Origin of the sequence: Mucilaginibacter sp., assembly GCF_041660805.1 — a bacterium.
Classification (GTDB): domain Bacteria; phylum Bacteroidota; class Bacteroidia; order Sphingobacteriales; family Sphingobacteriaceae; genus Mucilaginibacter.
Genome location: NZ_JBAZVP010000026.1, coordinates 1 through 57,671 on the forward strand (window position 1 = coordinate 1; position 57,671 = coordinate 57,671).

Annotated in this window: 56 protein-coding genes (1 of these 56 running past the window's edge); 33 read left to right on the forward strand and 23 right to left on the reverse strand. The window is 41.4% G+C overall.

Annotated features, from left to right (window positions below; genetic code table 11):
- Positions 1 to 1,265, forward strand: a 1,265-nt coding sequence (locus WC743_RS22100) for a DUF885 domain-containing protein (protein ID WP_373015669.1), incomplete at its 5' end; no start/stop codon positions are given.
- Positions 1,266 to 1,299: 34 nt separating this feature from the next.
- Positions 1,300 to 1,494, forward strand: coding sequence for a DUF5808 domain-containing protein (locus WC743_RS22105; RefSeq protein ID WP_373015671.1), 195 nt, complete (start codon positions 1,300 to 1,302; stop codon positions 1,492 to 1,494).
- On the opposite strand, the gene WC743_RS22110 is transcribed toward WC743_RS22105, so the two are convergent.
- The 6 genes from WC743_RS22110 to WC743_RS22135 form a co-directional block, all read right to left on the reverse strand.
- Positions 1,422 to 1,670, reverse strand: a complete 249-nt coding sequence (locus tag WC743_RS22110; protein WP_373015797.1) for a hypothetical protein — start codon at positions 1,668 to 1,670, stop codon at positions 1,422 to 1,424. The genes WC743_RS22105 and WC743_RS22110 overlap by 73 nt on opposite strands.
- Before the next feature lie 41 nt (positions 1,671 to 1,711).
- Positions 1,712 to 2,026 (reverse strand): septum formation initiator family protein, encoded by a 315-nt coding sequence (locus WC743_RS22115; RefSeq protein WP_373015673.1) that lies wholly within the window; start codon positions 2,024 to 2,026, stop codon positions 1,712 to 1,714.
- A 148-nt stretch (positions 2,027 to 2,174) separates the two neighbouring features.
- On the reverse strand, positions 2,175 to 3,506 hold the full coding sequence (locus WC743_RS22120; RefSeq protein WP_373015675.1) for a DEAD/DEAH box helicase: 1,332 nt from the start codon (positions 3,504 to 3,506) through the stop codon (positions 2,175 to 2,177).
- A gap of 712 nt (positions 3,507 to 4,218) precedes the next feature.
- Positions 4,219 to 4,737 (reverse strand): signal peptidase II, encoded by a 519-nt coding sequence (lspA, locus tag WC743_RS22125; protein WP_373015677.1) that lies wholly within the window; start codon positions 4,735 to 4,737, stop codon positions 4,219 to 4,221.
- A gap of 227 nt (positions 4,738 to 4,964) precedes the next feature.
- Positions 4,965 to 6,263, reverse strand: a complete 1,299-nt coding sequence (gene eno, locus WC743_RS22130; RefSeq protein ID WP_373015678.1) for a phosphopyruvate hydratase — start codon at positions 6,261 to 6,263, stop codon at positions 4,965 to 4,967.
- A gap of 187 nt (positions 6,264 to 6,450) precedes the next feature.
- Complete coding sequence (locus WC743_RS22135) at positions 6,451 to 7,185, reverse strand: DUF2490 domain-containing protein (RefSeq protein ID WP_373015679.1); 735 nt, start codon at positions 7,183 to 7,185, stop codon at positions 6,451 to 6,453.
- 248 nt (positions 7,186 to 7,433) lie between these two features.
- Here WC743_RS22135 and WC743_RS22140 point away from each other — a divergent pair, with 248 nt between their 5' ends.
- Positions 7,434 to 8,939, forward strand: coding sequence for a serine hydrolase (locus WC743_RS22140; protein ID WP_373015681.1), 1,506 nt, complete (start codon positions 7,434 to 7,436; stop codon positions 8,937 to 8,939).
- 50 nt (positions 8,940 to 8,989) lie between these two features.
- On the opposite strand, the gene WC743_RS22145 is transcribed toward WC743_RS22140, so the two are convergent.
- The 6 genes from WC743_RS22145 to carA all read right to left on the reverse strand — a co-directional run bounded on the left by WC743_RS22145 (position 8,990) and on the right by carA (position 13,888).
- The gene (locus WC743_RS22145; RefSeq protein ID WP_373015683.1) at positions 8,990 to 10,102 is read right to left on the reverse strand and encodes an ABC transporter permease; all 1,113 of its coding nucleotides are present in this window, start codon (positions 10,100 to 10,102) and stop codon (positions 8,990 to 8,992) included.
- Between the two features lie 103 nt (positions 10,103 to 10,205).
- The gene (locus WC743_RS22150; RefSeq protein ID WP_373015685.1) at positions 10,206 to 10,970 is read right to left on the reverse strand and encodes an ABC transporter ATP-binding protein; all 765 of its coding nucleotides are present in this window, start codon (positions 10,968 to 10,970) and stop codon (positions 10,206 to 10,208) included.
- 82 nt (positions 10,971 to 11,052) lie between these two features.
- Positions 11,053 to 11,265, reverse strand: a complete 213-nt coding sequence (locus WC743_RS22155) for a DUF2945 domain-containing protein (RefSeq protein WP_373015687.1) — start codon at positions 11,263 to 11,265, stop codon at positions 11,053 to 11,055.
- 287 nt (positions 11,266 to 11,552) lie between these two features.
- Positions 11,553 to 11,942, reverse strand: a complete 390-nt coding sequence (locus WC743_RS22160) for a VOC family protein (RefSeq protein ID WP_373015689.1) — start codon at positions 11,940 to 11,942, stop codon at positions 11,553 to 11,555.
- Positions 11,943 to 11,991: 49 nt separating this feature from the next.
- Positions 11,992 to 12,666: a tetratricopeptide repeat protein gene (locus tag WC743_RS22165; protein WP_373015691.1), complete on the reverse strand. Its 675-nt coding sequence runs from the start codon at positions 12,664 to 12,666 to the stop codon at positions 11,992 to 11,994.
- Between the two features lie 118 nt (positions 12,667 to 12,784).
- Complete coding sequence (gene carA / locus WC743_RS22170) at positions 12,785 to 13,888, reverse strand: glutamine-hydrolyzing carbamoyl-phosphate synthase small subunit (protein ID WP_373015692.1); 1,104 nt, start codon at positions 13,886 to 13,888, stop codon at positions 12,785 to 12,787.
- Between the two features lie 601 nt (positions 13,889 to 14,489).
- Between carA and panB the strand changes: the two genes are divergently transcribed.
- Positions 14,490 to 15,305 carry a 3-methyl-2-oxobutanoate hydroxymethyltransferase gene (gene panB, locus WC743_RS22175; protein WP_373015694.1) on the forward strand — a complete coding sequence of 272 codons (816 nt, stop codon included), beginning with the start codon at positions 14,490 to 14,492 and terminating at the stop codon, positions 15,303 to 15,305.
- Positions 15,306 to 15,395: 90 nt separating this feature from the next.
- Positions 15,396 to 16,118, forward strand: coding sequence for an RluA family pseudouridine synthase (locus WC743_RS22180; RefSeq protein WP_373015695.1), 723 nt, complete (start codon positions 15,396 to 15,398; stop codon positions 16,116 to 16,118).
- Between the two features lie 137 nt (positions 16,119 to 16,255).
- On the opposite strand, the gene yiaK is transcribed toward WC743_RS22180, so the two are convergent.
- On the reverse strand, positions 16,256 to 17,242 hold the full coding sequence (gene yiaK / locus WC743_RS22185; RefSeq protein WP_373015697.1) for a 3-dehydro-L-gulonate 2-dehydrogenase: 987 nt from the start codon (positions 17,240 to 17,242) through the stop codon (positions 16,256 to 16,258).
- 97 nt (positions 17,243 to 17,339) lie between these two features.
- Here yiaK and WC743_RS22190 point away from each other — a divergent pair, with 97 nt between their 5' ends.
- The 9 genes from WC743_RS22190 to rodA all read left to right on the forward strand — a co-directional run bounded on the left by WC743_RS22190 (position 17,340) and on the right by rodA (position 26,518).
- On the forward strand, positions 17,340 to 17,846 hold the full coding sequence (locus WC743_RS22190; protein WP_373015699.1) for a lipocalin family protein: 507 nt from the start codon (positions 17,340 to 17,342) through the stop codon (positions 17,844 to 17,846).
- Positions 17,847 to 17,896: 50 nt separating this feature from the next.
- On the forward strand, positions 17,897 to 18,475 hold the full coding sequence (gene purN, locus WC743_RS22195; protein ID WP_373015701.1) for a phosphoribosylglycinamide formyltransferase: 579 nt from the start codon (positions 17,897 to 17,899) through the stop codon (positions 18,473 to 18,475).
- A 63-nt stretch (positions 18,476 to 18,538) separates the two neighbouring features.
- The gene (locus WC743_RS22200; RefSeq protein WP_373015703.1) at positions 18,539 to 18,907 is read left to right on the forward strand and encodes a four helix bundle protein; all 369 of its coding nucleotides are present in this window, start codon (positions 18,539 to 18,541) and stop codon (positions 18,905 to 18,907) included.
- 118 nt (positions 18,908 to 19,025) lie between these two features.
- Complete coding sequence (gene purH, locus WC743_RS22205) at positions 19,026 to 20,552, forward strand: bifunctional phosphoribosylaminoimidazolecarboxamide formyltransferase/IMP cyclohydrolase (RefSeq protein ID WP_373015705.1); 1,527 nt, start codon at positions 19,026 to 19,028, stop codon at positions 20,550 to 20,552.
- 238 nt (positions 20,553 to 20,790) lie between these two features.
- Positions 20,791 to 21,813 (forward strand): rod shape-determining protein, encoded by a 1,023-nt coding sequence (locus WC743_RS22210; protein ID WP_067054626.1) that lies wholly within the window; start codon positions 20,791 to 20,793, stop codon positions 21,811 to 21,813.
- Positions 21,814 to 21,906: 93 nt separating this feature from the next.
- Entirely contained in the window at positions 21,907 to 22,740 is an 834-nt protein-coding gene (gene mreC, locus WC743_RS22215) for a rod shape-determining protein MreC (RefSeq protein WP_373015707.1), read from the forward strand.
- A complete protein-coding gene (gene mreD, locus WC743_RS22220) occupies positions 22,733 to 23,251 on the forward strand; it encodes a rod shape-determining protein MreD (RefSeq protein WP_373015708.1) in 519 nt (172 codons plus the stop codon). The genes mreC and mreD overlap by 8 nt, the downstream gene beginning before the upstream one ends.
- The gene (gene mrdA, locus WC743_RS22225; RefSeq protein WP_373015710.1) at positions 23,248 to 25,257 is read left to right on the forward strand and encodes a penicillin-binding protein 2; all 2,010 of its coding nucleotides are present in this window, start codon (positions 23,248 to 23,250) and stop codon (positions 25,255 to 25,257) included. The genes mreD and mrdA overlap by 4 nt, the downstream gene beginning before the upstream one ends.
- On the forward strand, positions 25,250 to 26,518 hold the full coding sequence (rodA, locus tag WC743_RS22230) for a rod shape-determining protein RodA (protein ID WP_373015712.1): 1,269 nt from the start codon (positions 25,250 to 25,252) through the stop codon (positions 26,516 to 26,518). The genes mrdA and rodA overlap by 8 nt, the downstream gene beginning before the upstream one ends.
- On the opposite strand, the gene WC743_RS22235 is transcribed toward rodA, so the two are convergent.
- Entirely contained in the window at positions 26,509 to 27,585 is a 1,077-nt protein-coding gene (locus WC743_RS22235) for a hypothetical protein (protein ID WP_373015714.1), read from the reverse strand. The two genes, rodA and WC743_RS22235, sit on opposite strands and share 10 nt — an antisense overlap.
- Before the next feature lie 75 nt (positions 27,586 to 27,660).
- On the opposite strand from WC743_RS22235, the gene WC743_RS22240 reads away from it, so the two are divergent.
- Positions 27,661 to 28,245, forward strand: a complete 585-nt coding sequence (locus WC743_RS22240) for a thymidine kinase (protein WP_373015795.1) — start codon at positions 27,661 to 27,663, stop codon at positions 28,243 to 28,245.
- Here WC743_RS22240 and WC743_RS22245 read toward each other — a convergent pair.
- Complete coding sequence (locus WC743_RS22245; RefSeq protein ID WP_373015716.1) at positions 28,242 to 29,201, reverse strand: hypothetical protein; 960 nt, start codon at positions 29,199 to 29,201, stop codon at positions 28,242 to 28,244. The two genes, WC743_RS22240 and WC743_RS22245, sit on opposite strands and share 4 nt — an antisense overlap.
- Before the next feature lie 15 nt (positions 29,202 to 29,216).
- Positions 29,217 to 30,179, reverse strand: coding sequence for a hypothetical protein (locus WC743_RS22250; protein ID WP_373015718.1), 963 nt, complete (start codon positions 30,177 to 30,179; stop codon positions 29,217 to 29,219).
- Positions 30,180 to 30,488: 309 nt separating this feature from the next.
- Between WC743_RS22250 and WC743_RS22255 the strand changes: the two genes are divergently transcribed.
- From WC743_RS22255 to WC743_RS22265, 3 genes are all read left to right on the forward strand, one after another.
- On the forward strand, positions 30,489 to 30,779 hold the full coding sequence (locus tag WC743_RS22255; protein ID WP_373015719.1) for a putative quinol monooxygenase: 291 nt from the start codon (positions 30,489 to 30,491) through the stop codon (positions 30,777 to 30,779).
- Between the two features lie 140 nt (positions 30,780 to 30,919).
- The gene (locus WC743_RS22260; RefSeq protein ID WP_373015721.1) at positions 30,920 to 31,291 is read left to right on the forward strand and encodes a PleD family two-component system response regulator; all 372 of its coding nucleotides are present in this window, start codon (positions 30,920 to 30,922) and stop codon (positions 31,289 to 31,291) included.
- Positions 31,292 to 31,450: 159 nt separating this feature from the next.
- Complete coding sequence (locus tag WC743_RS22265; RefSeq protein WP_373015723.1) at positions 31,451 to 32,194, forward strand: SDR family oxidoreductase; 744 nt, start codon at positions 31,451 to 31,453, stop codon at positions 32,192 to 32,194.
- Between the two features lie 90 nt (positions 32,195 to 32,284).
- Here the strand turns inward: WC743_RS22265 and WC743_RS22270 are convergent, their stop codons facing one another.
- Entirely contained in the window at positions 32,285 to 34,465 is a 2,181-nt protein-coding gene (locus WC743_RS22270) for a TonB-dependent receptor family protein (RefSeq protein WP_373015724.1), read from the reverse strand.
- A 95-nt stretch (positions 34,466 to 34,560) separates the two neighbouring features.
- The gene (locus WC743_RS22275; protein WP_373015726.1) at positions 34,561 to 35,088 is read right to left on the reverse strand and encodes a hypothetical protein; all 528 of its coding nucleotides are present in this window, start codon (positions 35,086 to 35,088) and stop codon (positions 34,561 to 34,563) included.
- A gap of 250 nt (positions 35,089 to 35,338) precedes the next feature.
- Between WC743_RS22275 and WC743_RS22280 the strand changes: the two genes are divergently transcribed.
- The 9 genes from WC743_RS22280 (at position 35,339) to WC743_RS22320 (ending at position 45,075) form a co-directional block, all read left to right on the forward strand.
- Positions 35,339 to 36,757, forward strand: coding sequence for an alkaline phosphatase family protein (locus WC743_RS22280; RefSeq protein ID WP_373015727.1), 1,419 nt, complete (start codon positions 35,339 to 35,341; stop codon positions 36,755 to 36,757).
- A gap of 141 nt (positions 36,758 to 36,898) precedes the next feature.
- Complete coding sequence (locus WC743_RS22285; protein WP_373015729.1) at positions 36,899 to 37,726, forward strand: phosphatidylinositol-specific phospholipase C/glycerophosphodiester phosphodiesterase family protein; 828 nt, start codon at positions 36,899 to 36,901, stop codon at positions 37,724 to 37,726.
- Positions 37,727 to 37,754: 28 nt separating this feature from the next.
- Complete coding sequence (locus tag WC743_RS22290; protein ID WP_373015731.1) at positions 37,755 to 38,879, forward strand: YbhN family protein; 1,125 nt, start codon at positions 37,755 to 37,757, stop codon at positions 38,877 to 38,879.
- A gap of 191 nt (positions 38,880 to 39,070) precedes the next feature.
- Positions 39,071 to 39,736, forward strand: a complete 666-nt coding sequence (locus WC743_RS22295) for an NAD-dependent epimerase/dehydratase family protein (RefSeq protein WP_373015733.1) — start codon at positions 39,071 to 39,073, stop codon at positions 39,734 to 39,736.
- Positions 39,737 to 39,792: 56 nt separating this feature from the next.
- On the forward strand, positions 39,793 to 40,491 hold the full coding sequence (locus WC743_RS22300; RefSeq protein WP_373015735.1) for a response regulator transcription factor: 699 nt from the start codon (positions 39,793 to 39,795) through the stop codon (positions 40,489 to 40,491).
- Complete coding sequence (locus tag WC743_RS22305) at positions 40,475 to 41,836, forward strand: ATP-binding protein (RefSeq protein WP_373015737.1); 1,362 nt, start codon at positions 40,475 to 40,477, stop codon at positions 41,834 to 41,836. The genes WC743_RS22300 and WC743_RS22305 overlap by 17 nt, the downstream gene beginning before the upstream one ends.
- Before the next feature lie 235 nt (positions 41,837 to 42,071).
- Positions 42,072 to 42,563, forward strand: a complete 492-nt coding sequence (locus WC743_RS22310; RefSeq protein WP_373015739.1) for a hypothetical protein — start codon at positions 42,072 to 42,074, stop codon at positions 42,561 to 42,563.
- Between the two features lie 20 nt (positions 42,564 to 42,583).
- Positions 42,584 to 43,513: a bestrophin family protein gene (locus WC743_RS22315; protein ID WP_373015741.1), complete on the forward strand. Its 930-nt coding sequence runs from the start codon at positions 42,584 to 42,586 to the stop codon at positions 43,511 to 43,513.
- A gap of 254 nt (positions 43,514 to 43,767) precedes the next feature.
- Positions 43,768 to 45,075: an MFS transporter gene (locus WC743_RS22320; RefSeq protein ID WP_373015743.1), complete on the forward strand. Its 1,308-nt coding sequence runs from the start codon at positions 43,768 to 43,770 to the stop codon at positions 45,073 to 45,075.
- A gap of 164 nt (positions 45,076 to 45,239) precedes the next feature.
- Here WC743_RS22320 and WC743_RS22325 read toward each other — a convergent pair whose 3' ends face one another.
- Genes WC743_RS22325 through WC743_RS22335 form a run of 3 tightly spaced genes read right to left on the reverse strand, consistent with a single transcriptional unit; the run spans position 45,240 to position 49,015 of the window.
- The gene (locus WC743_RS22325) at positions 45,240 to 47,150 is read right to left on the reverse strand and encodes a hypothetical protein (RefSeq protein WP_373015745.1); all 1,911 of its coding nucleotides are present in this window, start codon (positions 47,148 to 47,150) and stop codon (positions 45,240 to 45,242) included.
- A gap of 4 nt (positions 47,151 to 47,154) precedes the next feature.
- Positions 47,155 to 48,366, reverse strand: coding sequence for a glycoside hydrolase family 88 protein (locus tag WC743_RS22330; RefSeq protein ID WP_373015747.1), 1,212 nt, complete (start codon positions 48,364 to 48,366; stop codon positions 47,155 to 47,157).
- A gap of 43 nt (positions 48,367 to 48,409) precedes the next feature.
- On the reverse strand, positions 48,410 to 49,015 hold the full coding sequence (locus WC743_RS22335) for a YhcH/YjgK/YiaL family protein (RefSeq protein WP_373015749.1): 606 nt from the start codon (positions 49,013 to 49,015) through the stop codon (positions 48,410 to 48,412).
- A 287-nt stretch (positions 49,016 to 49,302) separates the two neighbouring features.
- On the opposite strand from WC743_RS22335, the gene kduI reads away from it, so the two are divergent.
- The 6 genes from kduI to uxuA all read left to right on the forward strand — a co-directional run bounded on the left by kduI (position 49,303) and on the right by uxuA (position 55,658).
- Complete coding sequence (gene kduI / locus WC743_RS22340) at positions 49,303 to 50,133, forward strand: 5-dehydro-4-deoxy-D-glucuronate isomerase (protein ID WP_373015751.1); 831 nt, start codon at positions 49,303 to 49,305, stop codon at positions 50,131 to 50,133.
- Positions 50,134 to 50,151: 18 nt separating this feature from the next.
- Positions 50,152 to 50,967, forward strand: coding sequence for an SDR family oxidoreductase (locus tag WC743_RS22345; RefSeq protein WP_373015753.1), 816 nt, complete (start codon positions 50,152 to 50,154; stop codon positions 50,965 to 50,967).
- A 237-nt stretch (positions 50,968 to 51,204) separates the two neighbouring features.
- A complete protein-coding gene (locus WC743_RS22350; protein WP_373015755.1) occupies positions 51,205 to 52,236 on the forward strand; it encodes a LacI family DNA-binding transcriptional regulator in 1,032 nt (343 codons plus the stop codon).
- A 215-nt stretch (positions 52,237 to 52,451) separates the two neighbouring features.
- On the forward strand, positions 52,452 to 53,252 hold the full coding sequence (locus WC743_RS22355; RefSeq protein WP_373015757.1) for a hypothetical protein: 801 nt from the start codon (positions 52,452 to 52,454) through the stop codon (positions 53,250 to 53,252).
- Entirely contained in the window at positions 53,253 to 54,428 is a 1,176-nt protein-coding gene (locus WC743_RS22360) for an alginate lyase family protein (protein ID WP_373015758.1), read from the forward strand.
- A gap of 42 nt (positions 54,429 to 54,470) precedes the next feature.
- On the forward strand, positions 54,471 to 55,658 hold the full coding sequence (gene uxuA / locus WC743_RS22365; protein ID WP_373015760.1) for a mannonate dehydratase: 1,188 nt from the start codon (positions 54,471 to 54,473) through the stop codon (positions 55,656 to 55,658).
- A 316-nt stretch (positions 55,659 to 55,974) separates the two neighbouring features.
- Here the strand turns inward: uxuA and WC743_RS22370 are convergent, their stop codons facing one another.
- Together WC743_RS22370 and WC743_RS22375 are read right to left on the reverse strand one after the other, a co-directional pair.
- Positions 55,975 to 57,321 (reverse strand): alginate lyase family protein, encoded by a 1,347-nt coding sequence (locus WC743_RS22370; protein WP_373015762.1) that lies wholly within the window; start codon positions 57,319 to 57,321, stop codon positions 55,975 to 55,977.
- A gap of 4 nt (positions 57,322 to 57,325) precedes the next feature.
- On the reverse strand, positions 57,326 to 57,671 hold the final stretch of the coding sequence (locus WC743_RS22375; protein WP_373015764.1) for a glycoside hydrolase family 2 TIM barrel-domain containing protein. 2,120 nt of this gene lie beyond the right edge of the window; 346 of the gene's 2,466 nt are visible here — the last part of the coding sequence; the start codon falls outside the window, past its right edge; its stop codon occupies positions 57,326 to 57,328.

Genomic DNA, 57,671 nt, shown 5'->3' on the forward strand with positions numbered 1-57,671 from the left:
AAAAGCAGATCAAAAACCCGGTTGCAGAATTAACTTCGCTGGCTATTGACCAGCACCTGGGCGGTGTAAGTGTAATTGAAACCGACTTTGCCGATTCCCTTAAGAAAACCAATATTCCGGCCGCTGAACAAAAGCTAATGCTTGACCGTGCAAAACTATCTGCGGATGCTATTAAAAGCTTTGCAGCTTATTTAAAAGCGCTTAAAAATGATAAGCCCCGCAGCTTTAGGCTGGGGAAAGACTTATACGAGGCTAAGTTTAAATTTGAGATACAGGCCGAAGGTACAGCACAACAAACCTACAATTCGGCAGTAGAGCGTAAAAAGTACCTGCACCGCGAAATGACTAAGCTAAGCAGGAAGCTATGGCCTAAATATTTTAACAGTAAGGCCATGCCTAAAGATTCGCTTGAATTAATTGCCCAAATGATAGATACTCTTTCGGCTAAGCACGTAGCGCCGGGCGATTTTCAATCGGCTATTGAAAAGGAATTGCCTAAGCTTACTGTTTTTATCAAATCAAAAGATCTGTTAACGCTTGATCCATCAAGGCCGCTGATAGTACGCAAAGAACCGGGTTATATGGCAGGTGTGGCAGGGGCATCAGTAAGTTCGCCGGGGCCGTATGATAAAGAAGGCAATACCTATTTTAATGTAGGCAGCCTTGCAGGCTGGGCGCCTGAGCGCGCAGAAAGTTACCTGCGTGAATACAACCAATACATTTTACAGATACTATGCATCCATGAGGCTATACCGGGCCATTATACGCAGTTAGTATATGCTAATAAATCGCCAAGCATTATTAAATCGGTTTTAGGTAACGGTGCCATGGTTGAAGGCTGGGCGGTATATAGCGAGCAAATGATGCTGGATGCGGGATTTGGCGATAATGCGCCAGAAATGCGCCTGATGTGGTATAAATGGAACCTGCGGTCGGTTTGCAATACCATACTTGATTACAGCGTACATGCAAACAACATGACAAAAGAACAAGTCATTAAATTGTTAACGAAAGAGGCTTTTCAACAACAGGCCGAATCCGAAGGTAAATGGAAACGTGTAAGTGTAAGCAGCGTGCAGTTAACCAGCTATTACACCGGTTACAAAGAAATTACCGCCCTGCGCGATGAATGGAAAAAGAAAAAAGCCAATGCCTATAAGCTAAAAGAGTTTAACGAAAAATTCCTGAGCTATGGCAATGCACCTGTTAAGTATATTAAAGAAGCCATGTTTACCGTTCCTAAAATAGATACAAAAGGGAATTAATGCGGTGATATGTTATACAGTTAAATTTAATGTTATGGATGAATTTGATAACGCTGATCCCCGACATTGGAAATGGGGCATATTTTATTACAATCCGCATGACCCTAATTTAATTGTTAAAAGGCATATTGGATGGGGTTACACCCTTAACTTTGCTCATAGGGCTACATGGATTTTTCTGACAATAATGGCGGCTATAGCAATTGCTGCAATGCTGGTTAAAAGGTGAACACACGAAGTTAACGAATGCGCGTTATGGATTGCAGCGGATACCGGCCCTGTGGCTAAGGCCTGTGCAGTATAAGCGTAAAGCCCGCCCGCAGGGAACGCCCTGGTTGGCATGTGGTTGATGAAGTTGATTGGGTGAATGGTTCCGCCGTTAACCAACATAGAACTACTCACCAAATTACAAATCCCTTAATCTGGAAAATCTGCTAAATCCCGGTTTATTTCTTCTCGTGCACAATAACAAATACGTCTTCGTTATCTTTTTTCATGAGGTACTTTTCGCGGGCGAATTTTTCGAGTTTGGCTTTGTCTGAGGTTAGTTCGTCAAGGTCTTTATTTACCTGGGCAGTTTGGGCCTTGTAAAATTCCTGCTCCTGTTTTAATTTGCTTAGCTGCTGGTGGTATTCGTATTGGGAGAATAAATCGTTCTTATCAAAAAAAATCATCCATATTATAAAAGCCACTGTTGCCAGGAAGAATTTATTCTTGATCAGGTCAAAAAGGCGTTTCATTTGTTCAGGCTGAATTTTCATTTAAAGCTATTTAATTTCTTTGAGGCTCGCAAATATGATTATTAACATATTAACAACGAAATTTTAGTGTGACGGATTGTATAAAATAAAAGGAGGATAGAAATTATTTAAAATCGCTATCCTCCAAATTCTAATCGCTTAGAAAGAATTACCTTCTTCCTGATGACCTGCTGCCGCCGCTTAAGCCACTGCTGCCACCGGCACGGCTGTTACCGCCCGGTCTGCCGCCGCCATTACGGTTACCATTCGGCCTGCCGCCAGAACGGCCCGATGAACCGTTGCTTTTTTTAGCACTTCCGTTTTTTGCTTTGCTCATTAACTTTTCAGTCATGGCCTGCATGTTTAACGGGTAGGGATGTGCTTCTTCAACCGGGATCTCTTTGGCTATCAGTTTATGTATATCTCTCAGGTAATCTATTTCCTCTTCTCCATCACAAAAAGTAAGCGCTATACCGCTTGCACCTGCACGGCCTGTACGGCCAATACGGTGAACATACGTTTCAGGAATATTCGGGATCTCGTAGTTAATAACGTGTGTTAATTCGTCAATATCAATACCACGTGCTGCAATATCGGTAGCAATTAAAACACGAGTGGTACGGTTTTTAAAGTTTGCTAAAGCCCGCTGGCGTGCATTTTGTGATTTATTACCGTGAATAGCCTCGGCAGTAATGCCAACCCTTATCAGGTCTTTAACCACTTTATCGGCACCATGCTTGGTGCGCGTAAATACCAGCGCGGTTTTAATGTTCTTATCTTTTAAAATGTGGTTAAGCAATAATCTTTTATCGCTTTTTTCAACATAATATAATGCTTGCTGTATAGTATCAGCTGTTGACGATACCGGTGCAACCTCAACCCTTGCAGGTTTTTGTAATATAGAATCTGCCAGGCTTTGTATCTCGGTTGGCATTGTTGCACTAAAGAACAATGTTTGCCTGTTGGCAGGTACTTTAGCAATGATCTTTTTAACATCATGCACAAAGCCCATATCCAGCATACGGTCGGCTTCATCTAATATCAGCATTTTTATGTGGTCTAAATGCACAAAGCGCTGGTTCATTAAATCAAGTAAACGGCCCGGTGTTGCTATCAGGATATCTACACCGCGGCGCAAAGCATCAACCTGTGGGTTCTGTGATACACCACCAAAAATAACCAGGTTTTTTAAGCCGGTATGCTTGCCATAAGCCGTAAAGCTCTCGCTTATCTGGATGGCCAGCTCACGCGTTGGCGTTAAAATTAAGGCTTTAATGGATTTTTGCTCCTTGTGTTTTTGCCTGTCCTCAAATAATAATTGAAGAATAGGGATTGCAAAGGCAGCTGTTTTACCGGTACCGGTTTGTGCGCAGCCTAGAAGGTCGCGGTGCTGTAGTATAAAAGGTATTGCTTGTTCTTGTATTGGGGTTGGTGTTGTATAACCCTCTGTTTTTAAAGCCTTTAAAATAGGCTCAATTAAATTTAAATTTTCGAATGACATGTATTGCTTGTAATGTATATGTGCTAACGCGAAGCATTAAGCGGATCTGAAGAGTGTCTAATGATCAAAACCGTAAATCAACGGGTAATTAGCTGCAAAGATACGCTTTTATTATTAAGTAGGATAACAAGGGTTATTTATAGCCTAATTGTGATGAATGAGTGAAATTCTGCAATCTCATCTTGAGAGATGGCAGGACGATGATAAATGGTCTTTTAAGACCAGTTTGGCAGGGACATTTTGAGGTACAAGTATTGATAATATCAATGTATTATCATAAATTTAATAGGGCGTAATTGATTAATAATCAGCATGGAAAGGTTTATAATCAGTGTGAGGAGGTTTATAACCAGGATGTATAATAGTGAGTTAACACTGCTAGAGGCCTTGATATTTTTCGTTGTACTTATTACACTTCTAATTGGCATTGTATTGACCTTCGGGACTCACCAACGTTAAAATATACATAACTCAAATTTAACCCGGGAAATGGTGGAAAGTGTGGTGGAATGAGTTAACGTGTTATTATAAGGGCGTTCCCTTCGGTCAGGCTTTACGCTCATACTGCACAGGCCTTAGCCACGGGGCCGGTATCCGCTGCAATCCTTAACGCATATTTCTGAACCGCTGATTTTAATGATTTTGGGATTCCGCTGATTAACGTCTGAATTTTGATTAATGGGATTTAAGGATAAAGTTGATTCCTTTGGGCTTATTCAGCAGCTATTCGTTCTTCCTTCACTTCCCTGTTCTTGTACCAGCTATCAAACAAGATCAGCCCCATACCCACCATAATAGATACATCAGCTACGTTAAAGATGCCTGTTTCAAACAGCCCGAAGTTAATATGCATAAAATCGGTTACCGAACCGTGGGCGATACGGTCATAAATGTTACCTATGCCGCCGCCAATTACAAAGATGATACCGATAAGTGTTAGCCTGGTGAAATTGCTTTTTAAAAGGATGTACAGCAGTGCCCCTAAAAGAGTAAGCACAGGTACAAGGGTTAATAAAATAAAGTGGTAGGGGTTTGCCAATTTATCGCCCAGGCTTAGGAATGCACCGGTATTTTCAACCTTTAAAAGCGTGAAGTGGTTGTAAATAAAACTGTAACGATCATATACATCTAAGTGGGTACGTACAATGGATTTTGAAACCTGGTCGCAACCAACGTTTAACGCCAGTATCGCTAATATAATAACCGCCCTTAATATGCCCTTCAGTTTCATCGGGACTAATGTATAAAGAGATTAGGAGAAAAGGAAATAGTGACTTGCAATACTGCGGTGAGGACACCACCGTTAGGTTAAAGCTGCGGTGAGGACACCGCAGTTTGGTTATATAATGCTTAGTTTACACAGAGCAGTGATGTCCTCACCACCAGTTAGACTATACAAAAAAAAGCCGGGCATATTTGCCCGGCTTTAATTTTGCTTTCAGCTTTTACCTTAAAAGCTTATTTCTTTTTAAAGTATTTGAAATCTTTACCGATGAAACGTGCAGAAGAACCTAATTCTTCTTCGATACGTAGCAACTGGTTGTATTTAGCTATCCTGTCTGAACGGGAAGCTGAACCGGTTTTGATCTGGCCGCAATTTAATGCTACAGCTAAATCAGCAATGGTTACATCTTCAGTTTCGCCAGAACGGTGGCTCATTACTGATGTATAACCGTTACTTTGCGCTAAGCTAACCGCGTTGATGGTTTCAGTTAAAGAACCAATTTGGTTTACTTTTACAAGGATAGAGTTAGCGGTATCATTATCAATACCTCGTTGTAAACGTTTAACGTTGGTTACAAATAAATCATCACCCACTAACTGTACTTTATCGCCAATTCTTTCGGTTAATAATTTCCAGCCATCCCAGTCATCTTCAGCCATACCATCTTCAATAGAGATAATTGGATATTTTTCTGATAACTGAGCAAGGTATTCTGCTTGTTCGGCACTTGAACGGATTGCTCCTTTTTCGCCTTCAAATTTGGTGTAGTCGTATTTACCGTCTTTGTAAAACTCAGATGCAGCACAGTCAAACGCCAGGAATATATCTTCGCCAGCTTTGTAACCTGCTTTTTCAATAGCTTTCAGGATGGTTTCAACGCCATCTTCGGTGCTGTCAAAAGTTGGTGCAAAACCACCTTCGTCACCAACAGCGGTTGAAAGGCCCCTGTCATGTAATATCTTTTTCAGGTTATGGAATACTTCAGTACCCCATCTTAATGCTTCAGAGAAAGATGATGCACCAACCGGCATGATCATAAACTCCTGAAACGCGATAGGAGCATCAGAGTGAGAACCACCGTTAACAATGTTCATCATTGGAATAGGCAGAATGTTAGCATTAACACCACCAATATAACGGTATAAAGGCTGGCGGCTTTCTTGCGCTGCAGCTTTAGCAACCGCTAAAGAAACGCCCAAAATAGCATTAGCACCAAGTTTACCTTTATTTTCTGTTCCGTCAAGCTCAATCATAAGGCTGTCAATTGCATTTTGTTCAAATACATCAACACCTTTTAATTCAGCAGCAATTATATCGTTTACGTTAGCAACGGCTTTTAAAACACCTTTGCCCATATATACTTTTTTGTCGTCATCGCGAAGCTCAACAGCCTCATGCATACCGGTTGATGCACCTGAAGGTACTGCCGCACGGCCAAGGACACCATTTTCTGTAATTACATCTACTTCAATTGTAGGGTTGCCGCGTGAGTCAAGTATTTGGCGCGCATGAACATCAATTATTAAGCTCATAGTTTTATTGTAGGGTTTTTGAATGATATACTATACCTGTTTGGCGGGCTAAGTTAAGTGCAAAATCAGGAAATCGCAATTGATATTTTGTATTTGTAATGATTATTAGCCAATGGTGTTAAAAATAACACCATTGTGCTTTACTCAGGCATATAATATCAAACGGATGAGCCGATTGTAAAGATCGTTAATCGTGTGTGGTGGGCACATGCTCTTTAGGTGTGGTGTTTTTGCGGTTAATGCGGTACATTACCGTAATGGCCAAATTGTTTTTTGCGCCCTCGGATATAAGGCTATAATTATACTGATCCAGATAGCCGGCCTGAACGCTCAGCGATTTATCAAATTGGTAGCCAAACGCTGTCGAAAAGCGGTTACGCTCAAAGTGCGGTATCTTATTGTTCAGGAACACCTCGTCAAATACAGATATAAAGTAAGTTTGGGGTTGTATTTTACGGTGATTAAGCGGCACAACCAGGTTAATACGGTAACGGAACCTGTTGCGGTAAATACCATTTAACCAGCGTTGCTCGGCACGGTAGCGATGCTCTATTTTAACCCTATCCAAAAAATTGTTAATGGTCATTTGTTCCCACATCCTAAACTCCAGTACGGTTGGCGGGGCATCCAGGTTAGTAAAATCTTTAGTAACGTAACGGCCGGTACCTATTAAGGCGGTATAATTTTTAGCGATATCATAGCTTACACCACCCTTAGTTTCGTAATAAAAGAACTGGTTAAAAAGCTCATTGGCGCGGCTTTGCAACTCTATGTATCCGCCCCAACGGTGGGTGCTGTCACCAGGTAAGGTAACGGTCGCAATTCCCCAGGTGCCGGTTTTACCATTTTGAGCATTAACTTTTGATGAACAAATTATTAATATAATAAGTGGTAAAGTTAATAGAACAATATTTTTTAACATTTGATTAATATTATTTTAACGCAAATGTATTTCCTTACTGTTACCAATGTGTTAACATACCAAGTGTTAATATTATTAATATGTTAAGTATTTCGTGCAATGTTAAATTAGTGTTAATTAAAAGACGGGGATTTGCATATACATATCTTTTGTATTACCTCTCTATGCGTTGTTTTACTTCCATTGTAACAAAAACAATATATAAAATTTGTCACAGCAAGGGAATTGGTTGCGTCTTGTTCATAGCTATGAAAAAACTAATCTTAATTACGTTGTTGGCTTTAGTTTACAACCACACAAACGCGCAAAATTCATTAAAAAGAATAGATAGTTTATTTAATAATCAATTCCTTACTAAAAGGCTTAACGGAAATGTTCTTGTGGCCACCAACGGGATTGTGATGTATAAAAAATCTTTTGGTTATGCTGATATAGGTAATAAAATTTTAAATAATGACAATTCAGCTTTCTTTCTTGCTTCGGTTTCTAAAACGATTACATCTACTGCAGTTTTACAATTAGTTCAAAAAAAGAAAATCAGGTTGGATGATCCTTTTAAAAAGTATTTTCCAAAATTTCCTTATGCTGATATTACAATAAGAAATTTGCTTGCTCATACATCCGGTTTACCAAGAGATAAGCAAAATATTTTTGATACAGTTTTAAAATCACACCCGGAAAAGAAATTCAGCTATCACGACATACTCAAGACCTTAGAACAATACCCTAAACCCGTTGCTTTTAAACCAGGCGAACGGTTTGATTATTCAAATATCAATTACAACTTGCTGGCTTTATTGGTTGAAGAAGTTTCTAAAATGCCGTTTAATGACTATCTAAGAAAATACATCTTTATACCGGCAGGCATGAACGATACTTATCTTGGCACCCCAGCGGGCCAGCAAAAAAGCAATGTTACCAAACGTTATTTATACCTTAAACATTATAATCCGGATTTGATATCAACAGATTCAGTACCCGATATTGTGAATGCGGATACAAGCTATACAGTGTTTTGGGGGCAAGGAAATGTAATTAGTACTACTGCCGACTTGTTAAAATTTGACCAGTCGCTATACGGTAATAAAATTTTAAACGCGGATATATTAAATGAAGCATTTAAGCCGACTGTATTAAATAATAAAAAAGAAGTTGTAGCGGGGGGCGGGGTTTCTTATGGATTAGGCTGGTACATACTTACGGCTAAAGCACCTGAAAAAATTGTTTTTCACATTGGCTATATTTCGGGTATGCGGTCGGTGTTTATGCGAAATTTATCCAAAAAACAAACTGTAATTATTTTGGACAATGCAGAGAATATTTCAAGTTTTTTAATCGCATCAAACGCAGTGAGTATTTTAGATAATGCTCCTCAATCTGAATCTAAAATATCAATTGCGGATAGATATGCAAAAGTTCTGTTTAAATCGGGAACTGATGCTGCTGCAAGCAAATTAATTCAAATGCGGGCTGATACACTAAACTACAGATTTGCTGCCAGCGAAATGGATTACATTGCTAATGAATTACTTAGTGCAAACTTTACAGATAAAGCTTTAGAAGCATATAAAATTAATTTGCTGTTGAATCCCACCACAATGGGAATGTATAATAGTTACGGTAAGGCTTTGGTTAAAGCGAATAAAAAACAGGAAGCAATATTGATTTATAAAAGGTCTTTATCACTAAATCCTGATAACAAAGAGGCAAAAGAAGCCTTATCCAAATTAGAGAGTGAGCTAACGGTCAATTAATGCAAACATATTTATAAAGAATATATATTCTGATACTAACAAGTACCCCGTTATTCCCATTTAAACGTTTTAACGGCTACGGCATATACAACAATTCCCCAAATAAGTAAAATAAGCAATTGATGTGTAACATCGCCAAGTCCTGCACCTTCAAAGGCTACCTTGCGCATTGCATTGTTTAGGTGGGTTAGCGGCAATGCATTGCTTATATATTGCAGCCAGGTAGGAAAGGCGGTTACCGAAAAGAACGTACCCGACAGTAAAAACTGTGGCAGCGTAATAATGTTTGACAAAGGTGGAACCGTACTTTCGTTTTTGGCTATGCCTGATATAGTAAACCCAAAGCCCATAAATATAATAAGCCCTATGGCGGCCAGTACCAGCATGTTCAGTACCGTTACAAAACCGTGTATCAATGTAAAGCCAAAGGCAAAATGGCCCACCATAATAATAAACAACGCGCCAAGCAAAGAAAATACGATACGTGCTAAAGCTTCACCTAAAACAATACTGTATTTTTTAACCGGGGTGGCAAAAAAGCGTTTAATAACCAGCGTTAGCCTTAGGCTGATGAATACAAACGCGGTACCAAACACCCCGCTGCTTAATAGCGAAAATCCTAACTGACCCGGCAGAATAAAGTCAATGTATTTATACTCGCGGCCGGTTACAATGGTTTCTTTCAAATTCACCACGTTGGACAGTTTCATACCCGAATAGGATTGGATCTTCTCAATCTGTGCAGATTGTATGCGGTAAAAAATATTATTTAAGACCGATTTTAAAATGGCGCCTTTACTTTCTGATGCCTTGCTGTATTGCACGTTCACCGTTAAGGGTGTCATTGGTACAAAAGGTTTTAAGTCGATTATAGCATCAATACTGCCTTTAGCCAGGTTTTTATTCATCTCATCGGTGGTTTGGTCTTTAATGAGATGTACAATAGCGTTCTTTTTAAGTGCCTGGTAAACCGGGTTTAGGGTATCGCAGCCTTTGGCCACACCTACATCAATAGACATGCCGCCACCGCCAATATTGGCAAAAACCAAAATAAATATTAACGGGAAAGCCAAACTAAACACCACTGCCGAAGGGCTGCGGAGAATGGAACGGAAACTTGCTTTGGCTATGGCCAGTGTTGCGCGGGTATTACTGTATTGCATATTGTTGAAAAGTCATTAGGTCATTAGTCATTGAGTCATTGAGTCATTGGTGATAAAGCTTTTTTTAAGTCCTCTCCTTTGGAGAGGATTAGGTGAGGCTTTTTTAATTCTCCCGCCACTCCTTGCCGGTAAGGTTAATAAACACATCTTCCAGGTTGGCGCCTTTTGTTTGTTTTTCGCGTTCAAAACCGGTTGCTACCAACTGGTCTATAAAATGATCGGGCGTATCAATACCTATAATATGGCCGCCATCAACAAAGGCTACACGGTCGCATAGTACTTCGGCCTCATCCATATAATGGGTAGTGATTACTACGGTAGTACCTGCATCACGGATCTCCCGGATCAGGTCCCACAGGTTACGGCGTGCCTGCGGGTCAAGACCGGTAGTTGGCTCATCCAGGAAAATTATACGTGGATTGTTAATAAGGGTAGTGGCTATTGAGAAGCGCTGTTTTTGCCCGCCGGAAAGGTCCTTGTATTTTGCCTTAGCTTTATCTGTAAGGGCAACCTTTTCCAGCATTTCCATAGGGCTTTTGTTAATGCCATATAAGCCGGAGAAAAGCACAATTAATTCCGACAGGTTAAGATTTGGGTAATATCCAGCAGCCTGTAGTTGTACACCAATGCGCTGCTTAATGCTATCGGCACCGGTCTCCAGGTCAAAACCATCTACAGTGATCTCGCCGGAGGTTTTTTCACGGAGGGTTTCAATAATTTCAAGGGTAGTGGTTTTGCCTGCGCCGTTAGGGCCAAGCAGCCCGAAGATCTCTCCTTCGTACACCTCAAAGCTGATGCCTTTTACAGCTTGGAAATCGCCATAGTTTTTTACCAGGTTTTTTACAGTAATAATAGGTTGGTTTGCCATACTGTAAATATGGGATGTATTTAATTAATAACCATATAACCATCGGCGAATGGGAAGGAAATTTCGGTAAAAATATTGATATCTATTTACCGCCCTTCTTTAACTCACTTTCTGACTTAACCACTTTTTTACCCTTCTCCATTTTTATCTCAAATGCAGGTTCATCTTTACTGGAGTTGCGTTTAATTGTGGTGCCTTTAATTGACTTTTTTACAGGCTCGGTATGTTCCTTTTCAATTTTTCCTTCGGCTTCACCCTTGCCCCAGTTCCAGTGAACAGTATCTCCCTTTTTCATAATTGATGTGTTTATTATGATCGGATATACAATTTGCCTGCCATTAATAGATAAGACTTCCTATTAAATTAAACAGGATCACCGCATATTGAAATAAACAAATTATGGCGTATAGTAGGGTTGCAGATAGTATTGTGCTCATGATGTTTAGTTTTAACACCACAAAAATGTATCGAAATACGTATTTTGAACAGGGTTTTTAGGCGAACAGGGCTAAATAGTCGGTAAATGTATTCTTAGCAGGAGTAGTTGGAGGCGTAAAAAGGTTTACCGATATATGAGTTGAATTACAATGGCCTGCCAATTTCCCAATGATGGCCAAACGGATCAATAAAATGACCAAGGCGATAACCGTAGTCCTGGTCATCTACAGGGTATACAACCTTTATGCCGGCCGCAATGGCGCGTTCGGCAATAGCGTCCGGGTCGGTAACCATAAGGCCTATGCGCACACTAATGCTGCTTTGTTTATCCGGACCTAAATTACCATGACCTGGGGCTTCGTCGGCAACTACCACACGGGCACCATCAATCATTATCTCAGCAACAATGTCGCCATCGTCGCCCACATTTTTCATTAGCTCAATTGCCCCGAACGCCTTTTTATAAAACTCCAAAGCAGCAGCAGCATTGTTTACCGTCAAGGTAGGGATGATGTAAGCCTTAAATGGTTCCATTTGCGTAGGATATTGGTTGATTAAATATAGGGAATAATTTAAGTGAAAATTAGTTATTGGATTTAAGTGAATTTCTTACTTCCGGATTAATCGCTTTTGGGTCAAGCTGGTCTGTTATCTTTAAATATTTTCGTGCGCTATCTTTTTGCATGAAATAACTATACTCGGCGGTTAACAGACTATATAATTTAGGGCTTTTCGGTTCAAGCTTAATTGCCCCTTTTGTCGCATCAATCGCTAAATTCAGATATTTAATATCCTTAGTTTCAAAAAAAACGTTCCCATAACTGGTAGACGCATCATGCCAAAGTTTTGAATCATTATGGTTTAATTTTAAAGCCATTTCAAAATAGGGCAATGATTCTTTAAACTTCTTTTGCATGCCTAAAAGATTTCCAAAGCCCCAATATGTTTGATAGTTAAGGCTATCTAACATCCAGGCCTGATTAAATCGCATCATTGACTGATCTAACTGTTGAGCCCTGAGATATTCCCAACCACGTGTAACCATGTATTCAGCTCCATCCTTTCTTTTTTTATATTGCTTATCCATATCAGCAATAAATTCATTATCCGCCTCTATTTGTCCTTTACACTTTTTGATATTATTTAATTTACCATACATAGGTAATTTATTAATGTCATCAACGCAATCCTGAGATTGTGCACAACCAGAAATGAATATAAAAAGTACTAATGTTGACAGAATAAAAAAGTATTTCATTTACGTAAGTTTAGGTTTAAGCATTAAAACTATAAATAATTCTGAGTTAAAATCGGCTGTATAACAAAAAAGGAATGAGCATGCTCATTCCTTTTTGAATCTTATGATGTAATCCCGGTTATTTCTTCATCATCCCAATGAAATCATCAAACAGGTAGCGGCTATCATGCGGGCCGGGAGATGATTCCGGGTGGTATTGTACTGAAAATGCTTTTTTATCTTTCACACGGATCCCTTCAATCGATTGGTCGTTTAGGTTTACGTGGGTAATTTCTACTTTATCTGATGCGCGTACAGCTTCCTGCACTACACCAAAACCGTGGTTTTGTGAGGTTACCTCGCAATGATTAATGATGACGTTTTTAACGGGGTGGTTTAAGCCGCGGTGTCCGTTAAACATTTTTTGTGTTGGGATATCATTAGCCAATGCCAGCAACTGGTGGCCAAGGCAAATACCAAACATTGGTTTATCAGACTTTAAGATCTCTTTTACTGTATCAATAGCGTAAGGCATAGCCGATGGATCGCCGGGGCCGTTTGAGATAAAGTATCCCGAAGGAGAAAAATCCTTTTCCATTTCGGCAAACGTTGTTTTTGCCGGGTAAACCTTGGCGTATACATCGCGGTCGTCAAAATTGCGCAGAATGTTTTTCTTTACACCCAGGTCAAGCACAGCAACACGGTAGGTTGCGTCTTCGTTACCAAACGTGTAAGTTTCTTTGGTTGATACTTGTGATGAAAGCTCCAAACCATCCATTGAAGGCACCTGGTCAAGTTTGGCTTTAAGCTGGTCGATATCCAGTACTTCTGATGAAATAATGGCGTTCATGGCGCCTTTATCGCGTATGTGGCGCACCAGCTGGCGGGTATCAATATCAGATATACCTACAATGTTTTGCTCTTGAAAATAATCTTGTATTGATTCATTGGCCTGTTTGCGGCTGTAGGCGATGTTGTAATTTTTACAAACTAACCCGGCAATTTGTATCTGGCCAGATTCAACTTCGTCTGTATTAATACCATAGTTGCCAATATGCGCGTTGGTGGCTACCATTATTTGACCAAAGTATGATGGGTCTGTAAAAATTTCCTGGTAACCGGTCATACCGGTGTTAAAGCAAATTTCGCCGGTAGTGGTACCTATTTTGCCTGCTGCTTTACCATAAAAAGCGGTTCCATCAGCCAGTAACAATACTGCAGGTAATTTGGTGAAATGATTCATTTTGTAAAAAAATTGAAAGGATTAAAACGCCGGTTTGCCTGTTGTAAGGCCCCGTGAAACAATGCCGATTGGTGGAAGTTAAGAACCTCTTTGTTCACAGCGCAAAAATAGGGTTTTATTTTGAATGTGAGAAGTTCAATTTTGAATTTTTATGAAGCCAGTTAAACATGACATTAAATTGAAAAAATCCGCATGCGCAGATAAGTATCAATGACTACCCCACACATATCTTCTGCTAAGGCAATTGCTGCAAAAATACACCCTTATAGGTATAAATGGCAGCAAGTATTTAAACAATAGACTGCGCGGTATGCGATTTGCGAGAGGTCTTTTGCAGCGGAAGCAATTGTGTTTAGTCTTTTCCATGAGTATAAGGGGTTTACTCATAAATTAGGTTCTGATTGGTGATATAAATGTATATATAATCCTATGATGTTTATTAAAAAGAGTAAAATTTATTTTAATTGAATTTCGTTTGATCTTATTAGCATTTGGTATTAACCATCTGTTTATAATGGCTTAATATATTAACACTGAAAAATTAAATCGCAATTAGTTTTTACATTTGCGTTGCGCCAACAGCGTTTAAACTATCAGATCCATGTCGGTAAACAAGGAAGTTAAAAGAATAACCACGCATATATTGCAGGAAATGAAAAATCGTGGCGAAAAAATTGCCATGCTTACAGCCTATGATTACTCTATGGCTGCCATTGTTGATAATGCCGGTATGGACATTATATTGGTGGGCGATTCAGCATCAAATGTAATGGCGGGCCATGAAACTACCTTGCCTATAACGCTGGATCAAATGATATATCATGCATCGTCAGTAGTGCGTGCGGCTAAACGGGCTTTGGTAATTGTTGATCTGCCTTTTGGCTCGTACCAGGGGAATTCAAAAGAAGCACTGTCATCTGCCATCCGTATCATGAAAGAATCGGGCGCACATGGTGTAAAGATGGAAGGCGGCGTTGAAATTGCCGAATCTATCAGTCGTATTTTAACCGCCGGGATCCCTGTAATGGGCCATTTGGGTTTAACACCGCAATCTATATACAAATTTGGTACATACACCGTTAGGGCAAAAGAAGAAGCCGAAGCTGTCAAGTTAAAAGAGGATTCCCTTAAGCTGCAGGAACTGGGTTGCTTTGGTGTAGTACTGGAGAAAATACCCGCCAAACTGGCTAAAGAAGTAAGCGAAAGTTTAAGTATACCAACCATAGGCATTGGCGCCGGCCAGCATTGCGACGGGCAGGTTTTAGTTATACATGATATGCTGGGAATTAACAAAGGTTTTAAACCCCGCTTTTTACGCCAGTACAGCAATTTATATGACATTATGAACGATGCCATTGTAAACTATGTTGATGATGTAAAGGCCAAAAGCTTCCCTAACGATAAGGAAGGATATTAAGCCTCACCCCGGCCCTCTCCAAAGGAGAGGGAGTTTTTAAGTGCAATGAATAAATCCGAAATCGAAAATTCGAATTTCGAAATACAAAAGATGGCGCGACCAGAATTTAATTATATAAGTAAAGATATTACCGACAGAGATATTCTATATGAGGATAACCATCTTATAGCGGTAAACAAACGTGCGGGTGATATTGTGCAGGTTGATGATACCGGCGACGAATCGCTTGATGAAAAGGTAAAAAAATACATAGCTAAAAAATATAACAAGCCCAACGGCGCTTTCCTGGGTGTGGTGCATAGGTTAGACAGGCCTGTTAGCGGAGTGATACTTTTTGCCAAAACAAGTAAGGCGCTTGAACGGATAAATAAGCTTTTTAAGGGCCGCGAAATGCATAAAACCTATTATGCCATAGTACGCAAACGCCCACAGCCCGAAGCCGGCAACCTGGTGCATTACCTGATTAAAAACCCGCAGAAAAATGTTACTAAGGCACATGATAAAGAAGTGCCCGGCAGTTTGCGATCCGAATTGAACTATAAGTTAGTAGGTGAACTGGAAGGTTATTATGTGATAGAGGTAGACCCTATAACCGGCAGGCCCCACCAGATAAGGGTGCAGTTAGCAACATTAGGCTGCCCCATTGTTGGCGATAATAAATACGGATACCCGCGCGGCAGCCTCCGCAAAAGTATATGCCTGCACGCCCGCCGACTGCAATTTACCCATCCCGTAAAAAATGAACCCATTGTAATTGTAGCCCCCCTGCCTGTAGATGGCTTTTGGGAAAAGTTTGAGGGGTTGGTGAAGTAAGGGGAATTCAAAAACATTATTATGTCAGACGTGGCAATCTCGTAGCCAATGCATGAACGCCTTGCATGCGACGAGATTAACATGTTACGCTCCAATGACATGATGGAAGTAAAATGTAAACGGCAACGAGCTGCCCATTACATCCCCAAAACCTCAGCCCAGATCTTTTCATCAACCAAAACACCATCTTGCATGTTTTGCTCCCTGGTGCGCAGCATATTTTCGCCGGGATATAGTATTTCCCTGTCGTTTTCGGCGGCGCTGGTTTTTGTATAGCTAATGATCTGGTCAATTAGTCCGGCGTTTTGTTCCATATCTGTTTTTATGGCGATAAAAACCTGCGATACGGCAGATTCCTTTTTGCCGGATTGACTGATGGCAGCCGTTGAATTGCCGCCGCTTAATAAGGTTGCCAGCAAATCGAGCACTAAAGACAATCCCGAACCTTTCCAGAAACCAATAGGCAAAGCCCTTTTGGTTGCCATTATGGTGGCAGCATCGGTAGTTAAATGTCCTTCGCTATCGTACCCGCCGGGCACAGGGAGGGGTTTATTTTCATTATTGTATTGCCACAGTTTTCCGAATGAGTATTGGGTAATGGCCATATCAAGTACAATATGCCCGCCTGCTTTGGGTATGGCAAATATTAATGGATTATTACCCAGGCGGGGTTCTGTACCGCCCCAGGGCGGCAGGTTGGCTATGGTATTGGTAAAACAAACCCCAATGTAACCCGCTTCGGCAGCTTGCAGGCCGTAAGTTCCGCCACGCATCCAATGGTTAGTATTTTTTATAGCTATACAGCCTATGCCGTTATCTTTTGCCAGCGCAATGGCGTTCTCCATGCAAAACCTGGCGTTTAACATACCAGCTCCCAGGTTACCATCCCATTGCTCAATGGCACCAAAAGAACTTAGCCGGGTGGGTATAGCATCGGGGTTAACCAAGCCTTCTTTAACATACTGCACAAATACCGGGAAACGGTTTAAACCATGGCTATATACACCATCTCTGCTGTTATCTGCAAAAATAGCGGCGCAATCACCGGCATTAGTTTCGGCAAAGTTCAAAGAAATAAGTACCCGTTTAAATTCGGCTTTTAGTTGTTCATAGGGTATACGCATATTGCAAATATAACAGCGTGCAAAAATATTATGCTATATAAATAGTTATACTAAAGCAGTTTTTGAATTGCGTTAAGTAAACTATCTTTACAGCTTAATGAAGAACAAAGCATTATTCCCTTTACTGGCCGTGTTAATCATTACCAGTTTTTTTATCAACTCCTGTAAAAAAGAGGATAAGAGTAATATCCCTAACCTGCTTACTACGGGTGTATGGCAGCTGGCATCTTTACAGGTTGACCATTACATTGGCGACTCAAGGATTAGTACCGATACACTTAATGCCGATTGTGACACCAGCCAGCTATTTACTTTTAATAAAGATTACACCTGTACTTATACAAATTACAGCTGTAAGCCACAACCAACCGCTAAAGGCACCTGGGCCTTAACCAATAACAAGCTTTATTTAAGTTCAGATATTACGGTGCAGGATACAACGGCTGTTGGTAAGTCGCAGCCGTTTTTAGAGGTACAGATAATAAACCTTGGGCAATTTTCGCTGGCCTTTAATACCGGTGATATTAGCGCCTATTATTCCTCAGCACAAAAGCGCACAATTAGGCGTTATGGGTTTATAAGGCAAAAAACAACATCTAATTAAATATAACAGGTAATTTTTTTTACTTTGCAGTACAAATTCTATCAGCCATTTTGAAAAAGAGAATTGCCATTTTTGCTTCAGGTTCAGGGTCAAATGCTCAAAAGATTATGGAGCATTTTAAACGTAATGCCGATGCCGAGGTAGTACTGATACTAACCAATAATCCGCAGGCCTATGTTTTACAGAGAGCCGATAACTTTGAGATCCCCTCGCATATATTTACCCGCCACGAGTTTTATGATACCGACGATGTAATAAGCCTGCTCAAAAACTTGCAGGTTGATTTAATTGTACTCGCCGGATTTTTATGGCTGGTACCGCCAAGCCTGTTAAACGCTTTCCCAAACAAAATTATTAATCTGCACCCCGCGTTGCTGCCCAAGTTTGGTGGTAAGGGTATGTATGGCGATAATGTGCATAAGGCAGTTTTAGAAGCAGGTGAAGAAGAATCGGGCATTACCATCCATTTTGTAAACACCCAATTTGATGAAGGCGAGGTTATCCATCAGTCGCGGTTTAAGATTGAGCCGGGAGATAATTTGGAAATGGTAAAATTTAAAGGCCAGCAACTAGAGCATCAGCATTTTCCAAAGGTAATTGAAAATTTACTGAAGAAAATGCGGAGTTAGTGAGAGAGATTAGAGGCTGGAGATCAGAGGTTAGGTTTTCATAATTATTAAAAAAAATACTTGATGGGTAATTTTATGGATTTGGAGGTTTGGAAAAAATCCCGACTTTTAAGAAATAATATCACTGACCTTGTCAAATCATTCCCTCCCGAAGAAAAATATCGCTTAACAGATCAAATCATTCGCGCTTCGCGTTCAATAGGGAATAACATTGCCGAAGGCCATGGGCGGTTCCACTATTTAGATGCCGCACGGTTCTTAACTAATGCACGCGGTTCTGCTGCCGAAACTATAGACCATTTAATTGTTGCATTTGATAATAATATAATAGATCAAAGGGCATTCGAGTCGTTAAAATATGATTGTGAAGAATGTATGAAGATGCTAAACGGCTACATGTCTTATCTCAAAAATCAGGCGAATACTAAATAATTGCTGTTTGGGTTGCTATAAATTGACAATCAATATCAAACAATAAAAAAAACTAATCTCAAACCTCTAATCTCTAATCTCTAATCCTTACCTTTGCGGCTCAAAAAAAGTCCTGCAAATGAGCCATTCTGTTCAAATAAAAAATGCCCTTATTTCTGTTTATTACAAAGACAACCTCGAGCCTATAATTCATGAGTTGAACCGCCTTGGTGTTAAGATATATTCAACCGGTGGTACCGAAACTTTTATACGTGACCTGGGTGTTGATGTAATTGCTGTTGAGGACCTTACCTCATATCCATCAATATTGGGCGGCCGTGTTAAAACCCTTCATCCAAAGGTGTTTGGTGGCATATTAGCCCGCCGTAGTTTTGATAGTGATGAACAACAACTTGCACAGTATCAGATCCCGGAGATTGACCTGGTTATTGTTGATCTTTATCCTTTCGAAGAAACTGTAAACTCAGGTGCCGGGCAGGAAGATATTATTGAGAAAATAGACATTGGCGGTATCTCATTGATCCGCGCAGCGGCCAAGAATTTTAAGGATGTTGTAATAGTGGCATCTAAAAATGATTATACCGAACTGGAAGAGATATTGAAAGCGCAAGCTGGTTCAACTACTATTGATCAGCGCCGCAAATTCGCGCAAAAAGCATTCAACATATCATCAAACTACGATACACATATTTTCCAATATTTTGATCAGGCTGAGCCGATGCCGGTTTTTAAACAAAGCATCCAAACCAGCCAGATTTTACGCTATGGCGAAAACCCGCATCAAAAAGGCACCTTTTATGGTAACCTTGATGCCATGTTTAACAAGCTGAACGGTAAAGAGCTTTCATACAACAACCTTGTTGATGTTGACGCGGCAGTGGCCCTGATAGATGAATTCACAGAGCCAACTGTTGCCATATTAAAACATACAAACGCATGTGGTATTGCTTCCCGCTCGTTTATTAAAGAAGCGTGGATAGATGCTTTGGCTTGTGATCCGGTTTCGGCCTTTGGTGGTGTTATTATCGCTAATGACGAGATCAATGCCGAAACAGCTGCCGAGATAGACAAGATCTTTTATGAGGTGCTGATTGCTCCGGCCTATACCGATGAGGCTTTACAGATATTACAAGCTAAAAAGAACCGTATTGTGCTGATCCGCCAGCCGGTTGAGCTGCCGCTTAAGCAGTTTAAAACTTTATTGAACGGTGTTATTGAGCAAGATAAGGACCTGGTTGTTGAAGGCCCGGCTCAAATGAATGCGGTTACTGTTAAGCAGCCAACCACTTTGGAGCTAAGAGATCTTCATTTTGCTAATAAAGTGGTTAAGCACACCAAATCAAACACTATTGTATTTGCTAAAAACAATCAGCTAATGGCGAGTGGCGTAGGCCAAACCTCAAGGGTTGATTCATTAAAGCAGGCTATTATAAAAGCCAATAGCTTTGGGTTTGATTTGAACGGCGCGGTTATGGCATCTGATGCGTTTTTTCCTTTTCCTGATTGTGTAGAGATAGCTGCCGATGCAGGTATTACGGCTGTACTACAACCGGGCGGGTCAATTAAAGACCAGGATTCTATTAATATGTGTAACCAAAAAGGCATTGCCATGGTAACTACCGGGGTGCGCCATTTTAAACACTAATTTATATAAAGGAACTCCTCGGAGCGAGGGAGAATTTTTCGCAAAGAAAAATACATTCTTCGATAAATTAAGACGAACTTACACGATGAAAAACGAATAAAAAGAAACGCCGGGACACGAATTATTCAAAATCGGAGTTATTAACTACTAATTAGTTTTAATTCGTACTTGCTAAATATTTTCGTAAGAATAGGGTTCAATATTATTAACTTTGCAGATTATTTGAAATATACGTTAAATGGGTTTATTTAATTTTTTTACTCAAGAGATTGCCATTGATTTAGGCACCGCAAATACCTTAATTATTCACAACGACAAAGTTGTTGTTGATGAGCCATCAATAGTAGCTTTTGACCGAACGACCAATAAGGTTATTGCCATTGGCCGACAGGCCATGCAAATGGAGGGTAAAACCCATGATAACATCCGTACAGTGCGCCCGTTAAAGGATGGTGTAATTGCCGACTTTAATGCAGCCGAGCTGATGATACGCGGTATGATAAAAATGATAAACCAGGGTAAAGGATGGTTCTTTCCGTCGTTACGTATGGTTATCTGTATCCCATCGGGTATTACCGAGGTTGAGAAACGCGCCGTACGTGACAGCGCCGAAATTGCCGGTGCTAAAGAAGTGTACCTGATATATGAACCAATGGCTGCTGCCGTAGGTATAGGTATTGATGTAGAAGAGCCTATGGGTAATATGATCATTGATATTGGCGGTGGTACTACCGAAATTGCGGTTATTGCCCTGTCTGGTATCGTATGTGACCAGTCTATCCGCGTAGCGGGCGATAACTTCGACTCTGATATTGTTCAGTACATACGCCGCCAGCATAATATTATGATTGGTGACCGTACTGCCGAGAAGATAAAAATAGAAGTGGGTGCTGCTCTTCCTGAACTTTCAGAACCACCTGCAGATTTCGCGGTACAGGGCCGTGATTTAATGACCGGTGTGCCAAAACAGATCACCGTATCATATACAGAAATTGCGCATTGCCTTGATAAATCTATCTCAAAAATTGAGGAAGCTATTTTGAAAGCATTAGAGATAACCCCGCCAGAACTTTCTGCTGATATTTATCAGACAGGTATTTATTTAACAGGCGGTGGTGCCTTGCTTCGCGGACTTGATAAACGTGTGGCTGCAAAAACCAAACTACCTGTACACGTTGCCGAAGACCCGCTTCGTGCCGTAGTACGTGGTACCGGTACCGCACTTAAAAATATTGGTAATTTTAAATTCTTAATGCAATAAATGAGTAGTGGGTAGTAAGTGGTTGATTAGGTGAGTGGTTAAGCTGCTACCCGGAACCACTCACTACTCACATAATCAACCACTCACTAACAGATGCGCAATCTCCTGATATTTATTACCAAGTACAACGCATTTTTTTTGTTCCTCATTTTTGAGATCTGCTCATTTGTTATCTACGTTAAATACAATTCCTTTCAAAAGGCCAGCTTTATTAATAGCACCAACAAAGTAACCGGTAACTTTTATGCCCACGCTGATGAGTTAAAGGGATACCTGACACTAAGGGAAGTAAATGATAACCTTGTTCGTGAAAACGCAAGGCTCCGCAATCAGCTTAAAACTTCTTTATATGTTGATACTGCTGTTAAAAAAATGGTTAATGATACCACTTACAAGCAGCAGTACGAATATATATCTGCCAAGGTGATCAACAACTCTGTTAATAAGCGCAATAACTATATTACTATTGACCGTGGCACAAGCAATGGTGTAGCAAAAGGTATGGGTGTAACAAGTGATGCCGGTGTTGTAGGTAAGGTTATTTTTGTTGATGAACACATGGCCATTGTACAATCGCTTTTACATAAGGATACGCGCTTTAGCGCCATGCTGGCAAGTAATAAAGAAATAGGCTATCTGGAGTGGGGCGAAGCAATGAACCCGCATAAAGGTTTACTTATAGATGTATCAAACAATGCCCAGCCTAAGGTTGGCGAATTGGTGGTGACATCAGATCTTTCCCTTTTCCCGGCGGGGATCCCTTTGGGTAAAGTAAGCAGTTTAAATGCCAAGGGTGGCGGCTTTTTTCTTAACATGGAAGTTAATTTGGCAGTTGATTTTAGTAAGCTGCAATATGTGTATGTAATAGTTAACAGGCTTGCCAAAGAGCAGGCGGGACTGGAGGCCCAGGAGAAAAAAGATGAGTAGAATAATTATCATCAACCTCATTAGGTTTGTTCTTTTGGTTTTTCTGCAGGTGTTTTTATTAAAGAACATTTCGCTATATAATTTAAGCACACCATACCTGTATATCCTGTTTATTTTGCTGCTGCCGTTTGAGATACCTAACCTGTTGCTCTTTCTACTGGCGTTTATTTTAGGTTTAACAGTTGATGCCTTTTATGATACGCCGGGTTTGCATGCTGCAAGCTGCGTGTTGCTGGCTTTTGTACGCGTATTGTTCATTAGCATAACCGTACAAAAAGATGGCTTTGATAACGAACCTGAGCCTACATTAAGCATAATGGGTTTCAGGTGGTTTTTTACTTACGCGCTTGTGCTTACTCTGTTTCATCACTTTTTCCTGTTCAACCTGGAAGTTTTTCGTTTTTCTGAATTAGAGTATACACTAACACGCTTTATATTGAGTTCAGTATTTACTGTATTTTTGATGCTGGTTTCGGGCTTGTTATTTTTCAGAAAAAAAGAGCGTAAATGAATAGTTTTTTTGAACGGCGATATGTTGTTGCCGGTATCTTCATCACCTTTGTATTGATATTACTTGCCCGCCTGTTTTACATTCAGGTGGTTGATGACCGCTATTTTCTATACGCCAGCCAAAATGTTGTCCGCAAGTTTGTTAAATATCCCGCCCGCGGCCCAATATTAGATCGTAACGGTACTATAATGGTGCAAAATCAGCCTATTTATGATATTGTAGTAATACCCAAACAAGTAAAGCCTTTTGATACGGTTGAGTTTTGCAAACTATTAGGTATTGATAAAGAAGGCTACGATAAGCGCATGATCAAGGCCCGAAAGTATTCGCCTTATCGCGCATCTGTTTTTGAGAAACAGTTATCGGCACAATTGTATGCTTCTTTTCAGGAGCGCTTATCAGAATTTCCCGGCTTTTTTCCGCAGCAAAGAATAATTCGTACTTACCCGGATTCGGCAGCTGCCCAGTTTCTTGGTTATATTGGTGAGGTTACCGATCCTATCATTAAGCGCTCCGGAGGTTATTATGCCCCGGGTGATTATATTGGTATAACCGGGGTGGAACGGTCATACGAAACACTTTTACGCGGCACACGCGGGGTGGAACGCTCAATGGTAGACTCGCGCAACGTGGTTAAAGGTAAATATGCCAATGGCGCTTACGATACAGTAGCTGCAGCCGGTGAGCGCCTGGTTTCATCATTAGACATGCGCATCCAAAAGCTGGGCGAAGCATTAATGAAGAACAAAGTAGGCAGCATTGTAGCCATTGAACCATCAACCGGCGAAATACTTGCTTTTGTAAGCAGCCCAACTTATGACCCTAACCTTCTGGTAGGCCGCGAGCGTGGAAACAACGCCGCAAAATTATATAAAGATCCATACAAGCCATTTTTCACCAGGCCGGTGCAGGCATATTATCCACCCGGTTCATCGTTTAAACCGCTAAGTGCTTTAATTGGCCTGCAAGAGGGAATCATTAAACCAACCGATACTTACAATTGCATAGGCTATTATATGGCGGGTAACCATAGGGTTAAATGTACACACGTACATGGCACGGTTAATTTGGCGGGTGCTATTGCCGGGTCTTGTAACGGTTATTTTAATATGGTGTTTGCCAAGGTGCTCAACGCCAGAGGGGGTAAAAATACCGACGCCAGTTACACCAACTGGAAAGCCAATGTAAACAAGTTTGGTTTTGGAGTGCGTTTAGGAGTTGACATCCCAAGCGAGGGCCGCGGGCTTGTACCTACCGCTCAATATTACGATAAAATATACCACCGGGGTGGCTGGCGGTCAACCACTGTAGCATCTTTGGCAATAGGCCAGGGCGAGTTGCTGGCTACACCATTACAACTGGCAAATATCGAGGCTACCATTGCTAATCATGGGTTTTACTATAAACCCCACCTGATAAAAGCCATTGGTGATAAGCAGGTAATTAAACATGAATATACGGTTAAAAACTATGTAGGCATTGATGCCCAATATTTTGAACCCGTTATAAACGGGATGCAAAGTGTGGTTGATTACGGTACGGGGCAGGGATCTAAAATACCGGGCATTATTATGTGCGGTAAAACAGGTACGGCACAAAACCCGCATGGCAAAAACCATTCGTTATTTGTGGCATTTGCACCGCGGGATAACCCCAAGATAGCCATAGCGGTTGTGGTAGAAAACTCGGGCGACGGCGGCACATGGGCCGCGCCTATTGCCAGCTTTATAGTAGAGAAATACCTGCGCGATACCATAACCAAACGTGAATCGGGGATTTATCCTGAATATTATATGGAAAAGAACCTGCTGCCCGATATAATTGTAAAACCTGCTGATAAAGCAAAAATAAAAGCCGATAGTATTAAAAAAGCTACTGCCGACTCTGTAAAAAAAGCGGCTGCAGATTCCGTAAAAAAACTTAAATCGGCACAAAATAAACCGGAAAAAAAAGCCGGGGATGCCAAGGTAACTGCCATGCTGCCAAAACGAAAGGACGATGAATAACCAACGCAGTTTCTTTTTTAATGTTGATTGGATAACAGTATTACTTTATCTGTGCTTATGTGTCATTGGATGGTTCAATATTCATGCTGCGGTGTTTGATGAAAACCATCCGAGTATTATTGATTTTGATACCAATTACGGTAAGCAATTCATCTACATATTATCGGCAATGGTAATTGGCACGGTTATTTTGTTGCTGGAGAGCAGGTTCCTCTCGGCGCTTGCACCGGCGTTTTATGTGGTGACGGTGCTGCTACTAATACTCGTACTTGTTGTAGGCCGTAATGTAGGCGGTAACCAGGCCTGGATAAGTATAGGCGGCGGTTTCAGGTTGCAGCCCTCTGAATTTGCCAAGTTTGCCACATGCCTTTTACTGGCGCGATATCTAAGTGCCACCAACGTAAAAGTAACCGACCCAAAATCATTTTTTATAGCAGGCGGTATTATATTATTGCCCATGCTGCTTATTAAAATGCAGCCCGATGATGGCTCAACCCTGGTGTTTTGCTCTTTGATATTTGTATTGTATCGCGAAGGCTTGTCGCCTTATTTTTTAATAGTTACGGCATTACTAATAACGTTGTTTATTACTTCGTTACTGGTAAGCTCATGGTATGTTATTATAGCATTAGTTATTTTAACAGTAATATTATTAATGCTTTTTGGCCGCAACCGGGCCTTTGCCTTTAAGCTCATTGTAGGGCTTGCCATCTCCATTGCCTTTGTATTTAGCGTTAAACCGTTGTATACACACGGTTTAAAACCACACCAGCGTACCCGTATTGATGAAATGCTGGGTTTAAGCAGTGATTTGCGCGGAGCAGGGTATAACGTTAATCAATCTAAAATAGCTATAGGATCTGGCCGGGTATGGGGTAAGGGTTATTTACAAGGTACCCAAACCAAGTATGCTTTTGTGCCTGAGCAAAGTACAGATTTTATCTTTTGTACAGTAGGCGAAGAGTGGGGTTTTGCAGGCTCGGTAGTGGTTATGGGTTTATACCTGTTCCTGCTGTTACGAATTATAATGATAGCCGAGCGACAGCGGGCGCCGTTCTCCCGTATTTATGGGTATGGTGTAGCATCCATTATATTTTTCCACGTGGTAATAAATATAGCTATGACTATAGGGCTTATGCCGGTAATAGGCATACCGTTGCCTTTTATTAGCTATGGTGGCTCGTCCCTATGGAGCTTCACTATCCTGTTGTTCATCCTTCTGAAATTGGATTCGAACCGGATGGGGATTATTTACGCGTAACGGCGTTTTAGCAAAGCATAAAATTTATCGGATACTGCTTTTTTATCTTCCCAGTTATTTTTTATAACATAGTTAGCTTTCAAAAAACGATCAGCTTCTTCAAAGCTTTTGAAGCGGTTTACTATTTCAATGGCTTCGCTATATGCCAACGGGTAGCCATGAAACAGTTCTTTAATGAAAAGCATTTTATCATTAAGGTTAATGGCTGCCTTAATATCGGTAATAGGGGCCTCAACAGGTTGTTCTGATGCTTGTTTTTCTTTCAGCTGCGCAGCTATGCGTTGATTTAAACTCAGCGGTTTATCGTCTTTGGCAGGTTCAGGTTCGGCTTGTGTTTTTGGTTGGTTATCAATAACAGGTTCCGGGTTGGTTGGGATAGGTTCTTCAGCTTCAGTTATCTGAGCTTCAGGTTCAATTACCGGGCTTTCTACGTTTAACTTTTCACTTTCAACTTGTATAGTCTCGTCTTCTTGCAACGGTGCATCGTCTTCTTCGTCCCATGTTTGAGACTCATCTAAAAACAGCTCATGGCGAATGGTCTTTGGCTCTTCGTGCTCAAATGAATAACTATCGGAAGGTTCTTCCTCAATATTACGGATCAGCTCAAATTGCATATCGCCATTTACCGGTTTTGGTATCTCTGGTTTAAACGGCGTAGGGTCTATCGTTTTTTGCTGTACAACCGGCTCAAAATATTTGGGTTCGCCGTTTGCTGGTTTATCTTCTTCGGCAGGTTTGGGTGTTTCTTCAACTTTTGGGTTGTTGTAAACAACAGGCTGCTCAAAATGAGGCGTCTCCGGCTTCAGTTCTTCGGCGGGCCTGGGTGTTTCTTCAATTTTGGTTTTGTCATTAACAACAGGCTTCTCGGGTAGAGATGGTTCTGGCTGTTTTAGTAAATTCAGTTTGCGGAGTATCTCGGCATGATCTTTTAAAAAGTGAGTGTTGGCTACAAAGAGTTCAAGTTCAAGGTCATTTAAGTTTTCTGCGGATGATTGCAGGTATTCATATTGTTCTTGTATTTCTTGTATAATACCGCCTATCTTTTTAAATACTTCCGGCTGCTTCATGGCTCTATTTGTTAGGAAATTGCTTATCAAAAATAGTATAAAATTCTGATATTAGCTGTTCACAAAAGTTTGAACATATTGTATACCGAGGAAGTTTTTAAAAGGCGAAATGAGGTTGGAGGAAGTATTGAAGTTATCTGCGGATCAATGTTTTCTGGTAAAACCGAAGAATTAATTAGGCGCGTTAACCGTGCACGGATTGCAAAACTTAATGTAGAAATATTTAGCCCCGTGGCCGATACACGGTACGATAAAAGCGCCCTGGTATCGCATAATTTAAATTCTATACCCTCAAAAGCGGTTGATAACGCATCTTCTATTTTGCCCCTTAGCAGCCATATACAGGTGGTTGGTATTGACGAAGCCCAGTTTTTTGATGCGCAGATCCCCGAGGTTTGCGCTACCCTTGCTAACAGTGGTGTACGTGTTATAGTTGCCGGTTTAGATATGGATTTTAAGGGCCGCCCCTTTGGCTGCATGCCCGAGCTAATGGCCATGGCCGATTCTGTTACCAAGTTGCATGCCGTATGTGTAAAATGCGGCCAGCAGGCTATGTACTCGTACCGTTTGGTGCCTGATGACAGCAGGATCTTACTTGGAGAAAAAGAAAGCTACGAAGCCCGGTGCCGTAACTGCTTTAATTTGGATGGAGCTATTTAATTACTGTTTTTGGATGGTAAGGTAAACGGAATATTTACAGGTGTATTCCATTCATCATTTATGGTTACACTGAAGTTAGACTGCTGGCTAAATAACTCGCCCGAAAATATATAATTTGTATTTGCCTTAATTTGAGGGAAAATCTTTGTCAGCTTTTTATGGGCAATTAATTCGCCGTTTAACCCAAAACAATCAATATTTATAGTAAGATAATGCGGCCACACCAAAGTACTTAGGGTAAAACCCGTTTTGCCCTTGTCGCTACTACTTACCGGGAATGAGAACGTTGCCGTTGGATAAACTTCACCAAGTTCCCAATGTGCATGATGATCTCCTGTATTATACAAAAGGTCTGCACCCAATGGGAAATCCTCAAAGCTTACTTTTACTTTATCCGCGTTTGAGGGCATTATATCAGTAAATTTAATAGTGATCTGGGTGGTTACCCTGGTTAACTCTACAGATTGGTTTACCGGGGCGCTTATTACCAAATCAAGCCGTTTGTTAAAAGTGTCATAAATGCTTGAATTATTATAATAAAAAATCGGATGCCCGTACAGATCTGTCGTGAATTTGCGTTCCATAGAAACATCACCCGGCGCCTGGGCACCAACAAGAAAGATAGAATATTGCCCCGCGGGTAAGCTATCTGTTACGTAACCGAAGTTTTGGTCGGTTGATTTTTGAGTTTTTTGCTTAACGGGTACTAATTCAATTCTTGGGTCTGTTGGCCCCGAATACACAAAGTAATGCAGGTATTTGATTTGGTCTTTAAGAGCCAATGTACTAAGTGAGTTTGTTTTTACTCCATTAGGTTGAAATACCGAAAAGTTAAACCCCACAGGATACAAAGTTTTAGATAAAGCTGGATTATCGTTTACCATTTTACCTGCATTTTCTTTCTTGCACGAGAAGAATAGAATAGCCGTAGCTATTAGTATTAAATACTTTTTCATAATAGGGTAATTACTTTAATTGGTACTAATAGCTGATGGTAAACTAAACGGAACATTTACAGGTGCATTCCACTCATCATTTATGGTTATGCTGAAGGCAGACTGGCTAAATAATTTGCCGGAGAATATATAGTTTGTATTTGCATTAAGTTGGGGAATAGCCCTTGACAGTTCTTTATGAGCAATTAATTCGCCGTTTAATCCAATACAATCAATACTAATGGTAGGATAAAAATGCGGCCACACCAAAGTGCTTAATGTAAAACCCGTTTTGCCCTTGTCATCATCATTTACCGGAAATGAGAATGTTGCCGTTGGATAAGGGTCAATATCACTATGCGGACGATGATTGCCTATATTAAGTAACAGATCTGCACCCACTGGAAAATCTTCAAAACTTACTTTTATTGTAGCCGCGTTTGCGGGCATTTGATCGGTAAGTTTAATGGTGATCTTGGTAGTTATCCTGGTTAACTCTACAGCTTGGTTTACCGGGGCGCTTACTATTAAATCAAGCCGCTTGTTAAAAGTGTCATAAATGCTTGAATTATTATAATAGAAAATCGGAACCCCGTATAGGTCTGTTGCTATTTTGCGTTCCATAGAAACATTACCCAGAGCCTGGGCTCCAACAAAAAAGATAGAGTATTGGCCAGCAGGTAAACTATCTGTTATATTGCCAAAGTTTTGGTCGGTTGATTTTTGAGTTTTTTGTTTGAAAGGTTTTAATTCATTTATTGGTTCGAAAGGGCCCGAGAATACAAAGTAATGCAGGTATTTGATTTGGTCTTTAAGAGCCAATGTGCTAAGTGAGTTTGTTTTTACTCCATTGGTTTGCAATACCGAAAAGTTAAATACTACAGGATACAAAGTTTTAGATAAGGTTGGGTTATCGGTTACAATTTTATCTGCATTTTCTTTTTTGCACGAAAAGAAAATAATGGCCACAGTCATTATTAGTAGTAAATACTTTTTCATGATATGGAAATTTATTAACTTAAAGATAAATAAGATCGATCGTTTAACCTATCAAAAAATCAGTATGTATATTATATTGATTATTTGATAGCATGGTATGTTATAAACAAGGATGTTACTGTTAACCCGGCGAAGTGTAAATTAGCCTGTAATTGCTTTAATAGCCCTGCTAGAAGGATAGCAATAAACTGAGAATAGGAAAGCCACATATGCTCAATGAATGGATGCCCCGATTTTGTATAAATAATATTACAAAACATTCATAAACAAACCCGCACAATTAAGGTTTAACTTATATAATTAATTACCATGAGTATTAGTCTGCTCGCTTCTTTGCATTGCAAAAAAGATGCTGAAATAGCCTTTGATACTGAGTTAAAGAAACTTGTTGATGCATCTAAACAGGAGCAGGGTTGTATTGCCTATGAATTGTACCAATACAAGGGCGAACCTACACGCTATGTGATAGAAGAAGAATGGGAAAACGAGGATATATTAGCCCACCACATGGAAACTCCGCATTACAAATATTTTGTACGTATATCACCTGCCTTGCTGGAGACACCTGCCGATGTGAAAATATTAACACGCCTGATATAAGGAGTGTTTTATGGTTTACGCCTGTGCTGTAAACAAAACCCGGGCCGGCACGTTGTAATACTGGTGATATATCGGCTTAATAATGAGCGTTAAATAATGAGCATAGTTAACACATATAAAAAGATAGGCGGACAAGCGTTATGGCTAAGAAAACAATTTTGGTTATTGAGGATGATAAAGACATAAGAGATACCGTTACTTATGCACTTGAACAGGAAGGGTATAATGTAATATCATCAGAAGATGCAAAGATCTTACGGTTTCTTGAGCAGCACAACCCCAACCTTATTTTAATGGATAACTGGCTTACTGAATGGAAGAGTGACGCCAATGGCCAGCAATTAAGCAAGGAACTTAAATCTGACCCTAAGACCAGCCACATACCGGTTATCATTCTATCCGCAGTAAGTAATATTAAAGAAATTGCCGAAGCAGGTATGTCTGATGGGTACCTGAAAAAACCTTTTGGCCTTGAAGAGTTATTTGATGTGGTTAAAAAGCACCTAAAGTAAAGACTGTCAGCCTAAAGACATCTAAATTTATTTTTTATATTAGTGTATAAAAAGCTATCTATATTTGTGCCGTCAATATGTATTTGACACGCCGACCAACAAATCGGCTTTTTTTAAAAACATTAATATACCGATTGGTATATTTTAAAAACCAATAAAATGAACTTAAATAATAACACCATCCTAATATCAGGCGGTAGTGCAGGTATGGGATTTGAAATTGCAAAACAATTAACCGAAAAAGGTAACCACGTAATTATAACAGGCCGAGATAAGCAACGGTTAGAAACCGCCGCTGCAAAGCTGAACAACGTAACAGCAATACTATTTGATGTAACAAACGAAACCGAAGTTGACCAACTGGTTAGCCGCTTAAACGCTGATTTTCCTAATTTGAATGTTCTGATCAATAACGCAGCTTCTGCCTATGCTTATGATATTTTATCCGGGCAAAAAGCCTGGGAAAAAGCTGCCGACGAGATAAACACCAACTACATCTCATTGATCCGTTTAACAGAGAAACTATTGCCGCAGCTGTTACAGCAAAAAGCGTCGGCAGTGGTTAATGTATCGTCCATTGCAGCAATAGCACCAGATACTAAAGTACCTACTTACAGCGCAAGCAAAGCGGCTGTTAACTCTTATACGCAAAGTTTGCGTTTTGCCTTACGCAATACTGTGGTAAAAGTATTTGAATTGATGCCGCCATTAGTGAATACAGAATTTTCCAAAGAAATTGGTGGTGAAAATGGCATTCCGCCGGCACAGGTAGCAACCGAATTTGTCAATGCCTTTGAAAAGGACGAGTACGAGATTCATGTTGGCGTAACAGCTAAAATATTTGAATTAGCCCGTATATCACCCACAATAGCATTAAATGCAATAAATGGTGTCCAGGAATAACTGATAAGCCACAAACAAAAAAGCATCTGCTATAGGCAGATGCTTTTTTGTTTGGTAAAATCCTGCCCTATAGATAAGGAACAGGGGGTTTTATATTTTCATCCCCAGCCCTAAATTGAATGAGATACCATCAGCAGGTAAAATGCCGGGGCCGGGATACATGTTTATCCGGCGGGTAAAATATTTGGCATTCAACAGATTATTCAAGTTAAAGTTAACATGATAGCTTTTCAGGAAACGATAGTTAAACGCCCAGTCAACCACATGGTAGGCTGGTACTATGCCTGTTGCGCCTGTTGGGTTAAAGGCGGTATTGTTGGCGTCGCTAAAATTTTTGCTTACATAGCTTATCTGTAAAGTTGTAGTGATACTGCCGTTTAAGTAGGTAAGGCCGGTGCGGTTTGTCCAGTCTGGCGTGCCTTCCAGCTTGTGGCCAACCAGGCTAACATTGTTTCCCGAGTTATTGATAGCGCCGCTGGTATACCTGCCATGCGTATAAGCAAGGGAGTTAAACAAACGCAGGTCGCTGCCAGATCTTGGATTGAATGTTCGGATAAGCGATAGCTCACCGTATGCCTCAATACCTTTAGCGACAGCGTTGCCCACCGTGGTTAAATAAAGGTGTGTAATGTTTGCCGCGTCTATAGTAGTAAGCGTGCCGGCCCTGTTACCATAATATACGTAAAAGCCGTTAACATCAAATGTAAAGATGTTTTTGATGTGCCCGCGATAACCCAGATCAACACTATAACCGCGACTGTCTTTCATATCAGGGTCAACAATTGTTAGCTGATCTGCAGGTGTAACGGCCGCGTAAATATAAGGGCGGTATGCCTGCGATATATTAGCATACAATTGATTGTTGTTATTTGCCTGGTATTGAAAACCTGTACCAAATAGCGGAAAGTTACGGGTGTTTTTATAGCTTACAGGCACAGTACGGTTTACAATTACACCACTCATATCAGTTTTAATAACCTCATACCTTACACCCGGTGTAATAGAAAACTTTGGTGTAATACGGAAGATATTTTCGGCAAAGGCAGCATAGTTTAAAGTATGCAGGCGCAGATCGATACCGTAATCTTTGGTTAGGCTCAAATCAAAGTCGGTATTGGTAGTGCCTAAGCCTTTTTGTTTGCGCTTAGTTAATCCGTCAAAAAAACGTACTCCGCCGCTTAAAGTGCTTTTCAGGTTACCCAGGGTATAGTTATGCAGCAAGCGGGCCTCAGTAGTAAAGCCGGTGTAATGGTCGCGGTCAACCTGGCGGGGGTTAAAGGTTTTCAGGCTGGTGTTAAGGGTATCGCTCACGTTTGAGGGGGCTATGAACTGTACGCTGTTACGCTCGCCAATTACCATGTGCGATGAAACCTCCAGCCGGGTATCCCTGCTAAAATTGTAGTTGAATAATATGGCCGGGATATTAATTACCGGGTTAAAAAAGTTACGGAACCGGTTTGATTGCCTGCTGGTAATGCTATACTGTGCATCGGTTAGTCCCCCGGCAATTTGTTGCACATAATCTGACCGCGAAAACTGAAAGGCAATACTGCCTTTATTATTAAACTGATATTTAATGTTGGCATAGTAAGCATGGTAATTAAACGCGGCATCGGGCCGCCAGCCATCGCCACTGCGGGCGCTGAAATAGGCATAATAGCTTACCTTGCCTACTTTGCCGCCAATGGCATTGTATGAATTAAGGAACCTGTTTGAACCTGCCGATTGCTCAGTTTCAAAGCCGAATGCTTTGGTGCCGTCACCTTCTTTAATTTTAAAGTTTACCATGCCGCCAAACTGGCTGCCAAATTGCAGTGCCGATGAACCTCTCACTATTTGCACTTCATCAATAGCCTGAAACGGCATGTTGTAGTGATTTTCGGGGTAGCCAAAAATATCCGAATTAGTGTTGTACCCATTCTGGCGTATATTGGTTTCTATAGAACGGTGCATATCGGTACCGCGGGTACCAATGTTTAGTTGCAGGCCCGCGCCATCCATTTCCCAGGCATTAATGCCCGGTACTTGCGAGAACAGGGTGCGTGCAACATTGCCTGCCAGGTTTGCCTTGCCCGGATCGGCATAAATTATATTGGTTTTTTTACCCGAGAAAATGTAAGTGCCCAGTACATCGGGCAGGTTTTTACTGCGCGATTCTTTGATGATTACACTATCTAACTTAATTGTATCTTTTTTAATTGTTTGTGCTTGCGCCTGGCAAATGCCTGTTATAAAAGCACAAGCCAGCAGCATTTTATATAAATGTTTCATGTTGTTTTTGATTTTAAAAAATAAGTTTAATACAATAGCGCATGCACAGTTATGCTGCCATGCAGATTAAAAGTTATTGCGATTAAAAAGAGGTATTAACTTAAAACTTCAGGAGGCTGGCCCTGAACGGGGATAAAAGGGTTTACCAGGCCGGTGTGTATGGGCTTGATAACCAATGGAGGAATATTAACGAATGACAGGAACCTGTAAGTAGCAGCAGGGTGGCTGTACTTGTTATCGGCCCCACCTTTTTTTATTGATGAATTTTGATCTTTACTATCCTGCGGAATATCATTTATTTGTTTTGCGTAAATAATATTACTCTTGATCAGCCTGGTTTTTTGGTAGTTGGGCACACACATTACGTACAGTGTATCCTTCGTGAATTTAAGCTTAACATAGTTGTAGCAGGCCTCTTTCAGTTGTATTTGCCCGTACACGTTCTTAAAATCGGGCCACTCGGTTATGCCGGGCAGGTTTTGTTTAACCTTTATCTCAATAAGCGTGTTGGGGTTATATAAGTTTTTGCTTATTAATTCGTTCATGAACCTGTCTGATCTGTCAAGCACATACATATGCAACAGCATGTATCCACCCAAATTAAAAAAGTGGATGGTAAGCAAAGCTATGGCAACAAATCGTTTCAGTTTATAATGGTTCTAAACAATGCAATTTTAAAGAATTTTAGCCAAATGCAAATCATTAATTTATAATTATAAGAAGAGTTTTAATCTCACCTTCACGCTTTGGTAAAAACTAACAAACAATTCATCTACTCAATTAACTTTTATTTATTTAATTACATTTGCCCAACGCCTGCTAAAATGGGTATATGAACAGTACACGTTATTTTCTTAATATATTTTAATACGAATGCAAAGCAAAAAGCGAGTGCTGTTTTATTTAGTTGACGGCGCTCACAGTGAAGTTTTACCCGAGCTTTTAGAGCAAGGCCACCTCCCCAACATAAAACGAATTATTGACGAAGGTACTTACCGCAAAGCTACTACCTGTTTCCCTTCAACAACAGGCCCGGCATACCTGCCATTTTTAACCGGGCACTTCCCCGGTACTATGGATATTACAGGCATCCGCTGGTTTGATAAAAAAGAATTTAAACGTACCCGCTGGAATAAGAATGCCATGCGCAGCTATTGCGGGCCCGAAGCGGCATGGTTTAATACCGATATGCCCGCCGATAAGCCAACCTTGTTTGAGCTGATGGGCGAATCATACAACCTGTATAATATGATAACCCGCAGCGTACCCGATGAGTATGATTTGGGTAAAAAAGGCAAGGGGTTATTATACATGCGCGCGCATTTTAAACTGCGCCACCACCCGGTTGATCTGCAAGGGCACCAACGCATAATGGATATGCTAAACTCCGGTAAGGATTTTGATTTCCTGTTCGCGGTTTTCCCGAGTGTTGACTGGGATTCGCACTATCACCACATCCGTGATGAGCGTACGCTTGAAGCTTACAAAATTGTAGATAACAGCCTGGGCGAAGTACGTGCCAAATTAGAGGAAAAAGGCTGGTGGGATGATACACTTTTTGTGATGACATCAGACCATGGTCTTACCCCAACAACCAAGCACCTTGACCTGGGCGACTGGATGACCAACCACGGGTTAAAGTCTGTTTATTATCCTGTTATCTGGAAAAGCAATCCAAAGGTAGCGGTGATGATTTCCGGGAACTCTTTTGGCAGCATCCATTTTCTAAATCATGATGGTGACCATGTATTGCATGAGCAGGGTATATTAGAAGCCATGGGTGCCGATAGATTACAGTTATTGCTAAATGAAGATGCCGTTGATTTTGCTATTTACCGTGGCCAAGAAGAGCAAACCTTTGTACTGCATAATAAAGAGGGTAAGGCCCGCATAAGCGTAAAAGATAATGTGTTTAGCTATGTGCCAGAAACTGCCGATGTGCTAAAATATGGTGGTAAAATAGAAGCCACCGGGCATCGTGCTATATTAGAAGCAACGTTTGAAACCGATTACCCGGATGCTGTATTCCAGATATACCAGCTGTTGCAAAGCAGGCGTGCAGGTGATATTGTAATTAGCGCCCGTGTGGGTTATGACCTGCGTGAGTTTTGGGAATATCCGGAGCACTTAGGGTCGCACGGGTCTTTACATAAACACCACATACATGTACCGTTGATCTATAATCAAAAGAATTGGGCAACTCATCCGGCACGTACCGCCGATCTTTTTAATACAATTTTAAAGTGGAAAGGTATTACGCCGCTATCATCAGAAGGTGAAGCGTTGAATTAAAAGATTTAATTTGTTAAAAAATGTAAAAGATGATGAAAATATGACAGTTTAATGTTAATTTAACTCCCAGATAATTTAGTTAAGCGACTTTTGTTCGATAACCCTAATAATACATGGAGCTAAAACATTTCAAACTGACATATGGTCAATCTTTTTAGACTAAACTTGTTGATCATATTTTTTTCGTTTTCAGCATTTAATAGCTCACTCGCACAAACAGTATTAACCAATGCATTTGCGCATAATGATTATAAACACAAACGACCACTTTTAGATGCCCTAAACTATGGGGTAGCAAATATTGAAGCTGATATTTTTTTGTATAAAAACAAATTGGTTGTAGCCCATTTTTTACCTTATTTTCGTAAGAATAAAACATTAGAAAATTTGTATCTAAAGCCTTTACTTGACAGGTTTGCGCTTCAGGACGATATTTACTCTGGTTATAGTAAGCCTATAATTTTAATGATTGACGTAAAAACCAATGCAAGCAAAACATATTTAAAACTTAAAGAAGTTTTGGAGAAGTACCAATCTATACTTACCAGTTATGATAATGGAGTTATAACAGAACGTGCTGTTACAGTTGTAATATCTGGAAATAAACCATACGAATTAATGGAGAAAGAAGATGTAAGGTTTGCTTTTATAGACGATGATCTAAAGAACATGACATCAGATAGTACAAACAATTTATGTTTAATGGCCAGTGCTAAATACTCTAAAATTACATCGTGGAACGGGAAACAGCCTATTTCAATACTTCAAAAGTTAAAGCTTTGCAATTTTATAAAACAGGCGCACACCGAAGGTAAAAAGGTTAGGCTTTGGGCCATTCCACAAAATCCTATGGTATGGAAAATGCTGATGGATTGCGGCATTGACCTGATAAACTCTGATAATTTAGAAAAAATGAGATCATTTTTCGCTAAAAAACACGCAACTCCACTTATTGCCCAGGCTCACTAATATCTAATACAGTTCTTCATTTTTAATAATGACACCACCCAATCAACAAATTGCTATAGCAGCTGATAAACAAGAAGTACAAAAAGTATTTAACAAAAACATCATAATTAAAGGCATAGTTTGGTTTGCATTAATTACAGTTGTTACTATTGCAGGCATTTTTTTTTACACAAATACAGGCAGTACATTAAATGCCTTAACCCATATTTCTTATAAATATATTGCTATTTGCTTTTTGATGCTGGCCGCCGATTTAACTATGGGTGGATGGCGCAACCATATTTATATCCGTAAACTAAACCCGGAGGTATCTGCATGGGTTAGCTTTAGGGCCAATGTTGCAAATATGTTTATGGGCGCGGTTACACCGGCACACGGCGGTGCCGGCCCGGCGCAGATCTACGTTTACACAAGTGCCGGGGTAACATTTATTGATTCTTTTGCTATAAACCTGATAAACCTGGGGGCAACATTAATTTTTATGCCATTGGCTGGTTTTGTAGCTATTATGATGATGGATACAAGCGCTATCAGCGGAATTATACCAGCTATGCTTAGATATGGTTTTAGCTTTTTCCTGTTGTTTTTAATGGCGTTCTTACTTGCCTTTTGGAAACCGGTTTGGGTAGGTATAATCATCCGCAAAATGGCTAATGGCTTGTCTTCATTATTTCCTAAGAGGAGAGGGAAATTAACCCAATGGGCCGATAGCTCTTATTTGGGCATTAACAAATATCAAAAAACATGCAGCGTCATTCTGAAGGAAAATCCGTCGCTATTTCCACTTAGTTTGGTTATAACTACACTGCTTTATTTAAATAAATACTGCCTGCAATACGTAATATTGTTAGGCTTGGGCGTTAATGCAAGTCTTGTGCAGGTAATATCAATACAGGTACTAATTCAATTCATGATTTATTTTGCACCAAGCCCGGGTGGAAGCGGTTTTGCCGAGGTTGGTATTTCGGTATTGTTTGGCAGGATAGTGCCCAATGCATTGCTGCCTATATTTACCCTTCTGCAACGCTCTTTCCTGCTGTTTTTCCCGGCAATGATAGGGGCTTATGTAGTTATCAACTTACTGAGAAAAGATAGCATGAAAAAAACACCGGTCGCTGATAAAAGCAAGAGAGAGGTGTCTGAAATTTATTAAACAAATAAAATCTCCGGCAGGGTTAACGCTTTGTAAAAATTAATCAAGCAATAATACCGTGCCATCGGTACGGAGCTATGATTGATTGCAGATTTTGCATAAGAATCATAATGTTTGGTGCAGGCCATTTGAAAGCGCTTGCGAATAGTGAACTTTTTGCCTCTATTTGTAAACACTACAGCTGTTAACCCATGAACGCACCAATAAAAGCAATAATAACCGGTACTACAGGTATGGTAGGCGAGGGCGTAATGCATCAATGCCTGCAAAATGATGATGTAACTGAAGTTCTTATCATTAACCGGAAGGCTTCAGGCTACTCACATCCCAAGCTAAAGGAAATTGTACATACCAATTTTTTTGACCTATCGGCTATTGAGGGCCAGCTTGCCGGGTACAACGCCTGTTATTTTTGCCTGGGCATCTCATCTGTTGGCATAAGTAAGGAGGATTATTACAAAACCACTTATAACCTAACCTTAAGTTTTGCCCAAACGCTGGTTAAGCAAAACCCGGATATGGTTTTCTGTTACATCTCTGGCGCGGGAACAGATAGCAAGGAAAAAGGTACTGGCTGGGCCGCTGTAAAAGGCAAAACCGAAAACGAAATTATCAAACTTTTTAAAAATGGGTTCGCGTTCCGCCCCGGCTTTATCAAACCTATAAAAGGGCTTACCAAAACGCACAGTTTTTACAGATATATAAATTGGATATACCCAATAGGGCGGGCATTGTATCCTGCCGGTTTTACCACTTTACAGGAACTGGCAGCCGCTATGATGCAGGTTACCATAAATGGCTACAACAAAAAGATAGTAGAAGGTAAGGATATCATCGCGTTAGCAAAAGGCGTTTAAATCAATAAAAAACCTTTATTTGCCCGGATGGTTTATTTCCAAAAATTACACATTGAATGAAAGTATTGCTTGTTGAGGATGAACCCGGACTGGTATCGGTAATTGTGCGCGGCTTAACTGGTGCAGGCATGGAAGTAAGCGTTGCTGCCGACGGCACAATGGGCCTGGAAATGGCGCTGAACCATCAGTTTGATATTATTATACTGGATATTATGCTGTCTGGAATGAACGGTATACAGGTTTGTAAAGAAATTCGTAAACAGAACGATGTGGTTGCCATACTAATGCTTACTGCCCTTTCAAGCACCGAAAATATTGTGACCGGCCTAAACAGCGGCGCAGACGATTACCTGGCCAAGCCCTTTAAATTTGCCGAACTGGAGGCCCGCATCCGTACACTGGTACGCCGCAGCAAGGCAGGCAGCAAGCCAAAAAGTATCATCAGCATTGCCGGACTTGAAGTTGATACGTTATCTAAAACCGCTAAACGTAACGGCAAAACAATCGCGCTTACTGCTACCGAGTATCATCTTTTAGAGTACTTTGTAAAGAACCAGAACATGGTATTGTCCCGCATACAAATATTGGAGAACGTGTGGGACATTGACTTTAATATGGGTACCAACGTGGTTGATGTATATGTAAATTATCTGCGTAAAAAAATTGATAACGGTTACGATGCCAAGCTGATACACACGGTTTTTGGCATGGGCTATATTTTTAAGGAAGACACTGTGGATGAAACTTCAAACTAAGATCACCTTACTTTTCTTTATTATATCAACTATTGGACTGGTGTTGCTCAACGCGTCCATCTTTTATTTTGTATCTGAATTTAATTTCGAAGATTTTTTTAAACGACTGGAAGCCCGTGTAAACCTGGCTGCGGAGATAAACATTAACCCCGATAAAGAATCTGCCGCCTATAAGCAAGTGCGTACCCGCTACATCGAAAAACTGGAGAACGAGAAGGAGTACATTATTAAGCTTGATACTACCAAACATCCAACATATACCAAAATCGTAAACCTGCCTGAAGAGTTTTACCAAAACCTACTCGAAAATAAAAAGGCCCGCTATATTCACCATAATCATTTTTATGTAGGTGGGGTGTTCAACACGAATGGGGCTAAGTATATTGTTATAGTAACCGCTACTGATCCTTATGGCTTTAAGGAACTTGACCAGCTGAAAAAGGTGCTGGTTATCATCTTCATCATATCAATTATACTTACTTATGTGGCCGGTACTATATTTTCTTACTACACAGTACAACCCGTTAGGGGCATTATAAAAAGCGTTAAAAATATTACAGCCAATAACCTGCACCTGCGGCTGGATGAAGTACGTGGGAAAGATGAGATTGCCGAATTGGTGCTCACCTTTAATAACATGCTTACCCGGTTAGAGACCGCATTTGAAACACAAAACAACTTTGTAAGTAATGCATCACACGAGTTGCGTACTCCGCTCACCATTATTACCAGCGAAACGGAGCTGCTGTTAAAAGGCAATAAAGTACCCGATGACGCAAAATCATCAGTGAAAATTATACTGGCCGAGGCAGAAAAGCTGGGGCATATCTTAGCCAGCTTACTTGGGCTTGCCCAAACCGGCTTTGATGGTAAAAAGCAAAACTGGCACAAAATAAGAATTGACGAACTGGTGATGGTTGTTGTAGATTCTGTTAAAAGGATAGACAGGGAAAGTGTAATTGATATAGATTTTTCGACCCTGCCGGATAACGAAGCATTGTTATATACCGAGGGTAATAGTAACCTGCTGCAATTGGCTATAAGTAATATTGTGCTGAATGCCTGCAAATACTCTGATAACCGCCCGGTTAAAATACAGCTGTATACAGATAATGGCCGCATCATTATTAAAGTTACCGATACCGGCATAGGCATCCCCGAAGAAGAACAACCGCACATTTTTGAACCTTTCTTCAGGGCATCAAACACAGGTAAATTTCAGGGGCACGGCATTGGGCTGCCACTTACCCTCAACATCATCCGCCTGCATAAGGGTACTATCGGTATCCGTAGCCAGGAGCAGGTAGGTACCGAGATCCAAATCCTGCTGCCTGTAGCGCAGTAATTCCATTTCCTGCATTTTAGGCGTTGTGTTTCTAATCAGTTTCTAATAAGTTGGGTTAAGCTTCTTAATTATTATCGACGTAAATAACAAAACGTGCTGATATTTAGTGAATTAACTTCTGATAAATAAGTTAAACTCTAATCAAATTCTAACATGTGTCTTAATTGGTTTTAATGAGTGTGATGTTGTTTTGTGTAAGTAAACAATTAAGCATTAAAACTAAAACAGAACACTTATGAAAACCATTTTAATCCCTACCGACTATCAGCCAGCATCATTAGATTGCATCCATGCCGTTTGCGGCCATCTTAAAAACGAGGAACTAAACCTTATTTTCATTCACGTATTTAAACTGTCTGATTCTATAACCGACCTGTTGATGCTGAGCAAACGCAGTCGCGAATACGAAAAAGTAAGCGACGAATTTTATGAACGCTGCAACCTGTTACGCATGCAGTATCCACGCATAAAAAATGTAAGGATAGAATTTTTATACGGCAGCACGCTAAGCATGTTTAAGAATTTTTTAGAAAATAATGAGGTAGACGGAGTAGTGTATACCGAAGGCTGTACTTACGAGCAGATACACCGCTCAAGCATTGACCCATCCGTACTGGTAAAAAAATGCGGACTGCCTGTTATTAGCGCCAATACTAAAACCTATGCAAGGGTAAGGCAGCCAGAACTTGCAGCTGTTTATCAAGAGGAATTATTAACCGAGGTTTAAATAATTCAACAATCTATCCTATGTTACTAAAAGAGAATATACCTGTTAAATATATCTTCGGGAAAATAAAGAAGGAAGTGGCCATGGTGGCTGTTTATGCCATACTCATAGCCGTTATTTATAACAACTTTCACTTCACCCGCATCTCTATCCCTATTGCCGTGCCGACTATTTTGGGTACCGTAATATCATTGTTGCTGGCCTTTAAATCAAACCAGGCGTATGATCGCTGGTGGGAAGCCCGTACAATATGGGGGGCCATTGTGAATGATACGCGTACATTAACCCGGCAGTTATTAACTTTTGTTGATACCCCTTACGGCGAAGCCGAGCAAAAGGCTTTTTGCGAACGTGTAGCTAAAAGGCAAATTGCCTGGTGTTATAGTTTAAGCCGCCATTTGCGTAAGCAAGACCCGTTGTTTGATCTGGAAAGGCTAATTAGTGCCGAGGATATGGAGCATATCAAAAAGTACGACAACATTCCTTTGGGCTTGCTTGAACTGCAGGGCGCCGACCTGCGTAATGCCTTTAAGCTGGGTTGGATAAACGAGTTTCAGCAAATACAGATTGATGAAACGCTGGTACGCTTCTCTAACGAGATGGGTGGCTGCGAGCGCATTAAGAACACTATTTTCCCGGCTACCTACAGTGTATATATACACTTTTCGGTATTGCTGTTCATTCTGCTGTTGCCGTTTGGTTTGATAGAGTTTTTTGGCCTGGTAGAGATCCCGCTGGTTATCGCGATAGCTTCATCATTCTTCCTGATAGAGAACATGTCTATCCATCTGCAGGATCCGTTTGAGAATAAGCCTACCGATACGCCAACTACTACCATCTCGCGCAACATTGAGCGCGATATTAAACAAATGCTAAAAGAGAACTTTAAGCATGATGAAGCACAGGTTGGTGCATCATACAATAAATCAAAGGTATTTTATATCCTGTAAAGATTATAACTGTTGGTGTTTTCTGAGAGCCGCTTTCTTAGTTGAAAGTGGCTTTTTTGTGTTTAAAAAGTTACGGTAACGTTTTCGTAGATTTTTATGGAACGATTTGGGAATACGCGGTTTAAATGGGTAATATCGCATGATCAATTAGTACTAAAAGTAATTCATTTACCGGAATACAACCAATTATGACCTGTAGGTTAGATAATACTTTGCGGTTTTAATAGCTGATCAGAACCAATTTATAATAAACCATGGAACAAAAATCTATAGGTAATTACCGCTGGACCATTTGCGGGTTGATGTTTTTTGCAACAACCATCAACTATATGGACCGCCAGGTGATAGCCCTGTTAAAGCCTTATCTAACTACCGAATTTAAATGGAACTCCGGCGATTACGCCAATATTGAGATAGCGTTTAAAATAGCTTATGCATTGGGTATGCTGGGTGTAGGCAGGGTAATTGATAAACTGGGCACCAAAATTGGCTATGGAATTTTTGCCGGTTTATGGAGCATAGCCGCAGTATTGCATGCCGCGGTAACCAGCACCTTAGGGTTTATCTTTGCGCGTACCTTTTTAGGTATTACCGAGGCGGGTAACTTCCCGGCGGCTATTAAAACCACTGCCGAATGGTTCCCAAGAAAAGAACGTGCATTTGCTACCGGTATATTTAATTCCGGCTCAAATATCGGGGCTATTGTAGCGCCCTTATCCGTACCGTTTATTGCCGAAACTTACGGCTGGCAGGTAGCATTTATTATTACCGGCGCTTTAGGGTTTGTGTGGCTGGTGCTTTGGTTTATGATCTATCAGCCGCCTGCAAAGCACAAAAGATTATCTAAAGAAGAATTTGATTACATCCATAGTGATCTTGACGACCAGGCCGCTGTAGCTGTAGGTACAATTGAGCCGCGTATAACATGGCGCCAGTTGTTGGCCTACAAACAAACCTGGGCATTTGTAATAGGCAAGTTTTTAACAGACCCAATATGGTGGTTCTACCTGTTTTGGCTGCCCGATTTTTTGAACAAACAATATGGCTTAGGCCCTACACAGGTAGCTTTCCCTGTGGCACTGGTATATGTAATGTCGAGCTTTGGAAGCGTTGGCGGTGGCTGGTTGCCATTAAGGCTGATAAAAGGCGGCTGGCCGGTGTTTAGGGCCCGCAAAACATCAATGCTGATATATGCGCTGTTAATATTACCCATAGTACTAACTCAATTTTTGGGCAGTATTAACATGTGGTATGCTGTATTAATGATAGGTTTGGCAGCCGCGGCCCACCAGGCCTGGAGCGCTAATATATTCACAACCGTATCTGATGTATTCCCTAAAAAAGCAGTAGCATCTGTTACCGGCATTGGCGGCATGGCGGGCGGTATCGGCGGGATATTATTATCAGCACTGGTACAAAAAGGGATGTTTGTGTACTATGAAAAACTAAACCAGTTGCCAAAGGCCTACTACATAATGTTTATTATTTGCGCGCTGGCATATATTATTTCTTGGGTAGCAATGTTTTCGCTGGTAAGATCAAGCAAGAGTATAAAATTGTAAATAATCTTAAGGCCTTAGTAGCCCGGCTCCTGCCGGGCTACCATTATTATGCGCCGTGCGGGCCGCAGTGGTAGGTAATTAAATTTAAGAAGCGGCCGGAGGCCTTATAATAACCATCACTCGGCAGGAGCCGAGCGATTAGAAGTTTTTAACAGAAAAGAAGTTTACACCACTTCAATCACTACTGTTGCATTGTTATTAGTAATGCAAAGCGGGATAGCCTCCAGTCCCGGTACAAAATTGAAGATCCTTCTTTTGGTGGTTGTAGGCAGCAGTTCAATCTTTCTATCAGAAGATACTCTAATTGTCGACTTTGCCCTTTGAACCTGCAGCAGCTTATCTGTTAATGTGTATTTTTCTGTAGATGCCGATACCACCGGGAAAATGATCTTCACCTGCCCATCGTGCTCACTTTTATCAAAGCTATATTGGATGCTTACTTTATTATCGGCAAAGCGATAAATTATCCGGCAATTGATGTCGCCGCCATCCGGACTCTTTTGATCTTTATCAACCAGTTTTGAACGTGTTTTAATAATAACCTCGTTATTAGTACTTTCAGTTACCATTTGTGCGGTGAGATCACAGATATTCATGTACATCTCATCATCCAGCTTTAACTCAATGCGAGGTGTTAACGGTATACTCAGCGGGTCGGTATCCGGTTGCATATTGTCCGCCTCAAAAAGCTGATACCGGTTCATGCTGCCGCTTAAGATAGGCCCTGTTTTTGGATGCCAAAGCATGGTTAGTGCACCACCGGTAGCGTGGCCCATTTTGGTTTGCTTGTACTCTCTGTCGTATCCGGTAACGGTGGCTTTAAAATGGCCTTTAGCTATTAAATGAGTTTGTATATCAGCTGAGAATTTGCTTCCGTACACCCGTTCGCGTGGCAGTAATACCGTAGTGGAAACAGGTTTTGGTCTTTTACCTTTATAATCTAAAATTGTTGTTAGTGCTTTAATATGCGAGAAGGTATGATGCACACAAGGCGTTATTCCATGCGATATATAATGCGGCCCGCCATACAGCAAACCATTTTTAGTGCAGCTTTGCAAAAGCTGGGTGTTCTTTAAAGCCACTTTGTAAAAACGCGGGTCGCGATCTGCCAATAGGGTGTAGGCGGCCTGGCAGCCATCTGTTGTACGGCTGCCCCAGTATGTCCATTTAAAATTACGGGTGCCCCAACTGTTATCCCAGGCCCCATCAGGCAGCATAAATTCCATGTGGGTTCTCATAGACCGGGTTACCATATCCAATACTTCATTATCCTTTGTATAAAGGCCATAAAGCACCAGGGAGGGCAGGCTTTCCTCAACATTATACCCCAGATCAACCGAGAAACAACCCTTTGGGCTAGGCTTATCATATGGCCCGCCTTCACCTTGTAAAAAGGTATCCTTTGCAGTCATAAACCGTAACGCGGCGTGCGCAAACTCGCGGCCTTTGGTCACAAACTTGGGTACATTCAACAAAGTACCTATTAATGATAACGCGTATGATGCTGTTACCGGATAATTAATGTTGCCATAATCAACAGAGAAATTGCTGTAAATGTATTCGCCGGCCTTTATTAAACGCTGGCTCAATTCATTTTTGAATTTGCTGTCGAGCAGGTGGCCATAGTTTTTCAATGTTTCGGCTAAAGCAATTGACGAGAATACAGTTGTACCCTTCCATGAACCCTTTACCGGCTCGTTCAGCCATGATCCATCCGGCTGACTAACCCTGCTATCCATCCATCTGTAAAGCAGCATAGCCGAGTCAATGTACCTGCTGTCTTTGGTTTTATCCGCAAGGTAAAAGAATGGATAAATGGCATCGCCAATTCGGCCATGAACAGTTTTATTGGCCGGGCAGTAAATGCCGCCATAATTTAAGGTATCCGCTTTGTTAGTGATCTGCAGATCAATCAATGCCTTACCCCACTGTTTCAAAAGGCTTTCGCTTAATATGTACAGATCGGCCGGTGGCTGGATGATACCTAAAGCAAAACTATCCGCAAAAGGGGCCGCGCTTAATATTCCGGCAGTACCCAACGCGGTTGTTTTAATGAAATCTCTTCTTGATGACATATGGCTACCGGATAACAACCGGCTTGTGTTTAGCCAGACGGTCTTTTCTTAACAAAGCTTCGAGGTAGTAATAATCGGCATAAATAATGGGTACATCTATTTCGCTTTTTGCAGGCTTGTGGCCGGTACTGTGCAATAATAAAAAGCCATGATTTTCGCCAATTTTTGATTGGTAACCGTTTCCCAGGCTCTTAATTATTTTATCTGCCGTAGCTTTATAGTTTTTAGCATTTGCCGGGCTGTAAGTGCTCAGCTCATATAAAGCCGAAGCCATAATAGCCGCAGCCGAAGCATCACGCGGAACGTTGGGGATAGCGGTATCGTCAAAATCCCAGTAAGGCACCAGGTCGGCAGGCATATTAGGGTTACTGAATATAAATTTAGCTATCTTTTGCGCCTGTTCCAGGTAGGCTTTGTTCTTGGTTTCGCGGTAACAAAGGGTATAACCGTACAGTCCCCATGCCTGCCCACGCGCCCATGCCGAATTATCTGCAAAGCCCTGGTGGGTTTGTTTATGCAAGATCTGCCCGTTTGCAGGATCATAATCTATAACGTGGTAAGAGCTGTAATCTTCCCTGAAGTGATTTTTCATGGTAGTATTGGCATGCGCCACGGCAATTTTATAAAAGCTGGAATCGCCGGTTAGATGGGTGGCCTCAAAAAGCAGTTCAAGGTTCATCATATTATCAATAATTACCGGGAATTTCCAGCCATTACGGCTATTCCATGATTGTATAGAACCCACAACCGGGTTAAACCGTTTTGATAATGTTTTAGCACCTTCAATCACTACATCCTTATAATGCGGGTCGCGGGTAAGGCGATAAGCATTGCCCGCACTGTTGTATATTTTAAAACCAACATCATGTGATGTAGCATCATCCTTCTCTTTTTCAATATTGGCAGTAAAGGCTTTGGCTGGCTGCAACCATTTAGCATCTTTTGTGTACTCATACAAAAACCATAATTCGCCGGGAAAGAAACCGCTGCACCAATCCTTTGAATTGATCATGCCCAGGCTGCCATCTGGTTTAGTATTTCGTGGCGACACCAATGCCGGGTTGGCAGCCGCCAGTTTTGCAGAATCAACTTCTTTCAGCAACACTGTAGTTTGCTTGCCGGCAAAACTGAATGCCTTTGCAACATCACCCTGGGCAAAAACAGGAACTAATAAAAAGTTTAAGGATACGGACAGCAACAGGGTTTTGTAATTCATAAAAATGATAAGTGTTGATTAATGGATATTTAGGGGCCGGCAATTAGTTTACTTTAATTTTGATAACCAGTTTTTTCACAACATCAAAGCCTTCAACCTTAATATTGGGGCGATGTACATCCACAGGGAAAAATAAAAAGAATGTGCCCGGCGACGCGATGTAATATTCGCCTTCCGCGGTATAGTTAGCAGCTTCCCGGGCTTCGGTATAAGGTTTGGTAACAGTGGCTTTATCAATTTGCACCACCCCAATCTTTTCCTTTCCCTTTATAATGTATTGCAGATCGATATATTTACGGTGCGATTCCCAGCCTGCTTTATCAAGCTCTCTTGATGGGGCTTCGGTTATGATCGCGAAAACATTTTCACCATCAATAGGGTATCTGCCGGGGGCAATAGTATCCAGGTGGGTATTACTTAAATAAGTAAACACCTTATCCCACATCGCTTTATCGGTATGGTACTGTTTGGCAAATTCAATGTTGTTGGTAGACTCATGCGGGTTCAACGTGGTTCCATTGCGCCAGTCGCCTTTTTTAATCCATTGCTGTGCCAGCTTACTGTTCCATTCGGTTGTTGTTTGTGCCATAGCACTGCCACTGATAAATGCGGTCATGGTTATTAAAATAATAAATTTTAAGTTTTTCATTTGGTTTACAAGCTTTTAACCATACTGCTATTGGGGTATTGGTATGGTGTATAATTGGTTTACAATTCAATATTACAAGTTAAAGCTTACATAAACCCTGTTGTAATTATTAATATTTGCGAAAACGTTTTAGTTAAATATCGCTTTATTATAAAGCCGGGCCGGGCTTAACAGACTAATCACCTTCTACAACGTTTGCGTAGAAATATGTGTTTACCGGCTCTGTAATTATAGGCGATAATTGTAAAATTGTTGCTTGCCCGTTAACCAACATAAAGCAGAACATCTTGAAAATTTTACACAGCGTACACCCCAACGACTTTAAGACCTACCAAACCGAATTGGTAAGAGAACGTTTCCTGTTAAGCGGATTAGTTAAACCCGATGAGCTTAACTGCGTTTACACCCATTACGATCGTATGATTGTAGGCGCGGTGCAGCCGGTAAGCAAAACTATTGAACTTGAAAATTATAGTAACCTGCGTGCCGATTTCTTTTTACAACGACGCGAGATAGGTATTATTAACGTAGCCGCCGACGGCGAAATTATTGCCGATGGTATTACATATGCGGTTAATAAAATGGATTGCCTGTACCTGGGCAAAGGAGTTAAAAGCGTGAGCTTTAGCAGTAAGAATGGCGCCCAACCGGCGGTTTTTTACCTGTTATCGTGCCCGGCACATACGGAATATCCTACCAGGTTAATGACTAATGACGAAGCCGTTAAAGTTAACGCCGGTGATGGTTTAAATGCCAATGAACGGGTGATAAACAAGTATATTCATGCTGATGGGATACAAAGTTGCCAGTTGGTAGTTGGGTTAACCATACTGGCACCGGGCAGCGTATGGAACACCATGCCATCGCACGTGCATGACAGGCGTATGGAAGCATATTTTTACTTTGACCTGGCAGCCGGGCAAAAAATATTCCATTATATGGGTGAAGCCGATGCCACAAGGCATATATTAGTTGACAATTACGAGGCAGTAGTGTCGCCGCCATGGAGTATCCACTCGGGGAGTGGAACATCAAATTATAGCTTCATATGGGGTATGGCGGGCGAAAATCTCGACTACTCTGATATGGATGCCATCGCGATAAAAGATATTAGATAGAAATAAAAAGCACATAAAGTGGAAAACCAGTTCTCATTAGCCGGAAAAGTAATAGTAGTAACCGGCGGCACCGGTATTTTAGGTAATTCGTTCATTAACGGTATTGTTGCAGCAGGTGGCGCGGTAGGGATACTGGGCCGTAACCAACAGGTAGCCGAAGAGCGCGCTGATGCCATCAATAAAAACGGCGGTAAGGCTATTGCATTAATAGCCGACGCCATGAACGTTGAACAACTGACCGCGGCGCGCGAAAAAATAATGGCTGCTTTTGGCCGTATTGACGGATTGGTAAATGCCGCAGGCGGTAACGGTCCGCAAGGCGTTTTACAGCCCGAGGAAGATGTGTTTAACATGAATCTTGAAGGCATGAAACAGATAATGGACCTTAACACCTGGGGTACACTGATACCAACGCAGGTATTTGGTGCAGCCATTGCTAAAACGGGTAAAGGGAGCATTGTTAATATATCGTCCATGAATTCTAAACGGGCCATTACTAAAGTATTGGGTTACAACATGGGTAAAGCGGCTGTTGATTGTTATAACCAATGGTTTGCGGTTGAAGTAGCTAACCGTTACGGCGACGCTATTAGGGTGAATGCCCTTGCACCGGGCTTTTTCCTTACCGAGCAAAACCGTAACCTGCTTACCAAACCCGATGGCGGTTACACACCACGCGGCGAATTGGTTATTAAACAAACCCCATTTAAACGTTTTGGTAACCCCGATGAACTGATAGGCGCGCTGGTATGGCTGTTAAGCGATGCATCCGCCTTTGTAACCGGCTCTATGATCTGTGTTGATGGCGGGTTCTCCATTTTTGGTGGAGTATAAGCTTAAGCAATATAAGATACACCTTGCCGTCGCCCGGCTCTAACCGAGCGACTAATGAATACTACTTCCTACCCCTCTTTGCGCAGCAGAGGTGGGGGCGGGCGAAGCGATGACCATATAAGTCAAGCTTTACTACTTCATTTTTAACCTTTACGGCCAATACCGCCAAAATTTATGTAATTTTAATCTTTAAAAAATAGCTGATACAGAATAATTTTTAAAGATAGGTGGGCGTATATGAATTTTAATGCTATTACCATTAGTGACATTGCGAGAGCGTTAAATCTTTCAGCATCAACAGTATCAAAGGCACTTAGCGATAGTTACGAGATAAGCGAGAAAACTAAAAAGCGGGTTGTTGATTATGCGCGCGAAAACAACTATCGACCCAACCCAATGGCCCAAAGCCTTAAAAAGGGTAAAAGCAAATCAATAGGTATTGTAGTATCAACTATTGATAACCAGTTTTTTTCGCAGGTTATTAACGGCATTGAGTCGGTTGCTTATCAGGAGGGTTACAATGTTATTATTACCCAAACCCACGAGTCGTATGAGCTGGAAGTATTGAACGTAAACCACTTAACCCATCGCTCAATTGATGGCTTGCTTATTTCCCTTTCAACCGAAACCCAAAATGTAGAACATTTGCAAAAACTGCAAAACCAGGGTTTACCCATTGTGTTTTTTGATCGCGTGAGTGATACAATTAATACCCACAAGGTAATTGCCGATAATTTTAAAGGCGCCTATGAAGCCACCACGCACCTGATAGATTCGGGCTATAAGAACATAGCGCATATTACCAGTCCGGCGCATACCTCTATAGCCCGCGAACGTTTGTCGGGTTATAAAAAAGCGCTTACCGATAAAGGAATAGCTATAGACGAACAATACATTAAATATTGCAGGTACGGCGGCAAGGATATTACCGAAACCGAAAGGGCCCTTGATGAACTGCTGGCCCTGCCACAAAAGCCACAGGCCATCTTTACCGCGTCAGACAGGATAACCACCACTGTGCTTGGCCTGCTGCATAAATTAAAACTGAGTATCCCTGATGAGATAGCTTTGGTAGGCTTTTCCAATACCGCTTTAGCCGCCCTGCTGAACCCGGCCTTAAGTTCGGTTTACCAGCCCGCGTTTGAAATAGGCAAAAAAGCAACTGAAATGCTCCTGAGCCTGATAAGAAGCAAATACCCGGTTACCGAGTTTGAAGAAATAGTATTGCCAACAGAATTGTTTATCAGGAAATCGTCTATAAAGGTTTAAAAGCCTCAACCCAACCCTCTCCAAAGGAGAGGGAGATTAGAAGTATATGGAAGTCCTCTCCTTTGGAGAGGATTTAGGTGAGGCTCGAAAACGATTTCGTAAATAAACATATTTAAGCCTTAAAAGCCCGTTTAAACTGAATATTTTTGAATTGTGCAGATGACGCAAAAGGTATTCAATTATAAACCCTGCATATGATTTTAACATCAACCCAAATGATAAACAAATATTTTATTTGTAGCCTACTTATGCTGTTATGCGCATCTGCCGCTTCGGCCCAAACCGTTACGCTCGATTATTATTTTAATCACGAAGTGCGCAAAACAAACTCAGGTGCAGTGCAGCGCTTTCATTATATGTGGGAAGAAAAAGCCAATACCGGCTTTTATATTTGGGGCGATATTTTTACAAAGAACGGCGCTAAGCTGGATACGTTAGATAAAGCGCCAACCGTGCAGAATTTAGCAAAATCCGACATTTATATTATTGTAGACCCTGATAGTAAAAAGGAAAGCCCAACCCCGAATTTTATTGAAAAGAAGGATGTGGAGCAGATTGCCGACTGGGTAAAAAAAGGTGGTGTTTTAGTGCTGATGGCTAACGATAGCGCCAATGTAGAGCTGAACCATTTTAATGATTTGGCCCAGCAATTTGGTTTGCATTTTAATAACGATATGCAAAACCACGTGATAGATGACAAACATTTTGATGATGGCGCGATTGCTCCCGGCGATAACCCAATATTTAAAACCGCGAAAAAACTTTTCCTGAAAGATGTATGCGGTATTAGCTACCAGGGTAAAAATGTAACGCCAATTTTGAAGGCCAAGACTGGTACGGCTATAACCGTAGTTACTAAGTATGGCAAGGGAACCGTATTTGCCGTAGGCGACCCATGGTTATATAACGAGTACGTAAATGGCCGCCTGCCTGCCGACTTTGACAATGACAAGGCCGCTAATGACCTAACCGTTTGGCTGTTGCAGCAAGTCCGTTCAAAAAAACAACAGCGCTAAATGTTTAAAAAATATAGCTTACTGGTAACTGCGGCTTTGATATACGCTGCTACATGCCCGGCGCAAGTTAAACCTGCCGATAATTTTATACTGCTTAACGGCAACACGCTTGCGGCATATAAACAACAGTATAAAGCCGGCGATGACTGCATTACCAAACAGGTTAAAGCGCTGTTGAAGCAAGCCGATACTTTGCTGAAAGCAGAGAACTGCTCGATAACCTTTAAAAAGGAAAAACTACCACCAACCGGCAATAAGCACGACTATATGAGCCTTGCGCCTTACTGGTGGCCTGATACAACCAAGGCAGATGGCAAGCCCTACATCCGCAGGGATGGCCGTATTAACCCGGAGAAATACCTGCTGCATGACCGCGACCAGATAGGCCGCATTGAAGACGAGGTACGCAAGTTAGGTGCTGCTTATTACTTTACAGGCACCGAAGCATATGCGCAAAAAGCGGTTACTATGCTAAAGGTTTTCTTTTTAGATGCCGATACCAAAATGAACCCTAACCTTAACTATGCCCAATACATTCCCGGTATAAACGATGGCCGGGGGATTGGTATAATAGAAACTGCCGGACTCATTAACATACCCGATGCAATGGCTTTTTTACAAGGGAGCAAAAGCTTAAATGCCGATGTGAACAATGGTATTAAAAAGTGGTTTAAAGATTACCTTACCTGGCTGCAAACCAATAAAAATGGCGTGGCCGAAAGTAAGGAGAAAAATAATCACGGAACCATCTATGATCTGCAGGTAATTGATTTCGCGATGTATTTGGGCGACGATGCGCTTGCAAAAAGCATCCTCCAAAAACAAACCACACCCCGGATGGAGGTTCAATTTACCGCCGACGGAAAGCAGCCTTTAGAACTGGCCCGTACCAAATCATGGGGGTACAGCAACATGAACTTATTAGCCTGGTGCCGGTTGGCAGTTTTGGCTAAAAAACAAAATATCGACCTTTGGCAATACCAAACCAAAAGCGGTAAGGGCATTCAAAAATGTATTAACTGGCTAATGCCTTTCGCCTTAAAACAACAGGAGTGGACTTACGAGCAGATAGAAAAAATTGGCTACAATGATTTTAACGCCATTGTTGACCTATCAAAAGACCAATACAAATTTACAGGCGATATGGTAAAGCAATGCCCCGGCTTGTTGCATTAAACACTTTTATACTTATTTTTAAACCGATTTTAATTCTCTGCTATGAATAATAAGCTTCCCGTTTACAATATGATACAAACAATGCGCTGGTATGGCCCTAATGACCCGGTTAGTTTGGCAGATATTCGCCAGGCGGGTTGCACAGGCATTGTATCGGCACTGCATCATATCCCTAACGGGGAAGTTTGGGAAGTGGCCGAAGTAAAAAAGCGTCAGGATATGGTGAGCCAAGCAGGTATGGTTTGGAACGTGGTAGAAAGCCTGCCCGTTAACGAATCTATCAAAACCCAAACGGGGAATTATAAGCAACATTTAGAGAATTATAAGATCAGTCTGCGTAACCTGGCAGCCTGCGGCATTAAAATAGTTACCTATAACTTTATGCCCGTGCTGGACTGGACCCGTACCGATCTTGCTTATGAAGTAGCCGACGGCTCTAAAGCACTGTTGTTTGAAAAGGCTGCTTTTATAGTGTTCGACTTGTATATATTGAAGCGCAAGGGTGCGGAGAAAGACTATACCAATGAGCAAATTGCGCTGGCGAAGAGTCGCTTCGATGCCATGACCGATGCGGATAAATTATTATTGCAACGCAACATTATAGCCGGTTTGCCGGGCAGCGAAGAAAGTTTTACCATAGAGCAGTTCCAGCAGGCGTTAGATACTTATGAAGGTATTGATGCAGTGCGGCTCCGGGCTAATTTAATAGCGTTTTTGCAGGAAATAATACCTGTTGCCGATGAATTGGGCGTTAATATGGTGATCCACCCGGATGACCCGCCGTATGATATTTTAGGTTTACCGCGTGTAGTAAGTACCGCCACCGATATACAGGCGCTGGTTGATGCCGTGCCTTCGGTTAATAACGGGTTATGCTTTTGCACAGGTTCTTTTGGTGTGAGGGCAGATAATGATTTGCCTGCAATGGTAAAGCAGTTTGCAGACCGTATTAACTTTCTCCACCTGCGCAGCACCCGCCGTAATGAACTGGGCGACTTTTACGAAGACAACCACTTAGAGGGCGATGTAGATATGTACGGCGTTGTAAAAGAAGTTGTACTGGCAATGCAAAGCCGCGGTGTAAACATCCCAATGCGGCCAGATCATGGGCACCAGATGCTGGATGACCTGCATAAAAAAACCAATCCGGGTTACTCGGCAATTGGCCGTTTGCGTGGCCTTGCAGAACTGCGCGGACTGGAGATGGGTATTAGCCGGTCGATACTTTAGAGCCGCTTCGGGACAAGAGTTTTTTCCGTTTCTTAACCCTTTTTCCACGGCAGGCGTAATGTCATTATTTAAGGTGTCTCAACCCCAGAGGGGTTAAAGCTTTGTAGAATAAAATCGAAATTATCCGATCCGTGCCGTAGGTACGGAATCTTACGTTGCGTACCTACGGTACGCTAAAAGCGCTATTTATATTTCCTGCAAAGCTTTTACTCTTAACGGAGTATATTACTTTCCTTAAATAATGACATTGACCACAGGTGAAGAGGGGCGTGCACACGAAGTGCCGCGAGGTGAATCAGCCGGTAAGGAAGTCGATTTAATTGAGCCAGATTAGCGGGTGCCTTACAGGCAGGTTCCTGATGATCTCTTCATCCGCAGGGGCGTGTTCCAATGTTTTCCATGCCGATAGCCATTGCTGGTCCTGATAGGCTGCAGCACCAAACACCAATGAGGGTTGTGCTACGGGCCAGCTTTCATAATGCATTACATCATGGGGGTAGGGCCATTTGCTTTTATCTTTTAAGTAAGGATACAAAAATGTTATCCCTTTTTTTATTGATTTGCCATCGGTAGTTTCGTAGTTCCACAGGTTATTTTCGGCAGTACTTAATGTTTGACATATGGTAGCCATAGCATCTAAATTAAAAATAGAATATCCATAAGGCTTGGTGCGTTTCAGTTCTAGTGGGAAACTGCCATCGGCAGCCATTTGAGTAGGCAGCAAAACTTCTTTATAACGATTAGTGCAAAAATCAAGCAGTTGCTTGTTGCCGGTAAATTTGGCAAAACAGGCCACCTGCATTACCCAGCATGTACCATGGTTGTTTTTGGCATTCATCTCATCATTACCATACTGATGGGTGGTAAGCCATGTTAAATATGCACTAACCCAGTTTTTAATGCCTTGCAGCGTTGGTTTATCAACAAGGGGAGAAGCCTGCATACTTTCCAACCCCTGTATCACTTCCATTAATTGAATGGTATCTATAATGCCTATTCCGCGCCCGGTTGCCACGCCTTTTATAGCCTGGGCATACAGCAGGTTAGGGTTCATTAGTGTTTCGGGATCAATGAACCAGGCTTTTAAATGTAGTAGGGCATGCTTCACATATTTTTTGTCATGAGTGATCTGGTACGCCGATGCCAGTGCCCCAATTATCCGGCTAAAGCGGATCATGGCCTGCCTGTGCGCCACAAAATTTTGCGGATTAGTAAGGCCATCCTTTTGAATATAAGGCCCTTCCGGATTGGCGGGGTTGGGCCACCAGTAATCTCCCTCCGAATAAAAATCATGTTTACCGCCTGCACTTCGCGGGCAGCTTTCGGCGGTAACGGTTATCGGTTGCTGGGTTAATGCCCATGCTGCTTCCTTTAAAATATATGGACGTAAAGTTGCGGCTACCTGCTGCTTAACAGGTGGCTCCGCTTTAAAACTGAATTCATTCCGCGGTTTATAAATTCCCTCCCCGGGGAGGGGTGCGTTTGCCTTGTGCAATGGCAGGGAGGGGTTTGTACGTTTTAAAAGTGATCGCCTGTTTACCCCTACCTCCTCCTTCCCCAAGGAAGGAATCGCGCGAGCCCTTTCTTGTAATACTTCCCCGGCATGTATGGTTTTAAAGCCAAACAAAGATACAACAGTCAGTAGCATCAGGATCTTCCTCATGCTGTTACAGCTTTAAAAATACAGTTTCCATTCCCGGTGATTGTACAGCAACTGTGCTGCTGCCTTTATTAGTTTTTAGGCTAATGAGCGCCCTGCCATTATAAGCCTGTACTTTGCGAGATCCATTCGGAGTGCCCAGGTCGTCCAGCAAAATACCATCGCCGCTAAGCGAGAAGTTTACCCAGTTAATGGCATCTAAACATTGTATGCCTTTGCTATCGCGCAGCACAACCTGTACAGTTGCCGTTCCGTTGGCATCTGCTACTTTGGTTAGCTCCATTTTAGCGGGTTTGCCCCATTTTTCGGTTTGATATTCCTGGGTTATCTGGTCGGTAACGGTTGCTTTGCCT

Excerpts from the sequence above, each read along its gene's own strand:
- carA (WP_373015692.1), bottom strand. The coding sequence starts at position 13,888 with ATGAATCATTTCACCAAATTACCTGCAGTATTGTTACTGGCTGATGGA.
- WC743_RS22210 (WP_067054626.1), top strand. The coding sequence starts at position 20,791 with ATGGGTTTATTTAATTTTTTTACTCAAGAGATTGCCATTGATTTAGGC.
- WC743_RS22165 (WP_373015691.1), bottom strand. The coding sequence starts at position 12,666 with ATGAAATACTTTTTTATTCTGTCAACATTAGTACTTTTTATATTCATT.
- purH (WP_373015705.1), top strand. The coding sequence starts at position 19,026 with ATGAGCCATTCTGTTCAAATAAAAAATGCCCTTATTTCTGTTTATTAC.
- WC743_RS22115 (WP_373015673.1), bottom strand. The coding sequence starts at position 2,026 with ATGAAAATTCAGCCTGAACAAATGAAACGCCTTTTTGACCTGATCAAG.
- WC743_RS22335 (WP_373015749.1), bottom strand. The coding sequence starts at position 49,015 with ATGAAAAACTTAAAATTTATTATTTTAATAACCATGACCGCATTTATC.
- WC743_RS22370 (WP_373015762.1), bottom strand. The coding sequence starts at position 57,321 with ATGAGGAAGATCCTGATGCTACTGACTGTTGTATCTTTGTTTGGCTTT.
- WC743_RS22145 (WP_373015683.1), bottom strand. The coding sequence starts at position 10,102 with ATGCAATACAGTAATACCCGCGCAACACTGGCCATAGCCAAAGCAAGT.
- WC743_RS22150 (WP_373015685.1), bottom strand. The coding sequence starts at position 10,970 with ATGGCAAACCAACCTATTATTACTGTAAAAAACCTGGTAAAAAACTAT.
- WC743_RS22360 (WP_373015758.1), top strand. The coding sequence starts at position 53,253 with ATGTTTAAAAAATATAGCTTACTGGTAACTGCGGCTTTGATATACGCT.
- WC743_RS22245 (WP_373015716.1), bottom strand. The coding sequence starts at position 29,201 with ATGAAAAAGTATTTAATACTAATAGCTACGGCTATTCTATTCTTCTCG.
- WC743_RS22355 (WP_373015757.1), top strand. The coding sequence starts at position 52,452 with ATGATAAACAAATATTTTATTTGTAGCCTACTTATGCTGTTATGCGCA.
- lspA (WP_373015677.1), bottom strand. The coding sequence starts at position 4,737 with ATGAAACTGAAGGGCATATTAAGGGCGGTTATTATATTAGCGATACTG.
- WC743_RS22265 (WP_373015723.1), top strand. The coding sequence starts at position 31,451 with ATGAACTTAAATAATAACACCATCCTAATATCAGGCGGTAGTGCAGGT.
- WC743_RS22120 (WP_373015675.1), bottom strand. The coding sequence starts at position 3,506 with ATGTCATTCGAAAATTTAAATTTAATTGAGCCTATTTTAAAGGCTTTA.
- WC743_RS22190 (WP_373015699.1), top strand. The coding sequence starts at position 17,340 with ATGAAGAACAAAGCATTATTCCCTTTACTGGCCGTGTTAATCATTACC.
- mreC (WP_373015707.1), top strand. The coding sequence starts at position 21,907 with ATGCGCAATCTCCTGATATTTATTACCAAGTACAACGCATTTTTTTTG.
- WC743_RS22330 (WP_373015747.1), bottom strand. The coding sequence starts at position 48,366 with ATGAATTACAAAACCCTGTTGCTGTCCGTATCCTTAAACTTTTTATTA.
- rodA (WP_373015712.1), top strand. The coding sequence starts at position 25,250 with ATGAATAACCAACGCAGTTTCTTTTTTAATGTTGATTGGATAACAGTA.
- uxuA (WP_373015760.1), top strand. The coding sequence starts at position 54,471 with ATGAATAATAAGCTTCCCGTTTACAATATGATACAAACAATGCGCTGG.
- WC743_RS22320 (WP_373015743.1), top strand. The coding sequence starts at position 43,768 with ATGGAACAAAAATCTATAGGTAATTACCGCTGGACCATTTGCGGGTTG.
- WC743_RS22155 (WP_373015687.1), bottom strand. The coding sequence starts at position 11,265 with ATGAAAAAGGGAGATACTGTTCACTGGAACTGGGGCAAGGGTGAAGCC.
- WC743_RS22290 (WP_373015731.1), top strand. The coding sequence starts at position 37,755 with ATGACACCACCCAATCAACAAATTGCTATAGCAGCTGATAAACAAGAA.
- WC743_RS22135 (WP_373015679.1), bottom strand. The coding sequence starts at position 7,185 with ATGTTAAAAAATATTGTTCTATTAACTTTACCACTTATTATATTAATA.
- WC743_RS22280 (WP_373015727.1), top strand. The coding sequence starts at position 35,339 with ATGCAAAGCAAAAAGCGAGTGCTGTTTTATTTAGTTGACGGCGCTCAC.
- WC743_RS22260 (WP_373015721.1), top strand. The coding sequence starts at position 30,920 with ATGGCTAAGAAAACAATTTTGGTTATTGAGGATGATAAAGACATAAGA.
- WC743_RS22285 (WP_373015729.1), top strand. The coding sequence starts at position 36,899 with ATGGTCAATCTTTTTAGACTAAACTTGTTGATCATATTTTTTTCGTTT.
- WC743_RS22250 (WP_373015718.1), bottom strand. The coding sequence starts at position 30,179 with ATGAAAAAGTATTTACTACTAATAATGACTGTGGCCATTATTTTCTTT.
- mreD (WP_373015708.1), top strand. The coding sequence starts at position 22,733 with ATGAGTAGAATAATTATCATCAACCTCATTAGGTTTGTTCTTTTGGTT.
- WC743_RS22180 (WP_373015695.1), top strand. The coding sequence starts at position 15,396 with ATGGCGCGACCAGAATTTAATTATATAAGTAAAGATATTACCGACAGA.
- WC743_RS22300 (WP_373015735.1), top strand. The coding sequence starts at position 39,793 with ATGAAAGTATTGCTTGTTGAGGATGAACCCGGACTGGTATCGGTAATT.
- WC743_RS22325 (WP_373015745.1), bottom strand. The coding sequence starts at position 47,150 with ATGTCATCAAGAAGAGATTTCATTAAAACAACCGCGTTGGGTACTGCC.
- WC743_RS22295 (WP_373015733.1), top strand. The coding sequence starts at position 39,071 with ATGAACGCACCAATAAAAGCAATAATAACCGGTACTACAGGTATGGTA.
- WC743_RS22255 (WP_373015719.1), top strand. The coding sequence starts at position 30,489 with ATGAGTATTAGTCTGCTCGCTTCTTTGCATTGCAAAAAAGATGCTGAA.
- WC743_RS22105 (WP_373015671.1), top strand. The coding sequence starts at position 1,300 with ATGGATGAATTTGATAACGCTGATCCCCGACATTGGAAATGGGGCATA.
- panB (WP_373015694.1), top strand. The coding sequence starts at position 14,490 with ATGTCGGTAAACAAGGAAGTTAAAAGAATAACCACGCATATATTGCAG.
- mrdA (WP_373015710.1), top strand. The coding sequence starts at position 23,248 with ATGAATAGTTTTTTTGAACGGCGATATGTTGTTGCCGGTATCTTCATC.
- WC743_RS22270 (WP_373015724.1), bottom strand. The coding sequence starts at position 34,465 with ATGAAACATTTATATAAAATGCTGCTGGCTTGTGCTTTTATAACAGGC.
- WC743_RS22235 (WP_373015714.1), bottom strand. The coding sequence starts at position 27,585 with ATGAAGCAGCCGGAAGTATTTAAAAAGATAGGCGGTATTATACAAGAA.
- WC743_RS22200 (WP_373015703.1), top strand. The coding sequence starts at position 18,539 with ATGGGTAATTTTATGGATTTGGAGGTTTGGAAAAAATCCCGACTTTTA.
- WC743_RS22305 (WP_373015737.1), top strand. The coding sequence starts at position 40,475 with ATGAAACTTCAAACTAAGATCACCTTACTTTTCTTTATTATATCAACT.
- WC743_RS22310 (WP_373015739.1), top strand. The coding sequence starts at position 42,072 with ATGAAAACCATTTTAATCCCTACCGACTATCAGCCAGCATCATTAGAT.
- WC743_RS22160 (WP_373015689.1), bottom strand. The coding sequence starts at position 11,942 with ATGGAACCATTTAAGGCTTACATCATCCCTACCTTGACGGTAAACAAT.
- eno (WP_373015678.1), bottom strand. The coding sequence starts at position 6,263 with ATGAGCTTAATAATTGATGTTCATGCGCGCCAAATACTTGACTCACGC.
- yiaK (WP_373015697.1), bottom strand. The coding sequence starts at position 17,242 with ATGCGTATACCCTATGAACAACTAAAAGCCGAATTTAAACGGGTACTT.
- WC743_RS22315 (WP_373015741.1), top strand. The coding sequence starts at position 42,584 with ATGTTACTAAAAGAGAATATACCTGTTAAATATATCTTCGGGAAAATA.
- WC743_RS22350 (WP_373015755.1), top strand. The coding sequence starts at position 51,205 with ATGAATTTTAATGCTATTACCATTAGTGACATTGCGAGAGCGTTAAAT.
- WC743_RS22140 (WP_373015681.1), top strand. The coding sequence starts at position 7,434 with ATGAAAAAACTAATCTTAATTACGTTGTTGGCTTTAGTTTACAACCAC.